At 52.1% G+C, this 41,080-nt stretch carries 38 protein-coding genes; 27 read left to right on the top strand and 11 right to left on the bottom strand.

The features are described 5' to 3' along the window. Positions 1-54: 54 nt before the first annotated feature. Positions 55-918, bottom strand: coding sequence for an ATP-binding protein (locus ABIE64_RS22165; RefSeq protein WP_354378647.1), 864 nt, complete (start codon positions 916-918; stop codon positions 55-57). 236 nt (positions 919-1,154) lie between these two features. Between ABIE64_RS22165 and yajC the strand changes: the two genes are divergently transcribed. The 5 genes from yajC to ABIE64_RS22140 all read left to right on the top strand — a co-directional run bounded on the left by yajC (position 1,155) and on the right by ABIE64_RS22140 (position 5,667). Continuing rightward, complete coding sequence (yajC, locus tag ABIE64_RS22160; protein WP_007089625.1) at positions 1,155-1,532, top strand: preprotein translocase subunit YajC; 378 nt, start codon at positions 1,155-1,157, stop codon at positions 1,530-1,532. A 135-nt stretch (positions 1,533-1,667) separates the two neighbouring features. Next, positions 1,668-3,242, top strand: coding sequence for a protein translocase subunit SecD (gene secD / locus ABIE64_RS22155; protein WP_007089624.1), 1,575 nt, complete (start codon positions 1,668-1,670; stop codon positions 3,240-3,242). A gap of 19 nt (positions 3,243-3,261) precedes the next feature. Then, a complete protein-coding gene (gene secF, locus ABIE64_RS22150) occupies positions 3,262-4,191 on the top strand; it encodes a protein translocase subunit SecF (protein ID WP_007089623.1) in 930 nt (309 codons plus the stop codon). 145 nt (positions 4,192-4,336) lie between these two features. Further along, positions 4,337-5,236: a DMT family transporter gene (locus ABIE64_RS22145; protein ID WP_354378646.1), complete on the top strand. Its 900-nt coding sequence runs from the start codon at positions 4,337-4,339 to the stop codon at positions 5,234-5,236. A gap of 50 nt (positions 5,237-5,286) precedes the next feature. Continuing rightward, positions 5,287-5,667, top strand: coding sequence for an Mth938-like domain-containing protein (locus ABIE64_RS22140; protein ID WP_007089621.1), 381 nt, complete (start codon positions 5,287-5,289; stop codon positions 5,665-5,667). 6 nt (positions 5,668-5,673) lie between these two features. On the opposite strand, the gene ABIE64_RS22135 is transcribed toward ABIE64_RS22140, so the two are convergent. After that, positions 5,674-7,032, bottom strand: a complete 1,359-nt coding sequence (locus ABIE64_RS22135) for an NAD(P)-binding protein (protein ID WP_354378644.1) — start codon at positions 7,030-7,032, stop codon at positions 5,674-5,676. A gap of 111 nt (positions 7,033-7,143) precedes the next feature. Here ABIE64_RS22135 and ABIE64_RS22130 point away from each other — a divergent pair, with 111 nt between their 5' ends. The 3 genes from ABIE64_RS22130 to ABIE64_RS22120 all read left to right on the top strand — a co-directional run bounded on the left by ABIE64_RS22130 (position 7,144) and on the right by ABIE64_RS22120 (position 9,883). Continuing rightward, positions 7,144-8,322, top strand: a complete 1,179-nt coding sequence (locus ABIE64_RS22130) for a mechanosensitive ion channel family protein (protein ID WP_071240051.1) — start codon at positions 7,144-7,146, stop codon at positions 8,320-8,322. A gap of 6 nt (positions 8,323-8,328) precedes the next feature. Next, entirely contained in the window at positions 8,329-9,174 is an 846-nt protein-coding gene (locus ABIE64_RS22125; RefSeq protein ID WP_071240050.1) for a phytoene/squalene synthase family protein, read from the top strand. Between the two features lie 142 nt (positions 9,175-9,316). Next, entirely contained in the window at positions 9,317-9,883 is a 567-nt protein-coding gene (locus tag ABIE64_RS22120; protein ID WP_083379358.1) for a hypothetical protein, read from the top strand. A 37-nt stretch (positions 9,884-9,920) separates the two neighbouring features. Here the strand turns inward: ABIE64_RS22120 and trmFO are convergent, their stop codons facing one another. Further along, positions 9,921-11,267, bottom strand: a complete 1,347-nt coding sequence (gene trmFO / locus ABIE64_RS22115) for a methylenetetrahydrofolate--tRNA-(uracil(54)-C(5))-methyltransferase (FADH(2)-oxidizing) TrmFO (protein WP_071240214.1) — start codon at positions 11,265-11,267, stop codon at positions 9,921-9,923. A 186-nt stretch (positions 11,268-11,453) separates the two neighbouring features. Here trmFO and ABIE64_RS22110 point away from each other — a divergent pair, with 186 nt between their 5' ends. After that, positions 11,454-12,434 carry a hypothetical protein gene (locus ABIE64_RS22110; protein ID WP_247643558.1) on the top strand — a complete coding sequence of 327 codons (981 nt, stop codon included), beginning with the start codon at positions 11,454-11,456 and terminating at the stop codon, positions 12,432-12,434. Between the two features lie 22 nt (positions 12,435-12,456). Here the strand turns inward: ABIE64_RS22110 and uvrA are convergent, their stop codons facing one another. The 7 genes from uvrA to ABIE64_RS22075 all read right to left on the bottom strand — a co-directional run bounded on the left by uvrA (position 12,457) and on the right by ABIE64_RS22075 (position 21,565). After that, positions 12,457-15,285, bottom strand: a complete 2,829-nt coding sequence (gene uvrA / locus ABIE64_RS22105; protein ID WP_354378643.1) for an excinuclease ABC subunit UvrA — start codon at positions 15,283-15,285, stop codon at positions 12,457-12,459. 192 nt (positions 15,286-15,477) lie between these two features. Continuing rightward, positions 15,478-16,557: a class II fructose-bisphosphate aldolase gene (gene fbaA, locus ABIE64_RS22100; RefSeq protein WP_354378642.1), complete on the bottom strand. Its 1,080-nt coding sequence runs from the start codon at positions 16,555-16,557 to the stop codon at positions 15,478-15,480. A 20-nt stretch (positions 16,558-16,577) separates the two neighbouring features. After that, positions 16,578-17,645, bottom strand: coding sequence for a Gfo/Idh/MocA family protein (locus tag ABIE64_RS22095; protein WP_354378641.1), 1,068 nt, complete (start codon positions 17,643-17,645; stop codon positions 16,578-16,580). A 43-nt stretch (positions 17,646-17,688) separates the two neighbouring features. Then, the gene (gene nagA, locus ABIE64_RS22090; protein WP_354378640.1) at positions 17,689-18,825 is read right to left on the bottom strand and encodes an N-acetylglucosamine-6-phosphate deacetylase; all 1,137 of its coding nucleotides are present in this window, start codon (positions 18,823-18,825) and stop codon (positions 17,689-17,691) included. Continuing rightward, complete coding sequence (locus ABIE64_RS22085; protein WP_354378639.1) at positions 18,825-19,868, bottom strand: SIS domain-containing protein; 1,044 nt, start codon at positions 19,866-19,868, stop codon at positions 18,825-18,827. The genes nagA and ABIE64_RS22085 overlap by 1 nt, the downstream gene beginning before the upstream one ends. Positions 19,869-19,916: 48 nt before the next feature. After that, positions 19,917-20,678 carry a GntR family transcriptional regulator gene (locus tag ABIE64_RS22080; RefSeq protein ID WP_007089609.1) on the bottom strand — a complete coding sequence of 254 codons (762 nt, stop codon included), beginning with the start codon at positions 20,676-20,678 and terminating at the stop codon, positions 19,917-19,919. Beyond that, a complete protein-coding gene (locus ABIE64_RS22075) occupies positions 20,675-21,565 on the bottom strand; it encodes a glucosamine kinase nucleotide-binding domain-containing protein (RefSeq protein ID WP_354378638.1) in 891 nt (296 codons plus the stop codon). The genes ABIE64_RS22080 and ABIE64_RS22075 overlap by 4 nt, the downstream gene beginning before the upstream one ends. Positions 21,566-21,831: 266 nt before the next feature. Between ABIE64_RS22075 and ABIE64_RS22070 the strand changes: the two genes are divergently transcribed. From ABIE64_RS22070 to ABIE64_RS21990, 17 genes are all read left to right on the top strand, one after another. Beyond that, positions 21,832-22,719, top strand: coding sequence for an N-acetylmuramic acid 6-phosphate etherase (locus tag ABIE64_RS22070; RefSeq protein WP_354378637.1), 888 nt, complete (start codon positions 21,832-21,834; stop codon positions 22,717-22,719). A 47-nt stretch (positions 22,720-22,766) separates the two neighbouring features. Further along, complete coding sequence (locus ABIE64_RS22065; RefSeq protein ID WP_354378636.1) at positions 22,767-24,029, top strand: ABC transporter substrate-binding protein; 1,263 nt, start codon at positions 22,767-22,769, stop codon at positions 24,027-24,029. A 189-nt stretch (positions 24,030-24,218) separates the two neighbouring features. Then, complete coding sequence (locus ABIE64_RS22060) at positions 24,219-25,157, top strand: carbohydrate ABC transporter permease (protein WP_354378635.1); 939 nt, start codon at positions 24,219-24,221, stop codon at positions 25,155-25,157. 12 nt (positions 25,158-25,169) lie between these two features. After that, complete coding sequence (locus ABIE64_RS22055; RefSeq protein ID WP_354378634.1) at positions 25,170-26,021, top strand: carbohydrate ABC transporter permease; 852 nt, start codon at positions 25,170-25,172, stop codon at positions 26,019-26,021. Between the two features lie 27 nt (positions 26,022-26,048). After that, on the top strand, positions 26,049-27,167 hold the full coding sequence (locus ABIE64_RS22050) for an ABC transporter ATP-binding protein (protein WP_354378633.1): 1,119 nt from the start codon (positions 26,049-26,051) through the stop codon (positions 27,165-27,167). 306 nt (positions 27,168-27,473) lie between these two features. Then, positions 27,474-28,562: an extracellular solute-binding protein gene (locus tag ABIE64_RS22045; protein WP_007089602.1), complete on the top strand. Its 1,089-nt coding sequence runs from the start codon at positions 27,474-27,476 to the stop codon at positions 28,560-28,562. A 133-nt stretch (positions 28,563-28,695) separates the two neighbouring features. After that, positions 28,696-29,808, top strand: coding sequence for an ABC transporter ATP-binding protein (locus ABIE64_RS22040; RefSeq protein ID WP_354378632.1), 1,113 nt, complete (start codon positions 28,696-28,698; stop codon positions 29,806-29,808). After that, on the top strand, positions 29,805-30,686 hold the full coding sequence (locus ABIE64_RS22035; protein ID WP_354378631.1) for an ABC transporter permease: 882 nt from the start codon (positions 29,805-29,807) through the stop codon (positions 30,684-30,686). The genes ABIE64_RS22040 and ABIE64_RS22035 overlap by 4 nt, the downstream gene beginning before the upstream one ends. A gap of 14 nt (positions 30,687-30,700) precedes the next feature. After that, a complete protein-coding gene (locus ABIE64_RS22030; RefSeq protein ID WP_354378630.1) occupies positions 30,701-31,561 on the top strand; it encodes an ABC transporter permease in 861 nt (286 codons plus the stop codon). Between the two features lie 442 nt (positions 31,562-32,003). After that, complete coding sequence (gene ugpB / locus ABIE64_RS22025; protein WP_007089598.1) at positions 32,004-33,302, top strand: sn-glycerol-3-phosphate ABC transporter substrate-binding protein UgpB; 1,299 nt, start codon at positions 32,004-32,006, stop codon at positions 33,300-33,302. Positions 33,303-33,382: 80 nt separating this feature from the next. Further along, positions 33,383-34,261 carry an ABC transporter permease subunit gene (locus ABIE64_RS22020; protein ID WP_007089597.1) on the top strand — a complete coding sequence of 293 codons (879 nt, stop codon included), beginning with the start codon at positions 33,383-33,385 and terminating at the stop codon, positions 34,259-34,261. Between the two features lie 13 nt (positions 34,262-34,274). Next, positions 34,275-35,129, top strand: coding sequence for a sn-glycerol-3-phosphate ABC transporter permease UgpE (ugpE, locus tag ABIE64_RS22015; RefSeq protein WP_007089596.1), 855 nt, complete (start codon positions 34,275-34,277; stop codon positions 35,127-35,129). Positions 35,130-35,192: 63 nt separating this feature from the next. Then, positions 35,193-36,263, top strand: a complete 1,071-nt coding sequence (locus ABIE64_RS22010; protein WP_007089595.1) for a sn-glycerol-3-phosphate import ATP-binding protein UgpC — start codon at positions 35,193-35,195, stop codon at positions 36,261-36,263. Between the two features lie 169 nt (positions 36,264-36,432). Then, a complete protein-coding gene (gene msrC, locus ABIE64_RS22005; protein ID WP_007089594.1) occupies positions 36,433-36,906 on the top strand; it encodes a free L-methionine (R)-S-oxide reductase MsrC in 474 nt (157 codons plus the stop codon). A gap of 59 nt (positions 36,907-36,965) precedes the next feature. Then, positions 36,966-37,490 carry a single-stranded DNA-binding protein gene (gene ssb / locus ABIE64_RS22000; RefSeq protein WP_007089593.1) on the top strand — a complete coding sequence of 175 codons (525 nt, stop codon included), beginning with the start codon at positions 36,966-36,968 and terminating at the stop codon, positions 37,488-37,490. A gap of 147 nt (positions 37,491-37,637) precedes the next feature. Beyond that, complete coding sequence (locus ABIE64_RS21995) at positions 37,638-38,510, top strand: hypothetical protein (protein WP_071240041.1); 873 nt, start codon at positions 37,638-37,640, stop codon at positions 38,508-38,510. Between the two features lie 103 nt (positions 38,511-38,613). Then, positions 38,614-39,033 carry an NUDIX domain-containing protein gene (locus ABIE64_RS21990; RefSeq protein WP_223305096.1) on the top strand — a complete coding sequence of 140 codons (420 nt, stop codon included), beginning with the start codon at positions 38,614-38,616 and terminating at the stop codon, positions 39,031-39,033. On the opposite strand, the gene ABIE64_RS21985 is transcribed toward ABIE64_RS21990, so the two are convergent. Further along, entirely contained in the window at positions 39,030-39,569 is a 540-nt protein-coding gene (locus tag ABIE64_RS21985) for a YchJ family protein (RefSeq protein WP_233421868.1), read from the bottom strand. The two genes, ABIE64_RS21990 and ABIE64_RS21985, sit on opposite strands and share 4 nt — an antisense overlap. Positions 39,570-40,163: 594 nt before the next feature. On the opposite strand from ABIE64_RS21985, the gene rpoH reads away from it, so the two are divergent. Further along, a complete protein-coding gene (rpoH, locus tag ABIE64_RS21980) occupies positions 40,164-41,033 on the top strand; it encodes an RNA polymerase sigma factor RpoH (protein ID WP_354378629.1) in 870 nt (289 codons plus the stop codon). Positions 41,034-41,080: the final 47 nt, after the last annotated feature.

The raw sequence follows: 41,080 nt of genomic DNA, 5'->3' as shown, positions 1-41,080 counted from the left end.
CGCCCGGACCTTGATGTTCCGGGCGTTTTGTTTGTGCGCTGCTGTCCGGGGCAGTCAGCCAAGCTTTTTTCCCATTTCGCCGGCTAATTCCTGAATGAATTGCCATGCAACGCGGCCTGAACGACTGCCACGTGTGACCGTCCATTCCTTGGCTCGGGCACGAAGGTCTTCAATCGGAATATCAAGCCCGAATTCCTTGGCGTACCCTTCGATGATTTCGAAATAGACATCCTGTGAAATGTTGTGGAAGCCAAGCCACAGGCCGAAGCGGTCGGATAGGGATACCTTTTCCTCGACTGCCTCGGACGGATTGATCGCGGTTGATCGTTCATTTTCGATCATATCGCGCGCCATCAAATGGCGACGGTTCGATGTCGCATAGAAAATCACATTGTTGGGGCGGCCTTCGATGCCGCCTTCAAGCACAGCCTTAAGCGACTTGTAGGATTCATCCTGCAAATCGAATGAGAGGTCATCACAGAACAGAACCGTCTTGCGACCGCTTTCTTCGAGAATATGCAGAAGATGGGGCAGGGTCGGGATGTCTTCGCGATGGATTTCGACCAATGCCAATGCGCCAGCCTTTTCCGTGTTGATTTTGGCGTGCATCGACTTGACGATCGAACTTTTGCCGGTGCCACGTGCGCCCCAAAGCAACGCATTGTTGGCCGGAAGTCCATTGGCGAACCGTTTGGTATTGTTATAAAGAATCGTCTTTTGCTGTTCGATTCCCTGCAAAAGATCGATATCAATCCGGTTCACATTGCGCACCGGTTGCAGATAACCGCTTTCGGCCTGCCAGACAAAGGCATCAGCCGCGGCAAGGTCATTGGTTTTATGCGCAGGTGGGGCCATGCGTTCCAGCGCGTCGGCAATGCGCTCAAGGGTGGGCAGCAATTGATTGAAATCGTTGGTCATTAAAGCCTCTTGGATGTTTCTTTTTATCGTGGTGGCGACGAATATGCCCAAAACGCTATCACAAGGCGATCTGGCAATAACAGTGCCATATGATTTAGCGCGCTTTTGGTGACGTGAACAGAACCACAGAATACGGGATTTAACCGATAAAAATCCTGTTCTTCCTTGCGTTGACGGGACACACCGTTATATTCCGGCAGTTGATTTGTTTTGTTGTATGGGATTAGGAGTTCCTAATGTTGATTTCGCCGGCTTTCGCGCAGGGCGCAGGTGGCGCAGGTGGTGCAGATATGCTTACCAGCTTCCTGCCGCTGATCCTGATTTTTGTTGTTTTTTATTTCCTGCTTATCCGTCCGCAGCAGAAAAAACAGAAAGAGCATAAAGCGATGCTCGCTGCTGTTCGTCGCGGTGACAAAATCGTTACCGCCGGTGGTCTGATCGGTACCGTTGCCAAGGTTATTGGTGACGATGAACTTTCGGTCGAGATTGCTGAAGGGGTCAAAGTCAAGGTTGCACGCGGCATGGTTTCGACAGTTCTGTCGAAAACCGAGCCAGCCAAAGGCGACGACAAAGACGAAGACGAAAAAGAAGCTGAAGAGACCAAAAAAGACTGATCTCTTTGATGACTTGCAAGGCGGGGCAAAATGCTCCGCCTTCTTGTTTACAGCCGGTGGCCTGCGGGGTGTAACTCTCCCGATGTTCGATAGAACCAGACCAAGGTTTTCCAGACAAATCTGGTTAAAGGACACATGCTTTATTTTACGAAATGGAAAGCAGCACTGGTTTTGCTGGTGTGCGCTTTGGGCGTTATATACGCTGCACCGAATTTCCTGCCCAAGGGCACGTTGGCGACTGAAGCCAGCTATCTTCCGGGTAAACAGATCAGCCTTGGTCTTGATCTGCGCGGCGGATCGCACATGCTGCTTGAGGTGGACATTAACAGCGTGATCCGCGAGCGTTATGAAGCGCTTGGAGATACGATCCGTTCGACACTGCGCGAGGAACGCATTCGTTACCGTCCGCGCGATGCCGGATTGGACGGCGCGGAAGTCACCATCGTCAATGCCGACGAGGTCGAAAAAGCCCGCGATCTGATCCGTGATGTCGAACCTAATACCGTCATGAGTGGTGACGGCAACAACATTATCGTTTCCTACACCGAACAGGCCCGCAAAGAACTTGTTGATCGCGCGATCAGCCAGTCACTTGAAGTGGTGCGCCGTCGTGTTGACGAACTGGGAACGACCGAACCGTCGATCCAGCGCCAGGGTGAAGACCGTATTGTTGTTCAGGTACCTGGACTTGATGATCCGTCGCGTTTACGCGCGATTCTTGGCCGTACCGCGAAAATGAACTTCCACCTCGTGAACGAGGAAAAAACAGCTTCCCAGGCGCGTGCCACCGGCATGCCGCCGGGAACCATTATCCTGCCATCGGCTGATGCCGGTGACCGTGCGGCCGGTATCAACGAATATCTGATTGACCGTCGTGTGGTTGTTTCGGGTGATAACCTTATCGATTCCCAACCCACCTTTAACGATGGTCGCCCCGTTGTTTCATTCCGCTTTGACGCGGCAGGTGGTGCGCGGTTTGGCGACATGACGTCGAAAAATGCCGGTCGTCGTCTGGCTATCGTTCTGGATGGCGAAGTGATTTCAGCCCCGCGGATCAATGAACCGATCCTTGGTGGTAACGGTATCATTACCGGCCAGTTCAGTGTTCAGGAGGCCAACGATCTTTCGTTGCTGTTGCGTGCCGGTGCATTACCCGCACCAATGCAGATCCTTGAAGAACGTTCAGTCGGCCCCGGGCTAGGACAGGATTCTGTCGAGGCCGGTGAAATTGCAGCCGTTCTTGGTCTTGTCTTCGTTATTGCCTTTATGGTGATCAGTTATGGGCGGTTCGGGATTTATGCCGATATCGCACTTCTGATGAACCTTATCCTCGTGCTGGCAGTGATGTCGGTATTGCAGGCAACGCTGACACTGCCGGGTATCGCCGGTATCGTTTTGACGGTCGGTATGGCGGTTGACGCCAACGTACTGATTTTCGAACGTATCCGTGAAGAACGTAATAATGGCCGTACGATCATCAACGCAATTGATGCCGGTTATCGCAGTGCGATGTCGACCATCCTTGACGCCAACCTAACCACGCTGATTGCGGCTCTTGTGCTATTCAGCTTTGGTTCCGGGCCGATCAAGGGCTTTGCCGTCACGCTTGCCATCGGCATTATCACGTCGATGTTCTCGGCAATCTGGGTGACCCGACTGTTGATTTCGGTGTGGGTTAAACGCCGTCGTCCGACGGAACTGGTACTTTGAGGAAGGGAGCAGGAAAATTATGAAACCATTGCATCTTGTTCCGGATGACGTGAACGTCCCGTTCCTCAAATTCCGGAAAATCTTTTATATTGTCTCGCTGGTCATGGTGCTGGCATCTGTTGGCTTATTTGTAACCAAGGGGCTGAATTTCGGGATCGATTTCCGGGGTGGTATTCTCCTTGAAATCAAAACCGACGGTCCGGCCGATATTGGCGCGCTGCGTGATAATCTTGGTTCTCTTGGACTGGGGGATGTATCAATTCAGGAATTCGGCGAACCCGATGATGTCCTGATCCAGTTGCAGCGCCAGGACGGTGATGAAAAAGCCCAGATGGCAGCACTTGCTACTGTGACCGAGGCACTTGGTGACAATGTTACCATTCGCCGTAGCGAACTGGTCGGCCCGAAGGTCGGTGACGAGCTGAAGGAAGCCGGTGTCTATTCGGTTGCCATCTCGCTTTTGCTGATCATGGTCTATATCTGGTTCCGGTTCGAATGGCAGTTTGCCGTGGCATCGGTTGTGGCACTTCTGCATGATGTTCTGATTACCATCGGTTTCTTTGTGATCACCGGTGTTCAGTTCGATCTGGCGACGCTGGCAGCGGTTCTGACCGTTGCCGGTTATTCGATCAACGATACGGTGGTTGTATTTGACCGTATTCGCGAATATCTGCGCAAATTCCGCAAGATGGAAATACCCGATCTTCTTGATCTGTCGATCAATTCTACCCTGTCACGTACGACCATGACATCATTTACCACATTACTGGCGCTGATTGCGTTGTTCGTATTTGGTGGTGAAGCGATCCGTGGTTTCACGATGGCGCTGATTTTCGGCATTGTCATCGGGACTTATTCGTCAATCTGTGTGGCGTCTCCGTTGCTGATGGTTCTGCGGCTTAACCGCAAGATTCCCGAAGGCGAAGAGACCCAGAAGGCCGGTGCCTGATTCCTCAGCCGCAAGACATGGATTTACAGAAAGGCCGGGTTTGTGCGAAAACAACCCGGCCTTTTCCTTTAGTGCGCAGTGGCGTATGACTTTTGCGAACTGATTAAACCATTTTCAAAACTGGTTCTTGCCTGTGGCGCTTAATATGGACGCAAGTGATGGTCATCGGGCAAATTTGCTCGGTAGTCTGTGGATGATGGCGGCAATGGCAGCATTCGCCGTTGAAGACGCATTTGTGAAGGCCGTTTCGGCGACGCATCCAGTGGGACAGGTTTTGATCCTGTTTGGTGTCGGAGGGGCGGTTTTGTTTGCCGCGATTGCCAAAGTCCAGAATAAGCGACTGCTTGACCCGGCGGTTCTGTCGCGTCCCATGTGTGTAAGGATCGTGTTCGAGGTCATCGGGCGACTGTTTTATGTGCTTGCGCTTGCTTTAACACCTTTGTCTTCGACCACGGCCATTTTACAGGCAACGCCGCTTATTGTGGTTCTTGGTGCGGCGCTCATTTTTGGTGAAAAAGTGGGATGGCGCAGATGGTTGGCAATTTTTGTTGGTCTGATCGGTGTTTTGATCATTCTTCGTCCGAGCGCCGATGGCTTTTCAGTCCTGTCGTTGCTGGCGGTGATCGGAACAATCGGTTTTGCCGGTCGTGATCTAGCCAGCCGGGCAGCCCCGATATCATTGGGGACGTCTATTCTGGGATTCTATGGTTTTATTGCCATTATTATTGCCGGTATCCTGTTTTCGGTTTGGGAAGGCAAAGCATTTACGCTACCCGACGGCCAAAGCCTTTTCTATTTTTCCGGTGCGGTCCTGATGGGGATTTCTGCTTATGCCGCCCTGATGAAAGCGATGCGCAGCGGTGATGTTTCGTCGGTTACACCGTTCAGGTATACTCGGTTGTTGTTCGGTATTGCCTTGGGCGTGTTCCTGTTTGGTGAGGAACTCGACATGCTTATGTTGATCGGGTGTAGTATCGTTGTTGTTTCCGGGTTGTTTATTTTGTGGCGCGGGAAAAAAGCAAAGGCACCTGCGGCTGCGCTTTGAGGCAGACAACGCCAGGAGAAGTTTTCAAGGTTGCGTCAAAAGGGAATGATATGTCTTTGGAAGTAAGTCCGCTGATCGCAGAAGGCCGAAAGATCGTTACCAGCTATGGGGATGGCCTGTTTCGTTTTGGCGAAGAAGTTGTCACGGGTTCGGTTCTACTGTTTCCAAAGAATGTCTATTCCTGGCCGTATGAGAATATTGATCAGGTTGATGTCGATGCCTTTGGTCGGGTGATTGAAGCATCCGACGAGATCGATATCCTGCTGCTGGGAATGGGAAGTGGCATGAAACCATTGCCTGCTGAATGGCGCATTGCACTTCGCAAGCATGGCATTGTCGTCGAGCCGATGGATACCGGTGCTGCGTGTCGCACCTATAATGTTCTGGTATCGGAAGCCCGTCGGGTTGCCGCAGCCCTGATTTCGGTTTGACCCGTCTTATAAGTCGCGCAGTTTCAGATATTGATGCAACTGCGCGCGAACCTTCATCACACTTGCGATAACCGCTGCCGGTCCGGGCGGATAATCCGGCGGAAAGGCATCCCCGCATAAAAACAGGTTCCGCCAAGGTGGCGTAATCCGGTGGCGAAGTGCTGCAACCCCCGGACTGAGTTCCGGAAAAGGGGCTTCACAGTCAACATAACTGAAAGCCGGATGCTCATCGCCGGTTTCAATTTTTGTCCTTTCCGACAGATCAAGATTTAAATGCTGATCGCAAAGCTCTGTGACGCGCTGCCAGATCGTTGCTGCCAACTGAACCGCTGTGCCGTCGCTTGGCAGAATCAGACTGCTGTTCATGCTGACCTGTATGTGACGACGGTTGCAATAAATCGCACGTACCAGATCATCATCAGCCAGGACACAGCATGGTTCGGCAAAGCTTTTGCTGGCCTGAAACACAAAAGTTCGTCGATGCGCCGGGGCTGGCGGAATGCCGATATCAGGTACCGCATCGCAAAGTGGCCTTGGATGAAGTGCAAGCACCACGGCATCTTGCGGGCGCACCTCGATCTGATCATCGCCGAAAAACAGGTCGGTGGCGAAATCCGTCGTACTGTCGATATCACCAAGTTCCATACCGCTTATGATGTCGCCGCCAGCTGCGATAAAATGATCGCGCATAGTGGGCAGCGCGATATCGTTTAGGATGATTGGGTCAATCGCCGCGAAGGCGTGGCTTGCATTATGGCGGCGTATTTCACGCAATGTCGGCATTAAAACGCGCCCCAGCAAAGCGGCCGAGCAATTGTGGGCTGGCATTGAAAACAGCACCTCGGCCAGTGTCGCAAGTGCACCCTGATGATAGGTTGCTGTCGGTGTTTCCATATCTTCACCCAAATCAGCAGCGACCCGCATTCGTTGACTGACACGCCGATCTTCACTGGCGTAACGGGAGAACCATAAATTCCATGCCGTAAACAGCCGTGCGAAAATCGTCGGGCGACGTGCAATCAAAGCCGCGGCAATGCCGTGATCAAGATCAATGATGGCGGGGCTTCGTCCGGGGTGTTTAAGGCCGATAACCGCATGGGCCGGTCGGATCAGTTTTCGCGGAATTTCCGGCCATTGCGAGAAAAAATGCCGAACCAGATCCTCGGGATCATAGAAAATTTCGGGTTCGGCAACCTTGTGGTTTTTGGGGGAAGTTTTCATGCCGCGTGTCCAGCGGCTGGCGAAAGGTTCGCCGGAATCGTACAACGTTACGGATACACCATCCTGCGCCATTTGCGTTGCAAGTGCTGAGCCAGCAAGTCCGGCGCCAATGACATGAAGTCTTGGTGCAGCAAAGGATGCCATATGCCTGTCCTGTTTTAGTTGTTATACAGGGGCCGCAAGAAACAATCCGTAGCGGTAACCGTTAAGTCATTGTTTGATTTAAAACCTTAACAGCAGATTACATGTGAAGTCATGGACGAAATTACATCCGAAATTGATAGCCTGAACAGCGAAGTCATTGATCAGATGACCAATTGGGTCGAGATGCTGGGCGGCGGAGAAATCGGCAAATATGTCGTCGCAGGGGCGGTGCTGCTGTTTGTGTTCGTCCTGAAACGTGTTCTGGCACTTGGTGTCATTGGTAGCCTGCGCAAGCTGGCGCATCAGCACAAACATAGTACAGCCGCCCATGTTCTGGACGCCTTCGAGGCACCGATTCAGCTTCTGGTGATTCTGGGGGGCGTGTATTTTGCCATCGAGATTCTTGATCTTCCGGAAAACTTTGACACCGTTCTGTTTGAGTTGATCGGCATTTTTGCGACCTTCTCGGTCTTCTGGGCGCTATTCAGGTCGATTGAACCGCTGGCAATGTCTTTTAACAATCTGGCATGGCGTTTTGGGGGCGGTCTTGGTGATGATTTGCGACAGTTCTTTATTCGGGCGGTCAAGACGCTGATTGTTGTGATCGGCGTTGTCGTTCTGTTGGAAAACTGGGGCATTGATGTTTCTGCATTTCTGGGCGGTCTTGGGCTTGCCGGTATGGCCGTGGCATTGGCAGCAAAGGATTCAGTCGCCAATGTTTTCGGCGGCCTGACCATTCTGGCAGATAACCTTTACAAGCGGGGCGACTGGATCGAAACACCGCAGTTTGAAGGAACGGTCGAGGTCGTCGGCCTTCGCGCGACCAAGGTGCGCACGTTTGCCAAGGCCTTGGTGACGATGCCCAATGCGCAAATCGTTGATTCCCCGGTAATCAACTGGTCCCGCATGACCCATCGCCGCATCAAGATGGTGATTGGGGTCGAATATCGCACCACAGCCGATCAGATTGAAAAGATCGTCGACGATATCCGATCCTTCCTGAAAAATGATGATGATGTCGCGCAAACCGATGTGGTGCAGATGGTGCATTTGTCTGATTTCGGGGCAAGTTCGATCAATATCGATCTGTATTACTTTACGACCACGACCGATTGGGTGACATGGCGCGATATCCGCAACCGGCATATCATTGCATTCAAACGTATTGTCGAGGATAACGATGCGGCGTTTGCCTTCCCGTCGCAGTCGCTTTATGTCGAAACCTTGCCGGAAAAAATGACCGATAACACCAATGATGACCGCGCTGAAACATCGCGCAAGATCGGATAACGTGCGATGACTGAGGCCCCAAAGCTTTCCTATTGTGCCGACTACGTGCGTCGAAATGACAAGGATCGGTTTTTGTGTTCGCTTTTCGCAAGCCCGGACAAACGTGAAAGCCTTTTCACGCTTTATGCCTTTAATCAGGAAGTATCGAAAACGCGCGAAATGGTTAGCGACACCATGCTGGGCCATATCCGGTTGCAATGGTGGCGTGACACCCTTGCCGAGATTGAGCAGGGTAAAATCCGCAAGCATGAAGTTGTTGAACCTCTCTCGGTCGTGATCCAGTCCGGGCGGCTTGATGCGCGTAATCTGGAAACCCTGATAGCTGCGCGTGAATTTGACCTTACCGATAAGGTGCCGGCAAATCAGGCTGAACTCGATCACTATATCGATCAGACGTCCGGGCATCTGGCGGTGATGGCGACCGAACTGCTTGGTGTGGATGATGCTGATGCCAGACACGCCGCCCGACTGGCCGGGAATGCTTATGGTTTGGTGGGAATTCTGCGCGCCATGGTTTTCCATGGCCGGGCAAAACGGCTTTACCTGCCTCATGATCGGATGGAACATTATGGGGTCGGGCAGGGCGACATTTTTGAATTCCGCAAAACAGACACAGTCAAAGCACTGACGCGCGAGATTGCCGAACTGGCGCAAAACCGGATCAGGGAAGCCAGAAAGTATCGTAAATATCTGCCGTCAAATGCATTGGCCGCGGCATTGCCTGTGGTGCTGGCTGATGGATATTTACGCAAGCTTGAAAAGGCCGGTTTTGATCCATTCAGTGCCGAGTTTGGTCTTGCACGCCCGGCCAGTTTCCGGCTGACGGTAAAGGCATTTTTAAATCGATATTGAGCACCAAGCTAGATATTGGCGAAATCTCATCTAAATAGATGTAATGGATACAATATTTTCGTAAAGTCTTGTGGTAGCGTTATTTGACGCTGGGGGCCTGATGGCAAACGAGGCGGACGAAATGAACATAACGAGGTCCAACATGATGAATTTGCATGCGCCGATCAAAGCTTTGGGGCTGTTTGGCATGCTTTTGATCATGTGGCTTGTTGTGCCAGCGCCTTGTCATGCGGGAAATATCGGCCCGTTTGTTGGCGAGTATCACGGGACATCGATCTATAACGCCGAGGAAGAACTTAAAGCGCGCGATCTTGACGTGAAGATCACGGAAACCGGTCGTGGCTTTACCATTGATTGGTCAACGGTAATTCACAAGGCTGATGGTCGCGAAAAAAACGTATCGCTGAGTATCGAGTTCTATACCACGGATCGGCCCGACATTTATGGAAGTGCGATGCGCACAGGCCTGTTTGGCAAACGTGTTCCCAATGACCCGTTGCAGGGTGAACCGTTTGTCTGGGCGCGTATCGTCGGAAAAACCCTGACCGTTCATGCGCTTTACATCACGGATGACGGTGGTTACGAAATGCAGGTCTATGAACGCAGCTTGGATGCAGATGGCAATATGGATCTCGTGTTCAAACGGTTCCGAAATGGCGAACCTATCCGCGATGTCACCGGAAAGCTCAAACGCCAGAGCAAATATTGAAATTTAAAAGGCCACATCGGATGATGCGGCCTTTGTTTCATGCGGCGTTGATGTCTGAAAGCCATGCGTCAAACAAGGGAATAGCGCGGTCGCTATAAAGCTTCTTGCGGTCGCGGCCTTTCACCCGTTTGGTCAGTTCAAGTTCCGGGAAAAGCCCGAAATTGACATTCATCGGCTGGAAGGTGCTTTCGTCAGCACCGCCGGTGATGTGGTTTAAAAGGGCTCCCATGGCGGTTGCAAGCGGCGGTGTCGGGATTGTTTTGCCTTGCTTTTCAGCCGCAGCAAAACGCCCAACCATCAGGCCTACAGCGGCACTTTCCACATATCCCTCACAGCCGGTGATCTGCCCGGCAAATCGGATATCGGTCCGGGCTTTCAGACGAAGCGTGCCATCCAGAAGACGTGGGGAATTCAGGAAGGTGTTGCGATGAATACCGCCTAGACGGGCGAATTCGGCATTTTCAAGCCCCGGGATCATGCGAAACACATCGGCTTGCGCACCATATTTCAGTTTCGTCTGGAAACCGACCATGTTGTAGAGCGTGCCCAAAGCATTGTCTTGGCGCAGTTGCACGATGGCGCGTGGCTTACGGGTCGGATCATGCGGATTGGTCAGACCAACCGGCTTCATCGGGCCGTGACGAAGGGTTTCGCGGCCACGTTCAGCCATGACTTCAATCGGCAGGCAACCATCGAAATAGGGAGTATCTTTTTCCCATTCCTTGAATTCGGTTTTATCACCTTCGATCAGGGCGTCGATGAAGGCGTTGTATTGCTCTTCATTCATCGGACAATTGATATAGTCCTTACCATCGCCCTTGTCGTAACGCGACTGGAACCATGCCTTGTCAAAGTCGATGCTTTCCTTATAGACGATCGGCGCAATCGCATCGAAGAAGGCAAGGCTTTCCTCGCCGGTGGCCTTGCGAATGTCTTCGGCCAGTGCGCTTGAGGTCAGCGGGCCGGTTGCGATGATTGTGCTTTCCCATTCGACCGGTGGCAGGCCATCGATTTCGCCACGCTCCATGGTGATCAGAGGATGGTTCATCAGCGCATCGGTTACCGCCTGCGAGAAACCTTCGCGATCAACCGCAAGAGCGGCACCGGCGGGAACCTTGTGCGCGTCCGCACAGCGAATGATCAGCGACCCGGCACGGCGCATTTCATCATGGATCAGGCCGACCGCGTTATATTCTTTGTCGTCAGACCGGAACGAGTTGGAACAGACCAGTTCGGCACATTTGTCCGTGTGATGTGCGTCGGTCGGGCGGGTCGGGCGCATTTCGTGCAGGATAACCGGAATGCCGGCCTCTGCCAGTTGCCATGCGGCTTCGCTACCGGCAAGACCGGCGCCGATGATATGAACAGGTTTGACCGTGCTCACGGTTGCGAACTCCTCAGCAAAAACAGAATTAAACTTTCTGGCACACACATAGCGGTGCAGGAGGCCAGATTTCAAGTGAATTGCGCCATTTCGCTGCTGCATATCACTTATGTGACCGTAAATTATTCACAAACCTCCTGTTGCTGCGTCGCTGATACCAGACACATCCATCACAAGGAGGGCATCATGAGCTATCCGCATCGACCCTATGGTTACGATCCGGCCCATTGCCCAGTGATGGGGCTTGTTCCAATCCGGCGATCCAGACAGAGCACGACGATTGATTGTTTGCCTGATGGCAATGGCGGTGAAGGTGCGACAGACGGAGATGATAATACATCAGCGCGCAAAAATGCCGCCTCTACCATCGGACGGATTGCCTTTCCATTTGGTGATATCGGCGCCAACAAGTTTGGCAGCAGTGATGTTGAAAACATGATTGATTATGTTGTCGCCACCCGTCAGGGATGGCGCGCATCGCTTGTCATGCGGTCGTTTTTGCGCTGGTGGCGCAAGGATGAAGGGCTCGATGCCGATGCCCAAATGCGCAAAACGTCAGATGCAATCGTCATGTTGCTGGCGCTCAATCAAGGGCGGGACGGATTTGTGCATGGTTATCTGTCTGATCTGGCGGGCGGGCGCGATCAGCTTGATAACACACAGCGGGCTTTTTTCCGTTCGCTTCGGGTGGCAGCAATTGCACTGGCGCTTTCGCCGATATTGCTGGTCGTGTCGGTGATGCTGTTTTTACACGTAGACCAGATCGTCAGCGCCGGGCACGGCAAACTGTTCGGCTTCAGTTATGATTTGTTATTCTTTGTCGGCAGTTTCGGTGCGATCGGGGCACTGGTCAGCATGATGATGCGGTTGGGTAAGGATGTCGACTGGGCGGAAATGGAACCGGCGTCGGTTTTTTTCAATTTTCTGTTTCGACCCTGCCTTGGTTTTTGCTTTGCCCTGATCGTGTTGCTGGCACTGCGTGCCGGTATTCTGCCGATCCCGCTGGATCAGTTGCACAATATTTCCGACATGGATCAGATCGGAACGATTCCTGGTGCCGGGCAACAGATTTCCATCGTGCTGGTGCTGGCATTCCTGTCAGGCTTTAGCGAGCGGCTAAGCTCTGCTCTTGTCAAACGGGTCGAAGATCGGGTCGAAGCGGGCTAGGTGCCCGCTTCGTTTTAAGACATTACTTCAGGCCGAGATGGCGTTTAAGGTATTTACCGGTATAGCTTTCCTCGTTGGCCATGATGGCCTCTGGTGTGCCGCAACCAACCAGCTTGCCGCCGCCATCACCACCCTCGGGACCGATATCAATGATCCAGTCGGCAGTTTTTATGACATCAAGGTTATGTTCGATCACAACCACCGTGTTGCCCTGATCGACAATGGTGTGCAACACTTCCAGAAGCTTGCGGATATCATGGAAATGAAGCCCGGTGGTTGGTTCATCAAGGATGTAAAGCGTGCGGCCAGTGGCCCGCTTTGACAGTTCCTTGGCAAGCTTCACGCGTTGCGCTTCACCACCCGAAAGGGTCGTTGCCTGCTGACCGAGATGGATGTAGCTCAACCCGACCTGTTTTAAGGTTTCCATCTTGTCGCGAATGGATGGAACAGCCTTGAAGAAATCGGCACCTTCTTCGACTGTCATATCAAGAATGTCAGATATCGATTTGCCTTTAAATGATATTTCCAGCGTTTCGCGGTTGTATCGCTTACCCTTACACTGATCACAGGTAACGTAAACATCAGGCAGGAAATGCATTTCGATCTTGATCACGCCATCGCCCTGACAAGCTTCACAACGGCCACCCTTGACGTTGAACGAGAAACGGCCGGGCTTGTAACCGCGTGTTTTGGCTTCGGGCAATTGCGCGAACCAGTCACGGATCGGGGTGAAGGCCCCGGTATAGGTGACTGGGTTGGAACGCGGGGTGCGGCCAATCGGGCTTTGGTCGATATCGATGATTTTGTCGATATGTTCGATGCCGGTGATGGTGTCATGGGCACCGGGGTGATTGCGTGCATTATGCATCCGCTTGGCAAGTGCTTTATACAGCGTTTCAATGACAAGGCTGGACTTGCCGCCACCCGAAACACCTGTAACACAGATGAATTTGCCAAGCGGGAATTTGGCATCGACATTTTGCAGGTTGTTGGCGCGGGCACCCTTGATCGCAATCGATTTGCCATTACCATTGCGGCGTTCCTGGGGAACGGCGATCTGTTCAACCCCGACAAGATACTTTCCGGTCAGGCTGTTCGGGTTCTGCTGGATCTGTTCGGGTGTGCCTTCGGCAACAATACGACCGCCATGGATACCAGCACCAGGGCCCATATCAACGACGTAATCGGCGGCACGAATGGCGTCTTCGTCATGTTCAACAACAAGCACGGTGTTGCCCAGATCGCGAAGACGTTTCAGGGTCTCAAGCAAGCGATCATTGTCACGCTGATGCAGGCCAATGGAAGGTTCATCCAGAACATACAAGACCCCGGTCAGGCCGGATCCGATTTGCGACGCCAGCCGGATACGCTGGCTTTCGCCACCTGAAAGTGTGCCAGATGTACGCGACATCGACAGATAATCCAGCCCGACATCCCGCAGGAAACGCAGGCGATCATTGATTTCGCGCAGGATGCGTCGCGCGATTTCGGTTTCTTTTTCGTTCAGTTTGCCTTCAAGCGCCTGGAACCAGTCGGCGGCCTTGCCAATCGAAAGATCGGTGATCTCTGAAATCGTGGATTTGTCGATCTTCACGGCCAGTGCTTCGGGTTTCAGGCGATGGCCATGGCAAGTCGGGCAGCTTGAAACCGTCTGGTATTTCGAAAGTTCATCGCGTGCCCACTGGCTGTCGGTTTCACGCCAGCGGCGCGACATGTTGGGAATAACGCCTTCAAACGGTCGGGCAACCTTGTAGCTGCGCGAACCGTCATCGTAGGTCACCGTGACGTCTTCATCACCTGAACCATACAGAATGATGTCCTGTGCTGTTTTCGGAAGCTTTTCCCATGCGACATTGGTCTTGAAGCCGAAATGCTTGGCGACCGCCCGTAGGGTTTGAAGATAATATTTCGATGTGGTGCTGGCCCACGGCGCAACAGCGCCGTCGTCAAGGCTTTTGCCTTCATCCGGGACGACCAGTTCCGGGTCGAATTCCATCTGGGTGCCAATACCATCGCAAGCCGGGCAGGCGCCAAACGGGTTGTTGAACGAAAACAGGCGTGGCTCGATTTCTTCTATCGTAAAGCCGGAAACCGGGCAAGCGAACTTTGCCGAGAACACGGTTGTTTCCCCGGTTTTGGCATCTTCGGTCAGAACGATACCGTCTGTCAGTTCAAGGGCGGTTTCAAAACTGTCGGCAAGGCGGGTTGCAATCCCTTCCTTGACGATCAGACGGTCGACAACGACCGAGATATCGTGCTTTAGCTTTTTGTTCAGTTCAGGCGCTTCGTCGATGTCATACATTTCGCCATCAATCTTGACGCGCTGGAACCCGCGTGTGCGAAGGTCACGCAGTTCCTTTTTGTATTCACCCTTACGCCCCCGAACAAACGGTGCCAGCAGATAAAGCCGCGTGCCTTCGGGCATTTCCATAACGCGGTCAACCATCTGCGATACGGTCTGGCTGACAATCGGAAGGCCGGTTGCCGGGGAATACGGGATGCCAACGCGCGCCCAGAGAAGACGCATATAGTCATAAATTTCGGTAACCGTTCCCACAGTCGAGCGCGGGTTGCGCGATGTTGTTTTCTGTTCGATGGAAATCGCAGGAGACAGGCCATCGATATATTCCACATCGGGTTTTTGCATCAATTCAAGGAATTGACGTGCATACGCTGACAGGCTTTCGACATAACGACGCTGTCCTTCGGCATAAATCGTATCGAACGCCAGCGAACTTTTGCCTGACCCTGACAGACCAGTGATGACCACCAGAGCATCGCGGGGCAGTTCAACATCGATATTTTGCAGATTATGTTCTTTCGCACCGCGAACCGAAATTTTCGTCAGCATGTCGGGCCTTTTGTTCCTGTAATGTTCGGGAAAGGTATAGAGGAGCCAATCCTGATACGCAAGCGCACCCCTGACAGTTCCTGTCAGTATCTGTCAGGAGTAGTTTATTTTTGCAGTGGCGCAAGATTGCCCACGAAAAAACCCGCCGGAAAAACCGGCGGGTTGATCTGTTTTTTTGAGATACTGACAGGATCAGCCTTTGGTAACCGACCGGCCGGTTGCGCCAAGATCCTTGAAAGCTTCTTCGAGGCGGGCCGCCATCGAAAGTTCGGCTTCGCGGACCCATACGCGCGGGTCGTACTGTTTTTTGTAGGGCTGGTCCGTATCCGGGTCCACTTGATATTTGAAAGCACGTGCATTGGCTTCGACATATTCGCCAACCGGGCGCGAATAGGCGAACTGGGTATCGGTGTCTATATTCATCTTGAAGACGCCGTAACTGACGGCTTCTTCGATTTTTTCTTTTTCCGAACCCGAACCGCCATGGAACACGAAGTCTAGCGGACGGTCGCCAAGGTTATGCTTTTCCGAAACATATTTCTGGGATTCCAGAAGGATTTCCGGACGAAGCTTGACGTTACCCGGTTTATAAACGCCATGAACGTTGCCGAATGCCGCCGCGACCGAGAAATGGCCCAGCGGAGCAAGACGGCGATAGGCTTCTTCTACTTCTTCGGGACGGGTATAAAGACGTGGATCAATTTCCTCGACACTAGTATCAAGGTCATGGCCGATACCGTCTTCTTCGCCGCCGGTCACGCCCAGTTCGATTTCCAGGCTCATTTCGATTTTTGACATGCGTTTGAGGAACTCTTCGCAGGTCGACAGGTTGTCTTCGAGCGGTTCCTCGGACAGGTCCAGCATGTGGGAGCTATAAAGCGCCTTGCCTGTCTCGGCATAGGTCTTTTCGCTCCATTTCAGCATTTCATCGACCCACGGAACGAATTTCCGGTTTGCGTGGTCGGTATGCATGACGACAGCAACACCATAATACTCAGCCATCAGCTGGGCATGGCGTGCAGCCGAAACAGCGCCTACAACACGGGCCGCTGCTGCGTCCTTGATGCCCTTGCCGGCAAAGAACTGTGCACCGCCATTCGAAAGCTGAATGATGATGTCAGAACCGGCATTTGCAGCGGCTTCAAGGGCGGCATTCATCGTGCTGGACGATGTGATATTGACGGCGGGAAGGGCGTAACCGTCCTGCTTGCAGGCAGCGACAAGGTCACGATAGGCAGAACCGGTAACAACACCGGGTTTAACGGAAGGCATGTGGGTACTCCTCCTGGGGGTCAGAGTATTATTGTTTCCCCCGTGCGTACCGACTGATCCGCAGCGAGGGCAATCCGTAAGGAGCCCAATGCATCTTCCATATGCTGCGTAAGGTCAAGGTTTTCCGTTATAGACTTTAGGAAAAATTGCTGTTCACGCAGACACAGGCCGTCATGATCGGGCTCGTCGTCTGTGCGGATGATTTCGTCAGATTGTGTAAATTTTCCGGCAGCATCTGTGGCAGCATGGTGAAGCTTTAAGGCATTCGTTTTTGTGTGGGTGTCGATATCGGCTGAACCGGCACCTTTTTCTTCAACATCGGTGATGGAAACACAGCCTTTCGGTCCGATCACATCTTTGACGAAAAAGGCGGTTTCGCTGATCATTGGTCCCCAACCGGCCTCGTACCAGCCAACTGATCCGTCATCAAAGCGCACCTGCAACTGACCATAGTTATACATTTCAGGTGCAACTTCATCAGACAGGCGTACGCCGATGGCGCTGACCGATACCGGTTTTGCGCCGGTCATCAGGCACATCATGTCAAGATAATGCACACCACAATCGACAATGGGTGAAACACTGTTGAGCAACCGTTTATGGGTTTCCCAGAAAGCACCGCTGGTTTGTTGGTTCAGGTTCATGCGCATGACGAGCGGCTTGCCGAGTGTCTTTGCAACTTCAACGAACTTTGCCCAAGACGGATGATGGCGCAGGATATAACCGATCACCAGTTTGCGACCGTGCTTTTTGGCTGCATTGACCACACGTTCGGCATCCTCGGCAGTAGCTGACAACGGCTTTTCAATAAAGACATGCGCCCCGGCTTCGAATGCGGCGATGGCAAAATCAGCATGGGTTTCGGTATATGTGTTGATCGAAACCGCGTCGGGTTTGGTTGCTGCCAGCGCAGTATGAAAATCGGTAAATTGCGGGTAGGCGGCAAAACCATCCGGAAGGTTTTCTGCCGGGATTTCGGAACGGGTACACAGTCCGACGATTTCGTACCCGTCAAGCGCGTGATAGGCCTTGGCATGCGATAATCCCATATTGCCAAGACCGACGACAAGAATACGAACCGGCTTCATGTTGTGCCTCCTGATAAGTTTCTAATGCTTTGTTGTGTTGAGATTATTCGACGCCTTTGATCCAGCTGCATGTGACGTTGTAATCGTCATCAAACAGGATCATGTCGGCCTGATAGCCCGGTGCGATGCGTCCCATGACATCGTCAAGTTTCAGGAACGCGGCCGGATACAGGGATGCCATGCGAAGCGCTTCGCCAAGATCGATGCCCACCATTTCGACGCAATTCTTAACCGCGGCGATCATGTCGAGGTCCGATCCGGCCAATGTACCATCAGCCAGCGCGCAGCGACCATCGGTGGCAATGATTTCCTCGCCACCCAGAACAAAGCGTTTTTCGTCAGCTCCGACTGTTGGCATGGCGTCGGTCACCAGCATGATCTTGCCTTTGGCCTTGGCGTGAATGGCAACCTTCAGAACGGCTGGATGCACATGATAGCCATCAGCGATCAATCCGCACCAGGTGCTGTCATCGGCCATCGCCGCACCGGCAACACCGGGTTCACGGTGGGTCATCGGGCTCATGGCATTAAACAAATGCGTGAAGCCGCGCATGCCTTCGGCAATGGCAGCCTGTACGTGATTATAAGTGCCCGCAGTATGACCGGCACAAACCAGAACGCCACGATCAGCCAGCTTTTTAATTGTGCCTTTGGCGGCCTTTTCCGGGGCCATGGTCACCAGGATACAGCCATTGGGAAGGCGGGTTAGAAGATCAATCGCGTCATCTTCCATCGGGCGGATGATATTCGCGTCATGCACGCCTTTGCGTTCGGCATTCAGATACGGGCCTTCCAGATGAATGCCGACAATGCCCGGTACCTCCTGATTGATTGCATCGGTGATGGCCGTAATCGCGGCTTCCATTTTGTCGCGATGATCGGTGATTAGGGTAGGCAGCATGGCCGTGGTGCCATATTTACGGTGGGCAGCCATGATCGCGCGAATACCGTCGACATCCGGTTCGTCATTCAGCAACACACCGCCGCCACCATTGACCTGAACATCGACAAGGCCGGGCGCAAGTGTCTGATTTTTTGCATCAATCACGTTGATGTTTTCAGTAATATCGCTGCTTTCGACAATTGCATCGACCTTGCCGTTCCGGACAATGACAGCTTTGCCGTTATGGAAATCTGTACCGTCAAAGACACGTGCATTGGTAATGGCAAAATCGGTCATCAGTGCGTCTCCGTTACTTTGGACAGGTGTGGTGGCGCATCTGGATTGCAACCACGTTCCAGCGCAACATGTTCTGCGAGCGTATAGAATGTCTGGATCATTGCGATGGGGGCCAGAAGCGGGTGGATATCCTCGACCACCGGAAGATGGCCCTTGATATCAGCGTGACCGGTTTCGGCGGCGAACAGATTATTGGTTTTCGCCCGCATTTCTTCAAGGAAACCCTCGACACTTTCGCGCGATGCATCCTGTTGGGAAAATACCAGCAACGGGAAGTCCTTGGTTACCAGTGCCATCGGGCCATGCTTTACCTCGGCCGCGCTGAAAGCTTCGGCGTGTAGGCTGCTGGTTTCCTTGAATTTAAGCGCGGCTTCCTGTGCAATGGCAAAGGCAGGACCACGGCCTATCACATAAAGACCGTTTGATTTTGCAATCGCATCGGCAGCATCAAGCCAATCCTTGCCAAGTGCCTTTTCCAGTGACGCGGGCAGGGTGGAAAGTGCCTTGTTAAAGGCCGGATCCCGGGTCCATCCCCCAACGATCTGTGCGATGGCAGACAATGTTGCGATATAGGATTTGGTCGCGGCAACACTGATTTCAGGGCCTGCCATCAGCGGAATGACATGGTCAACCGTATTGGCCAACGGGGAATCAACGACATTGACCAATGCTACGGTGCGGGCACCGGCATCACGGGCGGCCTCGGCATTCTTGACCAGATCCGGGCTTTTGCCCGACTGGGAGACGGCAATGAACAGGGCGTCCTTGCTGGCGATAGACCGGTTATATATCGAGACGATCGATGGGGCCGCAGATACGACCGGAATGCCAAGCTGGCTTTCAATCAGATATTTTGCGTAAAGCGTTGCATGATCAGAGCTGCCGCGCCCACAAGTCACAACGAATTTTGGCGGGTTGGCACGCAGGTCCGCGACCAGAGCATCAATTGCAGTCTTGTTGTGATCAAGCTGCTTGGCAACGATGGCCGGGGCTTCGGCCAGTTCGCGACCCATCTGGGTTTTGGGTGTCCAGCGCGTGCTCATATCGAGTGTTTCCTCAAACTTTTGGGGCGACGTGCGACGCGATCATTTTCAGCGCGCATCAACTTGCATTTCGGCGATGAAGTCGTAACTGTCGCCACGATAATAGGAGCGGGTGAATTCGACCGGTGTACCGTTGGCAAGGAAAGAACGCCGTTCGATATAAAGGGCGGCACAGCCATCAGGTACGCCAAGGATTTTTGCCGTTTCGCCATCAAACAGTTCAGCCCGAAGACGTTGAAGAGCGCGTTCAGGCTTTTTGCCGTATTTTGCCAGCGCATCATAAAGCGACTTTTCGACTTCATCCGGGCTTGGCAGGAAGGCGCGTGGCACGACTGCGTATTCGAGAGCCATCGGTTTGTCATTGGCTGTACGTAAACGCCGCAACCTTGTTACTTCTGTACCCGGCGAAAGATTAAGCGCCATGGCTTCTTCGGGCGAGGCATGACCGAGGGTTTTTTCAATCCAGACTGCACCGGGCTTCATACCACGCGTGATCATATCCTCGGTAAAGGATGTCAGGCGCGAAAGGGCCTGTTCAACGCGCGGGGCGACAAATGTGCCTGCGCCGTGACGCTGTACAAGGACGCCTTCTTCTACAAGGGCACGCATGGCATTTCGTACGGTAACGCGTGAAATACCAAGTTCATTAGCTAGATCGCGTTCGCTTGGCAGGGCGTCATCGACTTTCAGGATACCATCATCGATAACGGCCTTGATTGCTGTTTGCAGGCGGCGATACAGCGGGCCATGACCGATATTTTCGATGTCCCGGGCACGCAGGCTTGCGATGACGTCTGCTGTACTGATCATGCATGCACCTTTTGATATTTCCTGGCCATCAGGATTGCCCCATGCAGGGCATCGTTTTGTGCCGGAACCAGATCGGACCGGATATCGTCAGGCATGCGTTTTGCCATCTGCTCAGCAAGGCCGCCCATCAAACTCAGCCGTTTCGCCCCGAATTCCTTAAGCTTGTGCAGGATGTTGCGATTTGCGGTTACAGCAACATCGATGATTGCGGCAGCAGTCGAGTCACCATGGCTGTCGGCATCGAATACCATTGGGCAGAATGCGCCATAATCAGCTGGTCGGGCTTTCTCGGCAAAAGCGACGATTTCTTCTGGATTGTCGTTAAAATGTTTCATGACGGCGCGAGTCAGTTCGGATGACACCTCCAAACCTTCGTGGGCAAGCAGGGCGGTTTCAATCGCCGTCCGGCCAATACGGGCGCCGCTTCCGATATCAGAAATCTCGAAGCCCCAACCGGCAAGTGCCAATTCACGACCCTCGACAATCGCCTGTCCGCAGGTACCGGTTCCAACAATCAATATGGCACCATCAGCACCATCATGTGCGCCAAGGCATGCCGTGTAGGCATCGGTCGCAAAACAGGCACTGGCGAACGGATGTTTATAGGATTCGGCAAGTTTGCGTTCGCGCTCCAACGGCAAACCGGCCAGTCCAAGTCCTGCGTGCAAATCCGAAATGCGGCTGTCGGAAAGGCCTGCTTCCTTGAGTGCCATGGTCGCAGCGGCAATGATTTCGCCAAAGACGTGGTTTATGCCAAGGCGGGTATTTGCCCCGCCGCGCATGGCTTCACCGAGGGTCTCGCCCGCGCTATTGACAATGCGCGCCCGGCAGCGCGTACCGCCACCATCAATGCCAAGGTAGAGCTTTTCTTTTTGTGTCTTCTGCATTTTGACCATCCCTAACTGGCTGGATCATAGCAGAGTGGTATCTTAAAAAGCAATACCAATATAAATCCACTAATGCTGTTCTCGGTCCCATTTTGGCATTATGTAGATAAGGATGGCGCTGCCGGTGATAAATTGAAATCACCTATTATCTATTTGAAAATAAGTGAAACATGAGGTGGATCTGAGTAAATTTCGGGGTACGTGCAGGAAGTACCTTGCCTTGCTGGTATCATAATGGTATTTAATTGATGGAGGGAGATTGGAAAATGGCATCACGCACTGAAGAATTTGATATGCGCTTTGCCGGGTTGGATCAGTGGTCCGACGCCGATTTCCTTATGGCTTTGTGGGAAGGCCAGATGCGCGCGGTCGCATCGCTGGGGCCGGTCCTGTCGGATATGGCAACAGCCGCAAACGGGATAGCACGTCGCCTGGGCGGCGGCGGGCGTCTCGTTTATGTTGGTGCAGGAACTTCCGGCACGGTGGCCTGGCAGGATGCCAAGGAACTTGGCGGAACGTTTGGCTGGCCCGGAGACATGACCATTGTCATGTTGGCAGGCGGCTTGCAAAGCGAGCCGGGTGTATTCAATTCCGCTGAAGACGATACCAAAGCCGCAGAAGACGAAATTACCCGACATCGCATAGGTGAAGGTGACGCGGTTATCGCCGTCGCTGCTAGCGGCTCTACGCCTTATACATTGCGCGCCGTTAAACTGGCCCGCGAGCGCGGTGCTTACACCGTTGGTCTTTGCAATAACCCTGATGGCAAACTTTTGACGACGGCAGAGTGCGGTATTTTTCTTGATAGCGCGCCCGAAGTTATCGCTGGCTCAACCCGGATGGGGGCAGGGACCGCGCAGAAGGCTGCCATAAATATCCTTTCATCGCTTGTCATGAGCAAGCTCGGGCGACTTTTTGATAATCTGATGGTCGGCATGCGTGCCGAAAACATCAAGTTGCATGATCGCGCCATCCGCATTACGGGGCATATTGCTGGTTGCGATGCGCGGAATGCCGAAAGCGCCCTTGAAAAAGCACAGTTTGATATCCGCATCGCGGTCCTGATTGCCAAAGGGCACGAGACCGCGAAAGCCAAAGAAATTCTTGCGATGTTTAACGGAAATCTCCGGGCAGCGCTTGAGTATAAGGACTGATATCTGCAGGGATAGCAGTCCGCCGACATTGATCAGAGGAGGCATAAATGTCGAATAAAGTGTTTGCAAAAGGCCTGGCAGCGGCCCTGGCGGCAAGTGTCGCCTTGGTTCCGTTGATGGCATCTGCCGGCGAACTCGTGATCGAGAGCTGGCGTAACGACGATATCGATATCTGGAATGATCAGATTATTCCGGCCTTTAACAAGGAATATCCTGAAATCAAGGTGACTTTCTCGCCGACCCCGCCGACCGATTATAACGCGCTGATCAATGCGAAATTCGCAGGTGGTACTGCTGGCGATCTGATTACCTGCCGTCCGTTCGATGCGTCGCTTGAACTTTACAAGCAGGGAAATCTTGCACCGCTTGATGATATCAAGGGGATGGACAATTTCTCGGACGTTGCGAAATCCGCATGGCAGACCGATGATGGTTCCGCCACCTTCTGTCTGCCAATGGCATCGGTTATTCATGGCTTCATCTATAACAAGGAAGCCTTTGAGGCGGCCGGTGTTGAAGTCCCGAAAACCCGCGAAGAGTTCTATGCCGCCCTTGATAAAATCAAGGAAGAAGGCAGCTATATCCCGATGGCAATGGGTACTGCTGATCAGTGGGAAGCCGCCACCATGGGCTTCCAGAACATTGGTCCGAATTACTGGAAAGGCGAAGAGGGCCGTAAAGCCCTGATCGATGGTAGCCAGAAATTCACCGACAAGCCGTATATTGATACCTTTACTGAATTGGCGAGCTGGTCGAACTATCTGCCGGACGGTTATGAAGCCATTTCCTATCCGGATGCGCAGAACCTGTTCTCGCTTGGTCGCGCGGCAGTTTATCCGGCCGGTTCGTGGGATATTTCCCTGTTTAACAGCCAGGCCGATTTTGAATTCGGTGCATTCCCACCGCCCCCGGCTGCGGGTTCGGATACCTGCTATATCAGTGACCATACCGATATCGCGCTGGGTCTGAATGCCAAATCGCCGAATGCCGCCGAAGCAAAGATCTTTCTCGAATGGATGACCGGTTCGGAATTCGCGTCGCTTTATTCGAACGCGCTGCCAGGCTTCTTCTCGTTGTCGAACCACAAGGTCGAAATCAGCGATCCGGTTGCCAACGAGTTCGTCAGCTGGCGTCAGAAATGCGAGTCAACCATTCGTAACTCGTATCAGATTCTGTCACGCGGCACGCCGAACCTTGAAAACGAACTGTGGAACATTTCCGCACAGGTTATCAACGGCACCGTTACCCCGGAAGAGGCAGGCAAAGCTACCGAATCCGGACTTGCGAAGTGGTATGCGCCGCATCAGTAAGGCCTGAATACAGATGGCAGGTGACTTCTTGCGCCTGCCATCCTTGTATCCGCAGTAATATGCTGCAGTTCCGCAGATCACGCTGATTGACAAATCCGGCGGACAGGACTGCAATCAGGCGCTTAGATGAACGCTTTCGACCGGGGGCGCGTTCCCCGTACGCTTAATCTCAGAAAGACAGGATAAGGTATGGCGCATTCCGGGCCCATGACCGATTGGCGCAAGGCAAAATTGCCTGTGTTTGCCTTTCTGGCACCTGCGACGATCATCTACACATTGTTTATGATCTATCCGCTGATCGATTCCATACGTCTCAGTTTTTATTCCACGCCAAGAGGCGGGGAGATGGCCTTTGTCGGTTTCGATAACTATCGAACCATTCTGGGAGATCCGGACTGGTCGGCGACCTTCTGGAACAGCTTCTGGAACAACATGAAATTCTTTGCGGTTCACATGCTGGTGCAGAACCCGATCGGGATCGCGCTTGCGGGTATTTTAAGCCTTCCGCAACTGAGGTTCCGCAACACCTATCGCACGATGATGATCATGCCAACCATGCTGTCGGTGGTGATTGTCGGTTTCATCTGGCAACTGATCCTGAGCCCTGTCTGGGGTGTGGGCGTCGATATCCTTGATATTTTCGGCCTGAAATCACTGTTTGGTCCGTGGCTTGGCAAAGAAGGTTCGGCCCTGATCACGCTTTCCTTTATCTCGGTCTGGCAGTGGGTCGGCATCCCGCTGATGCTGATTTATGCGGCCCTTCTGGCTATCCCCGATGATCTGGTCGATGCGGCGATTGTCGATGGCGCGACCCATTTCGAGGTGTTTCTGCATATCAAGCTGCCGCTGGTTCTGCCGACGGTTGCGATGGTGTCGATCCTGACATTTGTGGGTAACTTCAATGCGTTCGACCTGATTTATGCCGTAAAGGGTGCGTTGGCCGGTCCGAATTTCTCGACCGATATCATGGGCACACTGTTCTATCGCACATTCTTTGGCTACCAGTTGCAGCTTGGCGATCCAAGCCTGGGGGCGACGGTCGCGTCACTGATGTTCCTGATCATTCTTGCTGGTGTTCTGTTCTATCTGTTCGCCGTGCAGCGCCGTCTGGCGCGCTACCAGTTGTAAGGAGGCGGCCAGATGATGATGAATAAAAATATTCGCAGGGAAGACATGTCGCGTGCCGTGATTGTGCATGCGATCCTGCTGACCTACACGTTGGTGGCGCTGTATCCGATCTTTCTCGTGATCATCAACGCATTCAAATCCCGCAAAGGTATTTTCAAAGACCCGATGGGGTTGCCGAATGCGGAAACCTTCAGTCTTGAAGGTTTTACCAAAGTCCTGGCCAAGTCGAATTTCGAGCTGTTTTTCTTTAACAGCTTTACCGTAACCGTCGTGACCATCGTTATTGTTCTGCTGCTTGCATCGATGGCCGCCTGGGCGCTTTCGGAATACAAGTTTCCGGGCAATACGTGGCTTGCGCTGTATCTGGCTGTTGGCATCATGGTTCCGATCCGTCTGGGATCGGTTTCAATCCTGAACCTGATTGTGGAGTTGGGATTGATCAATACGCTGACGGCCCTTGTGCTGGTTTATGTCGCGCAAGGATTGCCGTTGGCGATCTTTATCCTGACGGAATTCATGCATCAGATACCCAAGGACTTGAAAGAAGCCGCCCGTTGCGACGGGGTCGGTGAATTCAAGATTTTCTTTGCAGTTATCCTGCCGCTGATCCGACCGGCCGTGGCAACGGTCGCCGTGTTTACCATGATCCCGATCTGGAATGATCTTTGGTTCCCGCTGATCCTTGCCCCGGGGGATGGCAAACAGACCATTACGCTTGGTATTCAGCAATTCATTGGACAGTACGTTACCGACTGGAACGCGGTTCTGGCGTCGTTGAGCCTCGCGATAATTCCGATACTGATTCTTTATCTGATTTTCTCCCGACAACTCATTCGCGGCCTGACATCTGGCGCGGTGAAATGAGTATTGGTGTGACAGGAGCTTACCTAAATGGCTGATTTGAAACTGGACCAGATCCGCAAAAGCTATGGTGCTGTTGACGTGCTGCATGGCATTGATCTGGATGTGAAGGACGGAGAGTTCGTCGTATTTGTTGGGCCGTCCGGCTGCGGCAAATCGACACTTTTGCGCATTATTGCCGGTCTGGAAGATATCACGGCGGGTGATCTGATGATCGACGGTGATATCGTCAATACCAAAAGCCCGCGCGACCGCGGGATTGCGATGGTGTTCCAGTCCTATGCGCTTTATCCGCATATGACGGTCTATAAAAATATAGCGTTCGGCTTGAAACTGGCTAATCACGACAAAAGCGCGATTGACCAGCGGGTGCGAGAAGTCGCCCGCATTCTGCAACTGGACAAGCTGCTGGATCGTCGTCCTTCTGAATTGTCGGGCGGGCAGCGTCAGCGTGTCGCAATTGGTCGCGCCATTGTGCGTCAGCCGAAAGTTTTCCTGTTTGATGAACCACTGTCGAACCTGGATGCGGCGTTGCGCGTTCAAACCCGTATCGAGATCGCCAAGCTGCATCAGGAATTACAATCAACGATTGTCTACGTCACACATGATCAGGTCGAAGCGATGACGCTTGCCGACAAGATCGTTGTGATGAATGCTGGCAATGTCGAGCAGGTCGGATCACCGATGCAGCTTTATCATCACCCGCAAACCCGGTTTGTTGCCGGTTTCATCGGATCACCTGCGATGAATTTTACAACCGTGCATGTTGATGCGGTAGCGCAGGGTAAGGTAACCGTCACTGTGCCAGGAGGCGCCAAGGCCGTCCTGCCGTTTGATGTACCGGTCGATGATATTGGCAAGGATGTCGAACTGGGAGTACGTCCCGAGCATCTGTCACCGGGCGAGCAGGGGGATTTGTCGATCTCGGGCGAGGTCGACGTTGTCGAGAAACTTGGCGACTCTACCTATTTGTATCTCAAGCTCGCGAATGGCGACCGCTTCACGGTTCGCGCCCCTGGCCACAGCCGTATTAAAATCGGCGAGACTGTTAGTGCAGCAGCCGAATCCGGGGCATCCCATCTGTTTGACGTCGACGGCAAGGCTTATGCCAAGCTGGAATGCCCACCGGAATATAGTGCCGACGAATAGAGTTTAGCTTCCAGATATTTAGACATGAAGGGGTAGCCGGTTTGGCTGCCCCTTTTTTATTTGCAAGCAGATGCGTTTCGGTCCCGAAGTTCCGAAAAATTGTTGCAGAAGTTTAACTTGCAGAAAGTCCGGTTTCACGACGAGAATTGAAACGAATTGTTCAAAAGAACGCAAAATGATCGATTTTTCTTTCGTTTCAACAGAGTTTCTTGCGATACTGGTGCAGTCCCGGAACGTTAGCAATGTCACAGAATACATTGACGCCGGACAGGGGAAGTGCCGTCACGTCAACAGAGAGGTAAAATAATGTCGAAAAAGCATGGCGCACTGCGCGGTTCTTTGCTGGGGCTTACTGCTCTTGCTGGAATGGCGATGCTTGGTGCAAACGCACAGGCTGAAGAGCTTCGTTTGCTGACCTGGGGTGGATATGCCCCGGATGACGTCGTCGAGATGTTTGAGAAAGAGACCGGAATCGACGTTGAAGTCACGCTTTCGAACAACGAAGACATGATTTCCAAACTGCGTGCTACCGGTGGTGGCGGTTTCGACCTTGCCCAGCCGTCCCAGGACCGCATTTCTGGTGCACAGCTCGAATATGGCATTTACAAGCCGATTGATCTTTCCAAGATTGATGCTGCGAAGTTTATTCCGTCGATGCTGGAAGCAACCAAGAAAAATACCACGCTTGATGGCGAGGTTTATGGTGTCCCACATGTCTGGGGGACCAGCGGCCTGATCGTTGACACGACCAAAGCTGGTGACGTCAAGGATTATACCGATCTTTGCAACGCAGATATTTCTGGCAAGGTTTCCTATCGCTTGAAACGGCCAACCCTGATCGGATTTGCCTTTGCAATGGGTATGGACCCGTTTGCGGCATATGGCGATGAAGCCAAGTATCAGGAAATTCTTGATGCCGTTGAAAAGAAACTGGTCGAGTGCAAGCCGAACGTAAAAACCTATTGGGAAGGGGGCGATGCGCTTCTGAACCTGGTACGTTCTGGTGAAGTGGTTGCCGCGATGGCATGGGACACCGGTGGCTGGAAGCTTAATAACGACAACGCCGATATCACGTTTGTTGCCCCTGCATCAGGTGCATTGGGCTGGATCGATACCTTCGTCTTGCCGCGCAAATCCGAGAACGAAGATGCTGCTTACAAGTGGATCAATTTCGTCATGCAGCCTGAGATTGCTGCCAAAATCACCGCAAGTGCCGGTAACTTTACCGCATCCAAAGGTGCGGACGAGTTTGCGGATGACAAGCTGAAGGCGCAGTTCCAGGGAAGCTTCCCAGCCGAAGCCCTTGATAACATTAAATGGTATCCGACGGTTCCGGCTGGTCTGGAAACCCTTGAAGGCAAAACGCTTGATCGTGTGAAAGCAGCACAGTCGTAAGCCAAGTTGCTCTGATCCTGTTTGGATCGGATGATAATGTCCCCGGCATATGTTGCCGGGGACATTGCATTTTTTCATTTCTGCGATAGCCGGGTTCAAGCTGGCATCGGTAATTCATTTCATGCAGGCTCCTATGGCAGATCAATTCGACCTTGAATGTCGTGACGTGGTCAAAAAGTTTGACGCTTTTACCGCGGTAGATTCGATTTCACTTACGATTCCCAAAGGGTCCTTCTTTTCTATTCTGGGGCCAAGTGGTTGCGGTAAAACCACGCTGTTGCGCATGCTGGCTGGGTTTCAGGCACCGACATCGGGCGACATCCTTATCAAGGGATCATCGGTGCTGGGTGTCCCGCCAAACCGTCGACCGGTGAATATGGTATTTCAGCATCTGGCGCTGTTTCCGATGATGAATGTTTCGGAGAACGTGGCATACGGACTGAAACGCCGTGGTGCTGATCGGGCTACAATCGAGAAAAAGGTCAGTGATACACTGGCACGTGTCGGGTTGCCGGATTCCGGCCCCAAACAGATCAGTCAGCTTTCTGGAGGGCAGAAACAGCGTATCGCAATTGCACGATGCCTTGTGCTGGAACCAGCGGTGCTGCTGCTTGATGAGCCGCTCGGCGCTCTTGATCTCAAGTTGCGTGAGCATATGAAGGTGGAGCTCAAGCAATTGCAGCACGAGATCGGCACGACCTTTGTTTACATCACGCACGACCAATCCGAAGCCTTGGTAATGTCCGATCAGGTGGCCGTCATGAATGCAGGCCGGTTTGAGCAGGTTGGGGCTCCGCAGGATCTTTATTACAACCCGCATACGGCTTTCGTTGCCGGATTTGTTGGCGAAAGCAATCGCTGGAAGGGGACGGTTGGCATGACGCATGACGATCATATCGTTATCAATCTACCAACCGGTGGGGTCGTTCTGGCATCTCGTAAGACTCATCTAACACTGGCTGAAGGGCAACTTGTTGATGTTTTTGTCCGTCCGGAAGCCATCGCGATTGACGGGCAGGGTAAGACTGACAATGCGATTGCCGCAAAAGTTGACAATGTTCTGTTTAATGGTGCCGCCAGCAGTGTTCAGGTCCGCGATAAGGCAACCGGCCATGAAATGACGGTTGCGTTGCCGCAAACGGGTGCTTTTGCCAATCTGAAATCCGGTGATCTGGTCAATTTGACTTGGGGGGCTGAACAGACCCGATGCTTTGTCGCAGCACAAAATCAAGAGGCGACAGCATGACAAATCCTGCATCCTCGGGCACTGGCGGGGCTGTTCGCTTTGGCGCGCTATTGCTGGCCATGCCCTTGTTGCTTTGGCTGTTTTTGCTGGTGATCCTGCCGCATGTCGACTTGTTTCTTGTGTCGCTGCGTGAACGGATTTCATATGGCAAGTACGAATTCAGCCTGATCAATTACACCGAGTTTTTTGTCGAGCCGCTTTATTGGAACACCTATGTTCGAACGGCGGTGATGTCGATCATGGCGACCGCACTTACGCTTTTGATCGGCTTCCCTGTTTCCTATTACATCGCCAAAGTCATGCGAGGCAAAGGCAAGAATGTTTTGTTCCTGCTATGCCTGATCCCGTTCTGGGTATCAGAGCTGGTGCGGACGTTTGGCTGGATGATTTTGCTGCGCGAAAGCGGTGTGATCAGCAATTTCCTGCAATGGGCCGGGATCGCCGATGGGCCTGTTGAGATGCTTTATAATGATGCCACCATCATGGTGGGGCTTGTATACACGTCGATGTTGTTCATGGTCGTGCCTCTTGTGTCAGTACTTGACAGCCTTGACGACAGTTTGATTGAGGCAGGCTATGACCTTGGCGGAAATGCATTCACGGTGACACGCGATATCGTCATTCCGCATGCCATGCCCGGAATCGCGTCAGGCTGCATCGTTGTTTTCATGCTGACACTTGGTAACTATCTGACCCCGAACCTTTTGGGCGGCAAGGATAGCCTTTGGTTTACCGAGCAAATCTATACACAGTTCATCACGCGGTTTAACTGGGAATCCGGATCGGCATTCGGGTTCCTGTTGCTGGTTCTGTCATCGATGATTGTTTGGATCGGTCTGAAGCTGAGCCGCCAGACACTCTCAGAAACCGTGAGCTGAGGGAGGAAACCGCCGTGATTCCGAGCATTCCGCAGCCGCGCTTTTACAAAGGCATTTACGCAGGGTATATCGCTCTATTTTTCATCTACCTTAGTGCGCCGTTGATTGTTGTTGGTGTGTTTGCCTTCAATGATAGCCTGTTCCCGTCCATGCCATGGGGGGGAGGCACTCTCAAATGGTTCTTTGGTAGCGACGGTCCGTATATCGGAATATTCAATGACGGCAAGTTACTGGAAAGCGTTGGGGTTTCAGCCTTTGTCGCATTTTGGGTGACCTTGCTGTCGGTTACTGTCGGAACCTGCAATGCGTTCCTGTTTGAACGTGCGCAGTTTCCGGGCAAAAATCTGCTTTATGTGGTGGCGTTGTCGCCCTTGGTTATTCCCGGGGTCATATTGGGCATATCGATTCTGGTCTTTTCCAATGCCATTGCAAACGGAATTGAAGAAGCGATTGGATGGGATCTTGATTTCCTGCGACCGGGGCTGTTTCTGGTGATTATCGGACAATTTGCCTTTATCACTACGATAACGACGCTGGTGATTTCTGCGCGTCTTCGCAAATTTGACATCAGCCTGGAAGAAGCCGCACTTAATCTTGGTGCCACACGACAGGCAGCTCTTTGGACGGTTACCATCCCATTCCTGAAACCGGCATTGATCGGGGCGGGGATCGTTGCATTCCTGATGTCGTTTGAAAATTTCAACACAACACTGATGCTAGTCGGATCTGATGCGCCGTTGACCATTGCCATGTTTGACCGCCTCAAACAGGGATCAACACCGGTTCTGAACGCGCTGTCCCTGCTGCTTATGGTGGTTTCCGGCGGCTTGGCATTGCTTTCCGTTTTTGTTCAGCGTGACAGGAATTCCACCTGAGATTACAGCGTCAAGATGCAGCGATCCATGTTCGCAAATGAACATTGAACGGGTATCCTTTGGGTACCCGTTTTGCATATGCAAATGGAGTTGTTGCAATGCATTATTGCAAGTGCATGACTTTGTAATATTTTTGAAAGTGCCGAAAAATATGGGGAAATGTTAAATGTGCGCATGTGAAAGACATTTATGCCATTCATCAGGATTGAAAGCCTTTGCAAGCTGTTCGATTTATGAGATGTTCATATGAACATTTGAAGGGGTCGAATGCACGCTAAAAAGCAAAAACTGACAGTTTTTAAGGTCATTTCGCGCATCAAAAGTAAATTTCCGAAAACTGTCACTTGAGGAAACGTCCCCCTCGAATGAAAACGAATGCGTTGTGTCGACCGATCAACAGGCGGTTGGCGCGAACGAGTTTTTATTTGGGAGATAGAAGATCATGTTTCGCAAAACCCTGATGGCAGCAGCAGCTGTGTTCGCACTGGGCGGCACAGCGAATGCTGCGACCGAGATCACCTGGTGGCATGCCATGGACGGCGCACTGGGCGATGTCGTCAATCAGATCACTGCTGACTTCAACGCCAGCCAAGACGAATACCAACTGGTTGCTGTGAACAAGGGCGGTTACGAAGACACGATGACGGCCGGTATTGCTGCTTTCCGCGCGAAAAACCAGCCGAACATCATCCAGATCTTTGATGCCGGTGCTGCAACCATCATTAACGCCAAAGGCGCTGTTAAACCGGTTCAGGACCTTATGCAGTCAAATGGTGTCAAGTTTGACATCAATGATTACATCCCGGGGGTTCGCTACTTCTATGCCGATTCCGACGGCAAGATGATTGGCATGCCGTTCAACAGCTCGACCCCGCTGCTTTATTTCAACAAAGATGCGCTGGCCAAAGCCGGTGTTGAGGTGCCGAAAACCTGGCAGGAATTCGAAGAAATCGCACCGAAGCTGAAAGAAGCCGGTTTCGAAGGCCTTGCCGAGTCACACAGCCCGTGGATCTTCTTTGAAAACTTCATGTCGCGTCACAACCTTCAGATGGCAACCGCCAACAATGGTTATGACAGCACGGATGTCGAACTTCTATACAACAATGACGCGCTGAAAGATCACTGGAAGCACGTCAAAGAATGGAAAGATGCCGGTTATTTCGGTTACTATGGCCGCGCATGGGGCGCCAACCAGGACGCCTTCCTGCAGCAGAAAGCCGCAATGTGGCTCGGTTCTTCCGGCTCGTTCGGTGGTCTGAAAAAATCTGCACAGTTTGAATTTGGCACTTCGACCCTTCCATATTGGGAAGGCGTTGGTGACGCGCCGAAATCGACCTTCATCGGTGGTGCCTCGCTGTTCGCATTCTCTGGCCACAGTGCAGAAGAAGATGCCGGCGTTGCCAAATTCTTCGAGTTCCTGACCAAACCGGAAACCCAGTTCTACTGGCACAAAGAAACCGGTTATGTTCCGATCACCACCGCGGCCTACGAACTTGCCAAGAAAGAAGGCTACTATAACGAAAGCCCGGACGCCGAAGTCGGCATTCAGCAGCTTTCCGAAGAAGGTGGAGAGTGGACCAAAGGTTATCGCCTTGGTTTCTACGTTCAGATCCGTGAAGTCATCTATCGCGAAGTCGACAAGATGATGAATGGTGAAGCAACCATCGATCAAGCTTTTGCTACGATCGAGGAAGAAGGCAATGCGCTTCTGAAACGCTTCCACGATACCTATTCGAACTAAGCATTATCTCGCTGACAGGGCGGCTTTTACCGGCCGCCCTGTTTTTCGATTCCTGGACCGGTCTTGGGGTTGCGTCAGCAATGAAACGCGTACAATTCGGGCACAGCCCGGTGCCATACTTTTTTGTGGCACCACAAATTCTGATTATTGCGATATTTTTCCTGTGGCCTGCCGCACAGGCAGTTTACCAGTCTTTCCTGCTTGAGGACGCCTTTGGCATGTCCTCGCAATTTGTTTGGTTCCGAAATTTTGAGGATGTGCTTTCGAGCAGCAGCTGGCTGAAGTCAGCCATTTTCACAGCTGTCTTTTCCTTCCTTGTGGCATTCATTTCCATCGCGATTTCGCTGTTTCTTGCCGTTCGGGCCGATGAAGTGATCCGTGGAGCCAAATCATATAAAACGCTTTTGATGTGGGGATATGCCGTTGCGCCGCCTGTGGCTGGCTTGCTGGGCAATATGTTGTTCAACCCGTTGATGGGCGATCTATACAAGCTGTTCAACAGCTTCGGGTTTGAGTTCAATCACATCCAGAATGCGAATGATGCGGCATTTGTCGTGACGCTGATTGCCGTGTGGAAACAGGTCAGTGTGAATTTCATTTTCTTCCTGTCAGGTTTGCAGGGAATTCCGAAATCGGTAACTGAAGCCGCTACGCTGGATTGCAAAAGTGCGGAACGTCGTTTCTGGACGATTACCTTCCCGCTGCTGGCGCCAACCACATTCTTCCTGATGGTGATCAACCTGACCTATGCGTTCTTTGAAACGTTCGGGATCATCGATGTTTCGACCAAGGGATCACCGGGGGGTGCGACAGCAACCCTTGTTTACAAGGTTTATGTCGACGGATTCCTTGGAGCGGATATGGGCGGTAGTTCGGCGCAATCCGTGCTGCTGATGATCATGGTCAGCGTGCTGACTGTATTCCAGTTCCGATTTATCGAACGCAAAGTGCATTATTAGGGGGGGACGCGTCATGTATCAGTCAAAATGGCGTTCTATTACCAATCATGTGATCCTTATTCTTGGATCGCTCTTTATGATCCTGCCGGTATGGATTGCGTTCGTTTCATCGACCCATACGCGTGAATTTCTGTTCCAGAACGGCTTGCAGTTCTGGTTTGGCGGACATTTCCTTGAAAATTACGGCGCGATCTTGTTTGACACGGCGGCAACAAAAGGCCGTGTTACTGCGCTTGAAATGCTGTTTAATAGCATGGTTCTTGGACTTGGCTTTGCGATTGGCAAAGTCATCATTTCAATGATGGCGGCATATGCGATCGTCTATTTCCGCTTCCGGCTTGCGGTGCCGATATTCTGGGTCATTTTCTCGACCCTTTTGCTGCCTCTTGAAGTGCGAATTGTGCCATCCTACGAGGTGGTATCAAGCCTTGGGCTACTCAATACCTATACCGGCTTGATCCTGCCGCTGATTGCGTCGGCAACGGGTACGTTTTTCTTCCGTCAGTTTTTCAGATCTGTTCCGGATGAGCTTTTGGAAGCCGCGCGTCTGGATGGGGCAGGGCCGCTTCGTTTCTTCATCGATATTCTGGTGCCGCTTTCGGTCACCATGATTGCCGCGATCTTTATCATCATGTTTGTGGTTGGCTGGAACCAGTATCTTTGGCCGTTGCTGATGACTACTGATGATCAGCTTTACACCATCGTGATCGGGATCAAGCAGGTTTATAATTCGCTTTATGAAGGCGGCCAGATTCCGCAGTTCCCCAAGGCATTTGCACTGACAATCATGGCAACCATCCCGCCGGTACTGGTGGTGGTGATTTTCCAGCGAATGTTCGTAAAAGGTCTGGTCGAAACCGAAAAATAGGCTCGATCAACCATTTGATATCAGTGATTTAAAGATACACAGATCCGCATACAGGATACGAAAATGGCAACTGTTACCCTTAATCGGGCTGAAAAAACCTATGACAATGGCTTCAAGGCTTTGCATGGTATCGATCTTCATATTGGTGACGGGGAATTCACCGTTCTGGTCGGCCCGTCGGGCTGTGGCAAATCAACACTTCTGCGAATGATCGCGGGCCTTGAAAGCATTACAGGTGGCGAGATCAAAATCGATGACCGGGTTGTCAACAATGTTGCGCCGGCTGATCGTGACATCGCGATGGTGTTTCAGAACTATGCGCTTTATCCGCATATGACCAACTATGCCAACATGGCGTATGGTCTTAAAAATCGCGGATACAGCAAGGTGGAAATCGACACCCGCGTTCGAGATGCCGCCAAGATTCTTCAGCTTGACGATTATCTGGAACGCAAACCGCAGCAGCTTTCGGGCGGGCAGCGCCAGCGTGTGGCAATGGGGCGTGCAATTGTGCGCGAACCAAAGGTTTTTCTGTTTGATGAGCCGCTGTCGAACCTTGATGCAAAGCTTCGTGTCGATATGAGGCTTGAGATCAAGAACCTTCAGCAACGTCTTGGAATTACTTCAGTTTATGTGACGCATGATCAGGTCGAAGCCATGACACTGGCAGATCGCCTGATTGTCATGAATGCTGGCGTTGCCGAACAGATTGGCACGCCGATTGAAATATATGAAAAACCGGCCAGCCTCTTTGTCGCAAGCTTCATCGGATCGCCGTCAATGAACTTCCTAAACGGGACGGTTTCGGATGACAAAAGCCACGTCGTTATCGGCGATGGCAGCAAGATCGATCTTGATCATCAGATCGAGGCCGGTCGAGAACTGGTGGTCGGGGTCCGTCCAGAACACTTTACCCTGACTGTCGATGGCAGTGGTGCATTGAAGGCCAGGGTTCGAATGATTGAATCGCTTGGTGCGGAAACGCTGGTCTATCTTGAATTCGGTGAAAAGAATGAAAGTGTGACGTTGCGCATGCAGGGCACGCATCAGTTTGCCAAAGGACAGGAACTGGCACTTTCGACCACAACCGATCAGGTGCATCTGTTTGACAGGGACAGTGGCAAGCGTCTCTGATCTTGATTTGATCTCTGGTTCGTCGCAAGCCGGTCTGCAGCGGCCCCGGTGCGTCTATCGTGCCGGGGCTGTTTTTTAGACGGAGGGAATGCGTAACCGGGTTAATTTTGTCCTTGTTTCGATACAGCCAAGCAGGTAGTTCCTTGGCCATACAACGCAGGAGCATCATGTGAACGCCGAACAGAAACAGGTTCTTTATCAGGAAGCTGAAAAAGAACTGATCAGCATCACCGAGGGTGAAACCAACGTCACCGCGCTGATGGCGACAATCAGCTGTATTCTTGCACAAAAGTTCGACTATTATTTCTGGACTGGCTTTTATATCGTTGATCCAGCGAAAGAAAATGAACTGGTCGTCGGGCCTTATCAGGGGACTTTGGGGTGCCTGCGCATTCCGTTTGGTCGCGGTGTTTGCGGCACAGCTGCTGCGACGCTCAAAACCCAGGTTGTTGAAGATGTTCACGCTTTTCCGGGGCATATCGCCTGTGACAGCCGGTCGAACTCCGAGATTGTCGTGCCGGTGCTGAATGCGCAAGGACAGTTGATTGCGGTGCTCGACGTCGATAGTGTCGAGGCTGGTTCGTTCGACGATACTGATCGCATCGCACTTGAAACTTTAATGCAGCGCATTTTTGCGCAATGATAACTCACCAGTTTCGTTCATACGAAACGGCGGACAACACAAACTTTGGAAGATAACCCATGGCTGGCAGTGTCAATAAAGTCATTCTCGTCGGGAACCTCGGCCGCGATCCTGAAATTCGTTTCACCCAGGCTGGCAAAAAGATTGCCAATTTCAGCATTGCGACCTCGGAACAGTGGCGAGACCGCCAGTCGGGCGAGCGTCGCGAGCGCACCGAATGGCATCGCATCGTCGTTTTCAACGAAGGTTTGGCCGATGTGGTTGAACGCTTTGTGAAAAAAGGCAGCAAGCTTTATATCGAAGGCCAGCTTCGCACCCGCAAATGGCAGGGGCAGGACGGCAAGGACAATTACACCACTGAAATCGTGCTTGAAGGATTCAACTCGAACCTGACCATGCTCGACAACCGCGGCGAAGGCGGCGGCATGGGTGGTGGCGGCGCAAGCTCTGGCGGCAGCTATGGATCGGACAATGGTGGCGGTTATGGCGGCGGATCGGATGCCGGTTGGGGCAATGGTAGCTCGTCGGGCGGCGGTTCTGCGCCTGCCGGAGCACCGGACCTTGATGACGAAATTCCGTTCTAAGACGCGGTTGGTTGCAAGACTTGTTGATGCCCTCGGGAACTTGCTTTTCCGGGGGCATTTTTGTTCATGCCAGAAGAGTGCATCTGAATAAGCCACCCAGCCGATCTTTCGGTTCCCAGCCTCGCATCTGTGAAAAGTAGCATTCCCATGACATCGAATGGCAAGTTGACCCTTGATTTCATAAAGCAGCAGGCAGAAGAAGAACAGCTAATGCCGACGAACTTCAAGCAGGTGAAGCTGACAAAGAAGTTTCTGTTGCCGCACATCCGGAAATTGCAAGACGACTTGCTACGTCTGAGATTGCAGTTTGATCGTGAGTTTGATCAGGCCCGGCACCCGAAAAAAGGCGAATATCCCCAAGGATACTGCTATGAAATCACCAAAGGCGTCAAAGAGCTTTTGGAGCATGAGTTGCAGGCGCCACAGACCGTGGGGATTGGCGCGTTACGAGATTTTTGTCTGAATGGTGGAATAGCCAAACGTGTTTGGGGCAATCTTCGACACGAATATTTTCAGAATGCTTTCCAGTTCGGCGATCTTTACGTCGATGTTTCCAATGATACAGTGACGATCACCAAGCCAAAGGTGGAAATCCTTCCGCTGGCCAAGGCCCGATTCTATTCGATCTCGGACTATGACACCTATGCCGGGCTCGCTGAGAAATACTGGAAGGGTAATATCTATCCAAACCGGCTTTTGCCTGAATTGGCCGTTATGTTCCCGATCTTCTTTGTTTCGGCGGACGGGAAGCTCGAAGCGCATGCGAATTACCAGACGATCCTGTATCGCAATATGCAACTCGATTTCGCGTTAGCGGAGAGGTTCCTGACCAAGGGCAGGTTTCAAGATCGGGTATTCCCTGAAAACCATGCCAAACGTCTGATATCCGAGTTCGGCGGTCTTGAAATGCCGGTATCAAATGATGACCTTAAAAGACACTTCGCCGCCGCCCGGCAAAGCGAATTACGGCTGGATGCTGTTCGTTGTCAATTGCTGCTTGATCAGGCGCGAGCAATTTGAAATTGTTGTAACTTCAAACATATAATGTGTTCGTTTGAACATTTGCGCGGTATTCAAATCCGGGAATATAAATTTGGTCGGACCGATCTTTGGTAACCCGGACATGGGTAGAAACTACATCGTGCAGGACTGTGTCTATGCCGTCATCCGCAACGATGCCGGTGAGGTTGCGGTTGCGCGCACTCCCAAAGGCGTTGTTCTCATCGGGGGCGGGGTCGAGCGTGGCGAAAGTGAGCGTGATGCCTTGCATCGCGAAGCATATGAAGAATCCGGTTACAGGATAGATATTCGCAATCGTCTTGGAATTGCTTCACAATATGTCAGCAATTTTACCAAAGGCCGGTTTCGGCTCAAGCGCGGTGTGTTCTTCCTGTGCGAGTTCACCGAACGACTTGGGCCGCCGGTTGAACCGGATCATGAACTGATCTGGCTTGCCTATGATGATGCGCATCAAAAATTGATCCGGCCATTTCATCGTTGGGCGCTTGAAGTAGGGTTTGCGGGAGAGCAGGCATCGCCTTAACCGCAACACTTTTTATATTTCTTGCCCGAACCACAAGGGCAGGGATCATTGCGGCCAATGTTGACGGAGTTAAGAACAGTTTTTAGGTTTCGTTGTTCGGGAAATTTACCATCTATATAAAGCCAGTTCCCGTTGCGGCGTTCAAATCGGGATATTTCGTGCAAGACATGATCGGTACCCCTATCGCGAAACCGGGCAACGAATTCGACAATACCATTCTGATCAAGAATGCCGCCTTTATCCGTCGCAATTATTTCCAGTCCAGTCCATTCGCATCTGTCCGACCTGATCTGATCCTGATCAAATCCTGATGCCTTTTCCGGAGCCAGTGTTGCCAGAAGGTAATCCGCGTCTCGGCAAACAAATGCGCTGTAACGAGCACGCATCAATTGTTCGGCAGTTGAGGCTTTTCGCTTTCCAGCCAGGATTGCCCCGCAGCAATTGTCGAAACTTTCGCCTTTTCCACAAGGGCAGGGGCCTATGGCTGCAGGTTTATGCATCGCACATCGCAACTGTCCATTGGTCACATAAATCATTTTCGCTCAAACGCATTGTTAATGTCGTGTCATACCAGCCCCAACAGGAGCGGGTATCGACCAGTCCCATTACCACATTTTATGGGGTGCCTTAAAACGCTGCAAAAAACAATCAGTATGCCTTCTTTTTGCCGTATATCGATTTTAGCGTGAAGATATTGGTATTAATAATTCCCGACTGCGTTTATCGGGTAAATTATGTAAAATACTGATATTGAAAGTTAAATATAGCTGAAATCCAGTCAGGTTTATCTTGACGAATTTAGTCGGATTTAGGTATATTAACTTTTGCGGGTGGGGGCCCAATGGCACCGCCGGATGATGTTCCGGCCTAATGGCGGACATGTAAATTGTCGATTTGCTTCGAGGAAGGAAGAGACACGATGAATATACGTTATCTTTGCGTCTGCTGTCCTCTCCCATAGGGCCTATGGGATGAAATTGCGACCGGACGAAACCATTTCCCCAAATGAATGCCGGTCGTCCACGTGATTTAAGTCACAACTGACAGTGTTTGCGCGTCATCTAAAGTCTGTTTGAATTCGTAGGAAGAATTGTCAGGCGTGGTGCGTAAACCTCTCTGGAGGACATGATATGAGCACGATTAAATTACCTGCAGTACCGCAGGACGACGGTTTCTCCGGTTACCTGAGACAGGTCTGGAAGTTTCCGATGCTCAGCGTAGACGAAGAATATATGCTTGCACGCCGCTATCACGAGCATGATGACACGGATGCAGCTCACAAGCTGGTCACAAGTCACTTGCGTCTTGTCGCAAAAATTGCGTTCGGCTATCGGGGCTATGGCCTTCCAATGGCTGATCTGGTGGCCGAGGGCAATACCGGCTTGATGCGGGCTGTTCAAAAATTCGATCCGGAACGTGGTTTCCGTCTGTCGACCTATGCAATGTGGTGGATCAAGGCGGCAGTGACCGAATATATCCTTCACAGCTGGTCGATGGTGAAACTTGGCACCATGGCAGCGCAGAAAAAGCTGTTTTTCAGCCTGCGTAAAGCCAAAAAGCAGCTTAACATCTATGACAATGGCGAACTGTCACCCGAACAGGCAGAAGCCGTTGCCGAGAAGCTTGGCGTGACCGGTAAAGAAGCGCTTGAAATGAACCGTCGCCTTGCAGCGCGTGATTTCTCGCTTAACACACCAATGCCGAAAGACGAAGGCATGGAGTATCTTGATACTCTGTCGTCAGATGCACCAAGCCCGGAAAGCATCGTTGCAGATGCAGAGGAACGTGTTTTACATAACGACATGCTGAAAAGCGCGATGGGTGAGTTGCCAGAGCGTGAGCGTGAGATTATCGAAGCCCGTTTCCTGAGTGATGATCCGATTACGCTTGAAAAACTTGGCGAACGCTTTGGCGTAAGTCGCGAACGTGTCCGTCAGCTTGAGGCGCGCGCATTCAAAAAAATTCAGGAATCTGTTCTGACGCAGCATGCTGCAGCGTGATCAGATTTCCACTAATCGATCAAAAGGCGGCATCTTCTGATGTCGCC

Origin of the sequence: Thalassospira sp. MBR-102 (assembly GCF_040549275.1) — a bacterium.
Lineage (GTDB): Bacteria > Pseudomonadota > Alphaproteobacteria > Rhodospirillales > Thalassospiraceae > Thalassospira > Thalassospira xiamenensis.
The sequence above is the reverse complement of the archived record's forward strand: the minus strand, read 5'-3'. Positions and strand labels throughout refer to the sequence as shown.

Excerpts from the sequence above, each read along its gene's own strand:
- ABIE64_RS21985 (WP_233421868.1), bottom strand. The coding sequence starts at position 39,569 with ATGATTTATGTGACCAATGGACAGTTGCGATGTGCGATGCATAAACCT.
- ABIE64_RS22045 (WP_007089602.1), top strand. The coding sequence starts at position 27,474 with ATGTCGAAAAAGCATGGCGCACTGCGCGGTTCTTTGCTGGGGCTTACT.
- ABIE64_RS22070 (WP_354378637.1), top strand. The coding sequence starts at position 21,832 with ATGGCATCACGCACTGAAGAATTTGATATGCGCTTTGCCGGGTTGGAT.
- ABIE64_RS22120 (WP_083379358.1), top strand. The coding sequence starts at position 9,317 with ATGATGAATTTGCATGCGCCGATCAAAGCTTTGGGGCTGTTTGGCATG.
- yajC (WP_007089625.1), top strand. The coding sequence starts at position 1,155 with ATGTTGATTTCGCCGGCTTTCGCGCAGGGCGCAGGTGGCGCAGGTGGT.
- ABIE64_RS22050 (WP_354378633.1), top strand. The coding sequence starts at position 26,049 with ATGGCTGATTTGAAACTGGACCAGATCCGCAAAAGCTATGGTGCTGTT.
- ABIE64_RS22055 (WP_354378634.1), top strand. The coding sequence starts at position 25,170 with ATGATGATGAATAAAAATATTCGCAGGGAAGACATGTCGCGTGCCGTG.
- ABIE64_RS22075 (WP_354378638.1), bottom strand. The coding sequence starts at position 21,565 with ATGCAGAAGACACAAAAAGAAAAGCTCTACCTTGGCATTGATGGTGGC.
- uvrA (WP_354378643.1), bottom strand. The coding sequence starts at position 15,285 with ATGCTGACGAAAATTTCGGTTCGCGGTGCGAAAGAACATAATCTGCAA.
- ABIE64_RS22125 (WP_071240050.1), top strand. The coding sequence starts at position 8,329 with ATGACTGAGGCCCCAAAGCTTTCCTATTGTGCCGACTACGTGCGTCGA.
- nagA (WP_354378640.1), bottom strand. The coding sequence starts at position 18,825 with ATGACCGATTTTGCCATTACCAATGCACGTGTCTTTGACGGTACAGAT.
- ssb (WP_007089593.1), top strand. The coding sequence starts at position 36,966 with ATGGCTGGCAGTGTCAATAAAGTCATTCTCGTCGGGAACCTCGGCCGC.
- secF (WP_007089623.1), top strand. The coding sequence starts at position 3,262 with ATGAAACCATTGCATCTTGTTCCGGATGACGTGAACGTCCCGTTCCTC.
- rpoH (WP_354378629.1), top strand. The coding sequence starts at position 40,164 with ATGAGCACGATTAAATTACCTGCAGTACCGCAGGACGACGGTTTCTCC.
- ABIE64_RS22140 (WP_007089621.1), top strand. The coding sequence starts at position 5,287 with ATGTCTTTGGAAGTAAGTCCGCTGATCGCAGAAGGCCGAAAGATCGTT.
- ABIE64_RS22110 (WP_247643558.1), top strand. The coding sequence starts at position 11,454 with ATGAGCTATCCGCATCGACCCTATGGTTACGATCCGGCCCATTGCCCA.
- ABIE64_RS22130 (WP_071240051.1), top strand. The coding sequence starts at position 7,144 with ATGGACGAAATTACATCCGAAATTGATAGCCTGAACAGCGAAGTCATT.
- ABIE64_RS22020 (WP_007089597.1), top strand. The coding sequence starts at position 33,383 with ATGAAACGCGTACAATTCGGGCACAGCCCGGTGCCATACTTTTTTGTG.
- ABIE64_RS22060 (WP_354378635.1), top strand. The coding sequence starts at position 24,219 with ATGGCGCATTCCGGGCCCATGACCGATTGGCGCAAGGCAAAATTGCCT.
- ABIE64_RS22035 (WP_354378631.1), top strand. The coding sequence starts at position 29,805 with ATGACAAATCCTGCATCCTCGGGCACTGGCGGGGCTGTTCGCTTTGGC.
- ABIE64_RS22165 (WP_354378647.1), bottom strand. The coding sequence starts at position 918 with ATGACCAACGATTTCAATCAATTGCTGCCCACCCTTGAGCGCATTGCC.
- ABIE64_RS22065 (WP_354378636.1), top strand. The coding sequence starts at position 22,767 with ATGTCGAATAAAGTGTTTGCAAAAGGCCTGGCAGCGGCCCTGGCGGCA.
- ABIE64_RS22145 (WP_354378646.1), top strand. The coding sequence starts at position 4,337 with ATGGACGCAAGTGATGGTCATCGGGCAAATTTGCTCGGTAGTCTGTGG.
- secD (WP_007089624.1), top strand. The coding sequence starts at position 1,668 with ATGCTTTATTTTACGAAATGGAAAGCAGCACTGGTTTTGCTGGTGTGC.
- ABIE64_RS22095 (WP_354378641.1), bottom strand. The coding sequence starts at position 17,645 with ATGAAGCCGGTTCGTATTCTTGTCGTCGGTCTTGGCAATATGGGATTA.
- ABIE64_RS21990 (WP_223305096.1), top strand. The coding sequence starts at position 38,614 with ATGGGTAGAAACTACATCGTGCAGGACTGTGTCTATGCCGTCATCCGC.
- ABIE64_RS22080 (WP_007089609.1), bottom strand. The coding sequence starts at position 20,678 with ATGATCAGTACAGCAGACGTCATCGCAAGCCTGCGTGCCCGGGACATC.
- fbaA (WP_354378642.1), bottom strand. The coding sequence starts at position 16,557 with ATGCCTTCCGTTAAACCCGGTGTTGTTACCGGTTCTGCCTATCGTGAC.
- ABIE64_RS21995 (WP_071240041.1), top strand. The coding sequence starts at position 37,638 with ATGACATCGAATGGCAAGTTGACCCTTGATTTCATAAAGCAGCAGGCA.
- ugpB (WP_007089598.1), top strand. The coding sequence starts at position 32,004 with ATGTTTCGCAAAACCCTGATGGCAGCAGCAGCTGTGTTCGCACTGGGC.
- ABIE64_RS22040 (WP_354378632.1), top strand. The coding sequence starts at position 28,696 with ATGGCAGATCAATTCGACCTTGAATGTCGTGACGTGGTCAAAAAGTTT.
- ABIE64_RS22010 (WP_007089595.1), top strand. The coding sequence starts at position 35,193 with ATGGCAACTGTTACCCTTAATCGGGCTGAAAAAACCTATGACAATGGC.
- ugpE (WP_007089596.1), top strand. The coding sequence starts at position 34,275 with ATGTATCAGTCAAAATGGCGTTCTATTACCAATCATGTGATCCTTATT.
- ABIE64_RS22135 (WP_354378644.1), bottom strand. The coding sequence starts at position 7,032 with ATGGCATCCTTTGCTGCACCAAGACTTCATGTCATTGGCGCCGGACTT.
- ABIE64_RS22085 (WP_354378639.1), bottom strand. The coding sequence starts at position 19,868 with ATGAGCACGCGCTGGACACCCAAAACCCAGATGGGTCGCGAACTGGCC.